This is a genomic window from Streptomyces sp. NPDC053673 (genome assembly GCF_055585225.1).
The window spans coordinates 277,207-333,475 of record NZ_JBVJKN010000005.1 but is presented as its reverse complement, the minus strand read 5'-3'; the positions used below and the strand labels follow the sequence as shown (position 1 = coordinate 333,475).

The following is a 56,269-nucleotide window of genomic DNA, read 5'->3' as shown; positions in this document are numbered from 1 at the left end:
GTTCGCCGCGCCCACAGGGCCTGCGGCGCCGGGCGCGGCGCCCGACAGCGCGGACGGCCGGATCCGACGGCGGCGCGCCGCCGGGGCACCCGTGCCGTACCCGACGAGCACATTGCCGGACGACTCTTCCCCGGCCGCCCCGGCCGCCCCGGACGTCGACGACGTCGTCCCGGAGGGCCCGGGCACCGGCTCCGCCGGACCCACCGCGACGGTGAGCAGGGGAGCCCCGACGGGCAGCTCCGTGCCCTCTTCACCGAAGCGCGCGGTCACCACGCCCGCGTAGGGACAGGGCACCTCCACCATCGCCTTGGCCGTCTCGACCTCGACGACCGGCTGGTCGATCGCGACGACATCGCCCACGGCGACCAGCCACCGCACGATCTCCGCCTCGGTGAGGCCTTCACCGAGGTCCGGCAGCTTGAATTCGAGCACCTGGGCCATCAGCTCTCCGCCTCCCACTGCAGCCGCGCCACGGCGTCCAGTACCCGGTCCACACCCGGCAGATGGTGACGCTCCAACATCGGCGGCGGATACGGGATGTCGAAGCCGGCAACTCTCAGCACCGGCGCCTCCAGGTGGTGGAAGCAGCGCTCGGTGACCCTGGCGGCTATCTCCCCGCCCGGCCCGCCGAACCCGGTCGACTCATGGACGACGACCGCCCGGCCGGTGCGCCGCACCGACGCGCACACCGTCTCGTCGTCGAAGGGCACGAGCGAACGCAGATCGACGACTTCAAGGTCCCAGCCCTCGGCCTGCGCGGCCTCGGCGGCCTCCAGACAGACCGGCACGGACGGCCCGTACGTAATGAGCGTGGCACTGCGCCCCGGGCGCCGCACCACCGCGCGTCCTATCGGCTCCACGGCGGCCGGAGCTTCCGGCGACCAGTCGGCCTTCGACCAGTACAGCCGCTTCGGCTCCAGGAAGATGACGGGGTCGTCGGAGGCGATCGCGGCCCGCAGCAGCCCGTACGCGTCCTCGACCGTGGCCGGCGCCACGACATGGAGCCCCGGAGTCGCGATGTAGTACGCCTCGGAGGAGTCGCTGTGATGCTCGACTCCGCCGATGCCGCCGCCGTACGGCACGCGCACGGTGATCGGCAGCGGCATCGCGCCGCGCGTGCGGTTCCGCATCCGGGCGACATGGCTGATCAGCTGCTCGAAGGCGGGGTAGGCGAAGGCGTCGAACTGCATCTCGACGACGGGGCGCAACCCGTACATCGCCATGCCGATGGCCGTCCCGAGGATCCCCGCCTCGGCCAGCGGTGTGTCCGTACAGCGGTCCTCGCCGAACTCCTTGGCGAGACCGTCCGTGACCCGGAAAACGCCGCCGAGCGTGCCGACGTCCTCGCCCATGACGTGGACGGACGGGTCCTCGGCCATCGCGTCGCGCATCGCGCGCTGCAGGGCCTGCGCCATCGTGGCGGGCTTGGACGGCCTGACGGTTGCCGTGCTCATCGTGCGTCACCCTCCGCGCCGTGGCCGCCGTGGGCACCCTCGGCGTCCAGTTCGGCGCGCAACTGTGCCGCCTGCTCACGCAGTTGGGTGGTCTGCTCGGCGTAGACATGCGCGAACAGGTCCATCGGGTCGAGCACCGGATCCGCGTTCATCCGCTCCCTCAGCTGTGCGGCCATCGTCTCGGCGGCCTCACCGGCCGCCCGTACGGTGTCCTCGTCGAGCAGCCCGCGCCCGGTCAGCTCCTGCTCCAGCAGCCGGATCGGGTCGTGCTCGCGCCAGGCCTCGACCTCGTTGTCGCCCCGGTACCGGGTGGCGTCATCGGCGTTGGTGTGCGCGTCGATGCGGTAGGTGATGGCCTCGACGAGGGTCGGGCCGCCGCCTCGCCGCGCCCGCGCGACCGCCTCGGTGAGCACCTCGTGCACCGCCATCGCGTCGTTCCCGTCCACGAGACGCCCGGGCATTCCGTAGCCGACCGCCTTGTGCGCGAGCGAGGGCGCTGCGGTCTGCTTGGCGAGCGGGACGGAGATCGCGAAGCCGTTGTTCTGTACGAGGAAGACGACCGGGGCCTGCCATACGGCGGCGAAATTGAGCGCCTCGTGGAAGTCGCCCTCGCTGGTGCCACCGTCGCCGACCATGGCGAGCGCGACGACGTCGTCGCCCTTGAGACGCGCGGCGTGCGCCAGGCCCACGGCGTGCGGCAGCTGGGTGGCGAGCGGCGTGCAGAGCGGCGCTATGCGGTGCTCGCGCGGGTCGTAGCCGGTGTGCCAGTCGCCGCGCAGCAGCGTCAGTGCCTGGACGGGGTCGAGGCCGCGGGCCACGGCCGCGAGAGTGTCCCGGTAGCTGGGGAAGAGCCAGTCGCGCTCCTCCAGGGCGAGCGCGGCAGCGACCTCGCACGCCTCCTGGCCGGTGCTCGACGGGTAGACGGCGAGCCTGCCCTGCTTGGTCAGTGCGGTCGCCTGCGCGTTGTACCTGCGGCCGCGGACCAGCTCCGCGTACAGCCGCAGAAGCAGCTCGGGGTCGGCCCCGGCCGCGGCGTCGGTACCGAGGACCCGGTACGGCTCCGGGTCGGGGAGCAGCGGCGCAGGGTCGGTGCGCGGCTTCCAGGCAGGGGGCGGGGTGGGCCTGTAGGCCGCACCCGGCCGCTCCTGGACCGTCATGCTGCTCTTCTTCAACGCGAGCACCTCCTCGTGGGAGCGGGCATAAGGACCCATGAAGGGCGCGGAGTGTGAGGCGCCTCACCTACCGATTGTTCGGTCGTGGGCGCATTTTGGCTACAGGCACCTTCAGCCTGTGGACAAACGGTTCTCCACAGCCTGGGATAGGAACAGGTCGTCCATCTCAGAGAGGCGGGGGGACGTGACAGCTGAACAAATGGCCGATGACGGGGACCGCACCGGGTACGAAGCCGTGCCCGGGGCCGGGCACGGCCCCCCGCCACGGGCACTGGACGCGATCGACCGCGACATCCTCCGCATCCTTCAGACGGACGGTCGCGCCTCGATACGCTCCGTGGCCGAGCGGGTGCATGTCTCGCGCGCCAACGCGTACGCCCGGATCAACCGGCTCATCGACGACGGAGTGATCCGCGGCTTCAGCGCCCGTGTGAATCACGAGCGCGCCGGGCACGGCGCCTCGGCGTACATCACGCTCAAGATCGTGCAGAACTCCTGGCGGACGGTGCGCGAACAGCTTCAGGCGCTGCCTGGGGCCGCCCACATCGCCCTGGTCAGCGGCGATTTCGACGTCCTGCTGCTGGTCCACACGCCGGACAACCGCACACTGCGCGAACTCGTCCTGACCAAGCTCCAGTCGATCCCCGAGGTGCTCTCCACACGCACGCTGCTGGTCTTCGAGGAGACGGACCTGGACCCGGATCCGACCCGCTGAGCGGGTCGGCCGGGTCCGGGTACGGATATGGGCACGAGGTCAGGAGCCGGTGCGACGCCCGACTCAGGGCCGGCGCGGAGCCCGTCTCAGTGGCTGGTTCGCAGCCCGTCTCAGTGGGCGGTGCGGAGCCCGTCGAAGGCGAGCCGTACGACCGCGTCGGCGACCTGGTCCCGGTCGTATCCACTGCCGGCCTGCGGCCGGTACCACTCCACCAGGGAGTTGACCATGCCGAAGAGCAGCCGGGTCGCGAGCCGCATGTCCATGTCGGCGCGAAGATCGCCTTCCGCGGCGGCGGCCTTGAGCAGATCGGCGACGCGGTGGTCGAACTCCCGGCGTCGCTCCATGGCCCAGCGCTCGGTCCGGGTGTTGCCCCGTACCCGCAGCAACAGCGTCACGTAAGGCAGCTCGGCCATCAGCACCTCGACGGTGCGGCGGGTCACGTACTCGACCCGCTCCATGGCCCGCCCACGCACCGCGCCCGGCTCGTCGAGAATCCCGAAGAGCCCGTCGAGCGCCCGGCTGACCGCGCGCCGCAGCAGCTCCTCCTTGCCCGCCACATGGTGGTATATCGACGACTTGGAGATCCCTGCGGCCTTGGAGAGGTGCTCCATGGAGGTGCCGTCGTAGCCGCGGTCATTGAAGACCTGGACGGCGACGGACAGCAGCGTCTCGGGGGTGTACGTGTCGCGCTTGGCGGTCGTCATGGGACCTACTCGCCCTTCATCTCGACGTACGTCTGGCGGTAGAGCCCCAGGGACGGCGCATAGCGGCCGGTGGGCACGCGCGCGTGGAGTTCGTCGAGCAGTTCGTGCGCCCAGGCGCGGCCAAGCCTGCGGCCCCACTCGACCGGGCCGATCGGGTAGTTGACGCCGAGCCGCATCGCCGTGTCGATGTCCTCGGCGGACGCGACACCCCTGGCGACGGCGTCGGCCGCCACGTCCACCAGCATCGCGACCGTACGCGCGACGATCATGCCCGGTACGTCGCCGATGACGCTGACGCTCTTGCCGAGAGCCTGGAACAGGCCGATCGACTGCCGGAGCGTCTCCCACTCGGTGACCTCTGACGCGGACAGCGCGATCCGGGTCGCCGCCCGGTAGTCGAGCGCCAGGTCGAAGTAGACGACATCGCGGAACTCGGCGGACGTCTGACCGTCGGCGAGCACCAGCTGCCCGCCGCTCGGCAGCAGGATGCGGGTCCCCCGGTCTTCCTCCTCCTCACGCACGGTGATGCCGGCCTCGCGGCACATCGCGAGCAGCTCCCCGGCCGGGCCCAGGTCGCCCTCGACGGTGATGTGCGAGGGCGGCTCGGTCGCCGGAGCGGTGTGCGGCTCGGGACGCTCGGCCCCGTCCTCGTACGAGAACCAGCCCCGGCCCGACTTGCGGCCGAGGCGGCCCGACTCCACCAGGCGGCGCTGGGCGAGGGACGGCGTGAACTTCGCGCTCTGGAAGAACGACTCCCACACGGAGCGGGTGACCGCCTCGTTGACGTCCTGGCCGATCAGGTCGGTCAGCTCGAACGCGCCCATCTTGAAGCCGCCGCACTCGCGCAGGACCGCATCGATGGTGGCAGGGTCGGCGCCGCGCTCCTCGTAGACGGCGAAGGCCTCCGCGTAGAAGGGCCTGGCTATGCGGTTGACGATGAATCCCGGGGTGTCGGTGCAGCGCACCGGGGTCTTCCCCCAGGCCTTCGCCGTCGCGTACGTGCGCGTGGCCACGTCCGCGTCGGTGGCGAAGCCACTGACGACCTCGACCAGGGGGAGTAGCGGGGCGGGATTGAAGAAGTGCAGTCCGACGAATCGGCCGGGCCGGCGCAGGGCGCCCGCGATGGCGGTGACGGAGAGCGAGGAGGTGTTGGTGGCGAGGATGCAGTCGTCGGCGACGATGTTCTCCAGTGCGCCGAAGAGCTCCTGCTTGACGGGGAGCTGTTCAACGATCGCCTCGATGACGAGCGCACTGTCGGCGAGCTGCGCGAGGTCGGTCGTCCGCTCCAGCCGGAGCGCCGCCGCGCCGCGCGCGTCCTCGGCCAGCCGCCCCTTTGCAACCAGCCGCTCCAGTCGGGCGAGGATCGCACCGGCGGCGGCTTCCACCTGGTCGGGAACGACGTCGTAGAGGCGCACACGATGGCCGGCGAGCAGCGCGACCTGCGCGATGCCCTGGCCCATGGTCCCGGCGCCGACGACGGCGACGGTACGGCTCGGCGCGATGGCGTTGGTGCCGCTGGTGCCGGTGGTGGCATCGGTGACGGTCATGACTGTGATCCTCCCCTACGACTTGTCCACAGGTTCCGCGGACCCCCCTTGTCCCGACCGATCGTTCGGTTACTCTAACTCTGTCCGCGTTCCCCTGCCCAGCTCATCGAGGAGTTGGTCTTTCATGCAGCTGACCGAGACCCACCGGCCGACGCTCGACCAGGCCCTCGAAGCGATCCGCTCGCGGGCGTACTGGTCTCCGCATCCTGAGCATCCGAAGGCGTACGGCGAGGGGGGCTCCCAGAGCGCCTCCGACGGCCTCGCGGCGTACCAGGCCCTGCTCGGCACCCGTTTCGAGCTCGACCAGCCCGGCACCGACGGCTGGACCGGCGGCGAAGTGTCGCCGTACGGCCCGGCGCTCGGCATCGAGTATCCGCACCCGGACATCGACGTCCTGCTGCCCGCGATGCGCGCGGGCATGGCGGCCTGGCGCGAGGCGGGCCCCGAGACCCGTGCCCTGGTCTGCCTGGAGATCCTGTCGCGGATCAGCGCGCGCACGCACGAGTTCGCGCATGCTGTCATGCACACGAGCGGCCAGGCCTTCATGATGGCGTTCCAGGCGGGCGGCCCGCACGCCCAGGACCGCGGCCTGGAGGCGGTGGCGTACGCCTACGAGGAGCAGACGCGCACCCCGCAGGCGGCCGACTGGTCCAAGCCCCAGGGCAAGCGCGACCCCCTGGAACTGCGGAAGGTCTTCACCGCCGCGCCGCGCGGCATCTCGCTCCTGATCGGCTGCAACACGTTCCCGACGTGGAACGGGTACCCGGGCCTGTTCGCCTCTCTGGCCACCGGCAACCCGGTCCTGGTCAAGCCGCACCCTCGCGCGGTCCTGCCCCTGGCACTGACAGTGCGGGTCGCGCGCGAGGTGCTCGGCGAGGCGGGCTTCGATCCCAACCTGGTGGCACTGGCCGTCGAGCGCCCGGGTGAAGGCATCGCGAAGACCCTCGCCGTCCGTCCCGAGATCAAGATCATCGACTACACGGGCTCCACCGCCTTCGGAGACTGGCTGGAGGCCAACGCCCGCCAGGCGCAGGTCTACACCGAGAAGGCCGGTGTCAACACGGTGGTGGTCGACTCCACCGACAACTACAAGGGGATGCTGGCCAACCTGGCCTTCTCTCTCTCCCTGTACAGCGGCCAGATGTGCACCACCCCGCAGAATCTGCTGATCCCGCGCGACGGCATCGCCACGGACGACGGCCATAAGTCGTACGACGAGGTGGTCGCCGACCTCGCCGCCTCGGTGGGCGGCCTGCTCGGCGACGACGCCAGGGCGAACGCGCTCCTGGGCGCCCTGGTCAACCCCGATGTGAAGGCCCGGCTGGAGGAGGCGGCCGGTCTGGGCGAGGTGGCCCTGCCCTCACGCGAGGTCGTCAACCCGGAGTTCCCGGACGCCGTGGTGCGCACGCCGTTGATCGTGAAGCTGGACGGCGCCAAGCCCGACGACGAGGCGTCGTACATGTCGGAGTGCTTCGGCCCGGTGTCGTTCGCGGTCGCGGTCGACTCGACGGCCGACGCGGTGGAGCTGCTGCGCCGCACGGTGCGCGACAAGGGCGCGATGACCGTCGGCGCCTACACGACCTCGGCGGACACCGAGCGGGCGGTCGAGGAGGTCTGCCTGGAGGAGTCCGCGCAGCTCTCGCTGAACCTGACGGGCGGGGTCTATGTGAACCAGACGGCGGCCTTCTCGGACTTCCACGGTTCCGGCGGCAACCCGGCGGCGAACGCAGCGCTGTGTGACGGCGCCTTCGTCTCGAACCGCTTCCGTGTGGTGGAGGTCCGCCGCCAGGCATGACCCCGCGGGCCGCGCCTGTTCCTCGAAGATCGCCCGGACAGGGCCTAGGCCCCTGCGCCCGCAGGGGACGCCGAAGCGCGGGGTTCCGGGGCGAAGCCCCCGGACATGAGGGCGCTCGGGGCAAGGGAGAGAATCCCAGCCCGGGACGCCGCAGGATGTACCGCAGGAGTTACAGCGTCGGCGGCACGTCCGCGTAACGCTGCACCCACGCGTGCATCGCGATCGCGGCGGCCGCCCCCGCGTTGATCGAGCGGGTCGAGCCGAACTGGGCGATCGAGCACACCATCGAGGCGTGCTCGCGCGCCTCTTCGGTCAGCCCGGGGCCCTCCTGCCCGAAGAGGAGCAGACACCGCCTGGGCAGCACGGTCCGCTCCAGCGGTACGGCGCCCGGCAGATTGTCGATCCCGATGATCGGCAGCTGCTCGGCTTCCGCCCAGGCGGTCAGCGACTCCGTGTCCGGGTGGTGGCGTACATGCTGGTACCGGTCGGTGACCATCGCACCGCGCCGGTTCCAGCGCCGCCGCCCCACGATGTGGATCTCCTTCGCCAGGAAGGCGTTGGCCGTCCGGACGACGGAGCCGATGTTGAAGTCGTGGCCCCAGTTCTCCACGGCCACATGGAAGTCATGCCGCCGGGTGTCCAGATCGGCGACGATCGCCTCCCGCGTCCAGTACCGGTACCGGTCGACGACATTGCGCCGGTCCCCGTCGGCGAGCAGCTCGGGGTCGTAGTGGCCGCCCTCCGGCCAGGGGCGCGGATGGGGGCCGACGCCGATCTCGGGGCTGTAGCCGTCGTCGTACTGAACGGGTTCCTGGGTCACGCTGCTCACCCGACGAGGGTACGGGTGTCCTGGTCCTCGGGCGCGCCGCGCTGCTCGGGGACGTGTACCGGACGTGAGAGCACGCGGTCCCGGCCCTGTGCCACCCAGCCCCCGAGCCGGCGCAGGAAGGAGGTCGGCAGGAAGACCGAGTCGGCGGCGATCATCGCGAGCGAGAAGAACGGCAGACCGAGCAGCAGGGCGATTCCGGCGTGCTCCAGCATCATCGCCACCAGCAGGACGTTCTTGACCTTCCGGTTGAACAGCGTGAACGGGAAGGCGACCTGCACGATGACCGTGCCGTACGTCAGCACCATGACGATCAGGCCGCTGGCACCCAGGATGTCGGAGAGCGCGGGCCATGGCGTGAAGTAGTCGAGCTTGAGCGGGTAGTACAGGGCGCTGCCGTCCTGCCAGCGCGAGCCCTGGATCTTGTACCAGCCGGCCGTGGCGTAGATCAGACAGACCTCGACCATGATCACCACGAGCGCGGCATTGTGGATGAGGTTGGCGAGGACGTCGAGCAGCCTTCGCGGCTCGCTCTGCGGCGTGTGACGAGTGACCGCCCACCAGACACCTTGGAAGACCCACACCCCCCAGAGCAGGAGGGGAATCCAGCGTTCGCTGCCGAGCCGGTCCAGGACCGTCCCCACGACGAGAAGTACGCCGAGGCCCGACCACAGCACCGGCCCCGCCCAGTCCCGTGCCGCACCGCGCGCCGAGCGCCGGGAGTCCAGGGACCACACCTGACCACAGCGGGTGAAGACCAGATAGATCGCCATCAGATGGATCACGTTGTCGCCGCCGTCGCCCATGAAGATGGACCGGTTCTGCAGCGACAGCACACCGACCATGAACAGGACCGACATGGCGCGGGTGCGCCAGCCGAGCATCAGCAGCGCGCTGGAGAGCACGGCGACGGCGTACACGGCCTCGAACCAGACCACGCTGTCGGACCACATCAGCGCGGTGAAGGCGTGGTTGCCGGCGATCAGCTGCTGAGCCATGTCCCAGCCCCACGGGCCCTCGGGTCCGTAGAGCTCCCGTCGGTGGGGGAACTCGCGCAGCAGGAAGAACAGCCAGGTGGCGGAGAAGCCGATGCGTACGACGGCGCTCTGGTACGGGCCGAGGGCTGTCGATGTCACGCGCTGGATGGCACCTGCCAGCCTGCGGTCGAGGGTCTGGGTCACTTGCCCGCCTCCGTACTGCCGGTGCCTGCCGCCGTGCTGTTCCGCGCGCCGAGTGGCAGGTCCGCGGAGGTCACCGTCCACCAGGGGAGCACCCGGTAGAACGGCCGGGTGTCCGTCTTCTCCTCGCTCCACACCGGTGCGTGCACGGAGCGCGTGGCGGAGCGGAGCTGGATGCGCTCGACGCGGCCGCCGAGGCCGTGATTCTCCAGGCGCAGCATCACGATGCGGCGGATGTATCGCTCGGAGAGCTGACCACGCAGGCCGTTGGGCTTGTTGTCGTCGGTGTGCGAGTTGGCGTAGAAGTCCCAGCCGCGGCGCAGCTCGTTCTGGTTGACATGGCTGGGGAGGAGATTGCCGCGGATCGCCTCGCCGTCCTCGGCCGAGAGGTCGATCCATTTGGTGGTCCTGCGGCCGCCGTCATCGCCGGCGACCTCGGCGCGCACCTGCACGGCGATGTTCTGCTGCAGCGGGTTGGGGGCGAAGAGCTTCCAGTTCTGCTCGAACTCGGGGTAGATCCATCCGTCGACGAACTTGCCGTGCTGCTTGGTCACGGTGTTCGAGGGCGCGACGTGCAGAAAGACCATGGCCAGGTGGATGCAGGCGAGGACTCCGACGAGCGCGAGGGCGACCGCGGCCACCACCTGGTAGGGGAGGGAGAGGCTCTCTATTCCGCTGCTGGCACGCGCCTCGTCCGCCCCGGTAGTCCCGCCAGTCCCGCCCGTTTCGCGTATCTCTCCGGACCCGGCAGCCGAAGCCGCCTCGACGCGCTTGGCGCCCTCGTCGTCGTACGAGTCCATCCCGCCCCGATCCCCATTGGTCCACCGCGGTTATCCACAGGGTTGACACCTTACGGGCCGCCGACTCACCATTGAAGTCATTCAACCGAACGATCGGTCGGTAGGGGGCCCGATGACGGCAGTGACTGCAGAGACGACTGCGGCTATGACGCACCAGGCGCGGTTCGATGCCGCCGTGGCCGCCGACGAGCGCATCGAGCCTCGTGACTGGATGCCCGACGACTACCGCGCATCGCTGATCCGCCAGATGGCGCAGCATGCGCATTCCGAGATCATCGGCATGCAGCCCGAGGCGAACTGGATCACGCGCGCGCCTTCCTTGCGCCGTAAGGCCATCCTCATGGCCAAGGTGCAGGACGAGGCGGGCCACGGCCTGTATCTGTACAGCGCCACGGAGACGCTGGGAGCCGGCCGCGACGAGCTGCTGGACAAGCTCCACTCCGGCCGCCAGAAGTACTCGTCGATCTTCAACTACCCGACGCTGACCTGGGCCGACGTCGGCGCCATCGGCTGGCTGGTCGACGGCGCCGCGATCACCAACCAGGTGCCGCTCTGCCGCTGCTCCTACGGTCCGTACGCTCGCGCGATGGTCCGGATCTGCAAGGAGGAGTCCTTCCACCAGCGCCAGGGGTACGAGCTGCTGCTCGCCCTCTCGCAGGGCACCCCCGCGCAGCGCGAGATGGCACAGGACGCGGTGGACCGGTGGTGGTGGCCGTCCCTGATGATGTTCGGCCCACCGGACGACGCATCCGCCCACTCGGCGCAGTCCATGGCATGGAAGATCAAGCGGCATTCGAACGACGAGCTGCGCCAGCGCTTCGTCGACATCTGCGTCCCGCAGGCGGAGGCCCTGGGACTGACCCTGCCGGACCCGGATCTGCGGTGGAACGAGGAGCGCGGTCACTACGACTTCGGCGCGATCGACTGGGACGAGTTCTGGCAGGTCCTGAAGGGCAACGGCCCGTGCAACGAACAGCGGATCACCCAGCGGCGCCGGGCCCACGAGGAAGGCGCCTGGGTGCGTGAAGCGGCCGCGGCCCATGCCGCGAAGACCGTGTCGAACGAGAAGCGCGACGAGGCGCAGGTGGAGGCGAAGGCATGAGCAGCTCGACCGACTGGCCACTGTGGGAGGTGTTTGTGCGCTCCCGCCGCGGACTGTCCCACACCCACGCGGGCAGCCTGCACGCGCCGGACGCCGAGATGGCCCTGCGCAATGCCCGCGACCTCTACACCCGGCGCAATGAAGGCATCTCCATCTGGGTGGTGCCCTCCGCGGCGATCACCGCTTCGTCCCCGGACGAGAAGGACCCGTTCTTCGAGCCGTCCGCCGACAAGCCGTACCGGCACCCGACCTTCTACGACATCCCGGAAGGGGTGAAGCACCTGTGACCGCCGCACTCGCGCTGGGCGACGACGCGCTGGTGCTCTCGCACCGGCTGGGGGAGTGGGCCGGGCACGCCCCGGTCCTGGAGGAAGAGGTCGCCCTGGCCAACATCGCTCTTGACCTGCTGGGACAGGCAAGGACGCTGCTCTCCCTCGTCGGTGACGAGGACGAGCTGGCCTACCTCCGCGAGGAGCGGGCCTTCCGCAACCTCCAGCTGGTCGAGCAGCCGAACGGCGACTTCGCCCACACGATCGTCCGCCAGCTCTACTTCTCCACCTTCCAGCGGCTGCTGTTCGGCTCGCTCGCGACGGGCGACAGCGAATTCGCGGGGCTGGCGGCGAAGGCGGTCAAGGAAGTCGCCTACCACCAGGACCACGCCGAGCAGTGGACCCTGCGGCTGGGCGACGGCACGGCCGAGAGCCATGAGCGGATGCAGCGGGCCTGTGACGCACTGTGGCGGTTCACGGGCGAGATGTTCCAGCCGGTGGAAGGTCTTGAGGTGGACTGGCAGGCGCTGCGGGCAGGCTGGCTGGAGTCGGTCACCGCCGTGCTGGAGCGCGCCACGCTGACCGTGCCGGACACGGCGGACACCGGAGCCTGGTCGGCGGGCGCCGGCCGGCAGGGACTGCACACGGAGCCGTTCGGGCGGATGCTGGCCGAGATGCAGCATCTGCACCGCAGCCACCCGGGGGCGTCATGGTGACCGACACACTGCTGGAAGCCGAGCTGCGCAGGCTGGCCGGGTCCGTGCCCGACCCGGAGCTGCCCGTGCTGACTCTGGAGGAGCTCGGCGTGCTCCGCGGAGTGCAAATACTCGGACCCGGCAGGGTCGAGGTCGAGCTCACCCCTACGTACACCGGCTGCCCCGCCATCGAAGCCATGTCCTCGGACATCGAGCGGGTGCTGCACGACCACGGCATACCGGAGGTGTCGGTGGTCAAAGTGCTCTCCCCCGCCTGGTCGACGGACGACATCAGCGCGGAGGGACGGCGCAAGCTCGCGGAGTTCGGGATAGCCCCGCCCCGCCCGGGCGGCACGGACGGGCCGGTCCCACTCACGCTCACCGTGCGCTGCCCGCACTGCGGCTCCACCGACACGGAGCTGCTGAGCCGGTTCTCCTCCACCGCGTGCAAGGCACTGCGCCGCTGTACGGCCTGCCGCGAACCGTTCGACCACTTCAAGGAGTTGTAGATGTTCCATCCGCTCCGGGTCAGCGAGGTCGAGCGACTGACGGACGATTCGGTGGCCGTCACCCTCGCGGTCCCCGCCGATCTGCGCGACGCCTTCCGCCATACGCCCGGCCAGCACATCGCCATCCGCCGGACGGGGGCGAACGGCGAGGAGATCCGGCGTACGTACTCGATCTGCGCGCCGGCCTCCCTTGCCGGCGAGGATCCGGTGCTGCGCGTGGGTATCCGGCTGGTCGACGGCGGCGAGTTCTCGACGTACGCGCTCAAGGAGCTCTCGGTCGGGGACACGGTCGAGGTCATGCAGCCGATGGGCCGGTTCGTCCTGGAGCCGCGCGTCGGGCACTTCGCGGCGATCGTCGGCGGCAGCGGAATCACGCCGGTGCTGTCGATCGCGGCGACGCTGCTGGCGCGGGAGCCGGAGGCCAGGTTCTGTCTGATCCGCAGCGACCGCACCGCGGCGTCGACGATGTTCCTGGACGATGTGGCCGACCTCAAGGACCGCTACCCGGACCGTTTTCAGCTGATTACGGTGCTCTCCCGGGAAGAGCAGCAGGCGGGTCTGCCGTCGGGCCGGCTCGACCAGGAGCGGCTTACGGACCTGCTGCCGGCGCTGCTTCCGGTACCGGAGGTGGACGGCTGGTTCCTCTGCGGGCCGTTCGGTCTCGTCCAGGGCGCCGAGCGGGCGCTGCGCGGGCTGGGCGTCGACCGGAGCCGTATCCATGAGGAGATCTTCCATGTGGACAGCGCACCGGCTCCGGCCCCCGTCGCCGCGCCCGCGCACAGCACACTGACGGCGACGCTGGACGGCCGCTCGGGCAATTGGCCGGTGCAGGAAGGGGAGTCGTTGCTGGAGACGGTCCTGCGGGCCCGCTCCGACGCGCCGTACGCCTGCAAGGGAGGGGTGTGCGGGACCTGCCGGGCATTCCTGGTCTCGGGAGACGTGCGAATGGACCGCAACTTCGCCCTGGAGCAGGAGGAGACGGAGGCGGGCTATGTGCTGGCCTGCCAGTCGCATCCGGTGACGTCCGAGGTGGAGCTGGACTTCGACCGCTGACGGCACTGTTCCGCTCCGTGCCGTCGGCACCATTCCCTTCCGATAGAACCTGTTCTATCTTGACGACCCGTCAGATGTCGGTGCGTGGGAGGACAGGGTTGTGGACTTCACCTTCACCGAGGAGCAGCAGGCGGCCGTCGAGGCGGCTCAGGCGGTCTTCTCGGGCGTCGCGCCCGACGGAGTGCCGAGCCCCGCGCTCACCCAGGGCGCGGTGGCCGAGGACTTCGACCGGCCGCTGTGGGCCAGGCTCACGGACGCCGACCTGCTGAGCCTGGTGCTCGCACCGGAGCACGGCGGGGCGGACCTGGACCCCATCGCGCTCTGCCTGGTGCTGCGCGAATCGGCGAAGGTGCTGGCCCGAGTGCCGCTCCTGGAGACCAGCGTGGTCGCGATGGCCGTACAGCGCTACGGCAGCGCGGAGCTGAGCGCCGACGTTCTCCCCCGGGTCGGCCGCGGCGAACTGGTGCTGACCGTCGGCGCCAACGGCCGCACCGGCCACGACCCTGCCGAGCGTGCCGTCACCGCCCGCCGCGAGCCCGGCGATGGCACCACCTGGACCCTCGACGGAGTCCAGACCGGGGTGCCCTGGGCACAGAACGCGGACCGCATCGCGGTGCCCGCCCACACCGAGGACGGCCGCGCCGTGCTCGCCCTGGTCCCCCGCGGCCTGGACGGGGTCAGTTTCGCCGAGCAGATCTCCACCAACGGCGAACTGTTCGCGGAAGTCCGGCTCGACGCCGTACGCATCGACGGCACCGCGCTGATCGATGCCGAGGGAGCCTGGGAGTGGCTGCGGGAACTGCTCGCCACCGGCACCTGTGCCCTCGCCCTCGGCCTTGGTGAACGCGTGCTGGCGATGACGAGTGAATACACGGGCAAGCGCGAGCAGTTCGGCTTCCCCGTCGCGACCTTCCAAGCCGTCGCCGTGCAGGCCGCCGACCGCTACATCGATCTGCGCGCCATGGAGGCCACCCTCTGGCAGGCCGCCTGGCGGCTGAGCGTCTCCCAGGAGCAGGGCACGGCGACAGGGAGCGGGCTGCCCGTGTCCGGCGATGTGGCGGTGGCCAAGATCTGGGCGTCCGAAGGCGTACGCCGGGTCGTCCAGACCGCACAGCATCTGCACGGCGGATTCGGCGCGGACACCGACTACCCCCTGCACCGGTACCACGCCTGGGCCAAGCAGCTGGAGCTCTCACTCGGCCCCGCCGCGGCCCACGAGGAGGCCCTGGGCAACCTGCTCGCCGCCCACCCCCTGGGCTGATGGCCCGGGCGCCCCAGAGCCCTCACTCAGGAGGCCGGAGCTACAGGACGAACGCCGGGCTGCCGTCCTCCGTGATCATCGGGCGTCCGGCGGCGTCCCAGGCCTGCATCCCGCCGTCGATGTTCACAGCGTCGATGCCCTGCTGGACCAGATACTGGGTGACCTGGGCGGACCGGCCGCCGACCCGGCACATCACATAGGCGCGCCGCCCTTCGGCCACGGCCTCCGTGACCTCACCGAAGCGGGCGACGAAGTCGCTGATCGGGACGTGCAGCGCACCCTCGACATGACCGGCCGCCCACTCGTCGTCCTCCCGGACGTCGAGCACCAGACCGTCGGCCGGCACGGACGCGACGTCCACCGAGGGCAGTGGGGCGAAATTCATGGGTCTGGCCTTCTCTCGTACCTGTCGTGGCTGTCTCGTGCCCGCCCGCACGCGCGAGGCGCGAGACGAACCTCCCTGGAAACCTACTGCACCAGTCCGGCGAGCTCGGCCTCACGCTCCGCGACCTGCGCCAGCAGCTGCTCGGCGATCTCCTCCAGCAGCCGGTCCGGGTCGTCGGGCGCCATCCGCAGCATCGCGCCGATCGCGCTGTCCTCCAGCTCCCGGGCGACCACGGTCAGCAGCTCCTTGCGCTGCGCCAGCCATTCAAGGCGGGCGTAGAGCTCCTCGCTCTCGCTGAGCCGGGGCGCCTGCGGCACCGGTCCTGCATCCCACTCCTGCGAAAGCTCCCGCAGCAGGGCCTCGTCCCCTCGGCCGTACGCAGCGTTCACCCGGGTGATGAACTCCTCCCGGCGCTGCCGCTCCTTCTCGTCCTGCGCCAGGTCCGGGTGGGCCTTGCGGGCGAGCTCACGGTAGAGCTTGCGCACCTCCTCAGTGGGGCGCACCCGCTTCGGAGGCTGCACGGCCCGGTCGGTCAGCATCGCGGCGGCCTCGGGCGAGAGGCCGTCCGAATCGATCCAGCTGTGGAAGAGCTCCTCGACGCCGGGCATCGGCATCACGATGGCCCGTGCCTCCTGCGCCTTGCGCAGGTCCTCCGGGTCACCGCTCCTTGCCGCGCGAGCCTCCGCGATCAGGGCGTCCAGCTCGTCCAGCCGGGAGTACATCGGGCCGAGCTTCTGGTGGTGCAGGCGGGAGAAGTTCTCCACCTCGACCCGGAAGGTCTCCACCGCGATCTCGAACTCGATCAGCGCCTGCTCCGCCGCGCGCACGGCCTTCTCCAGCCGCGCCTCGGGGCGCTCACCGCCCGCCGACGCATTCCGGTCGCCATGCGAACCCTGCGTGTTCTGCGCGCCCTGCACGTTCTGCACGTTCTGCTCGTCCACGCGGTGGTCGTCCTGCTCGTCGTCGTTCCGGGTCGTCGGGCCCCCGGGAGCGTCCTGGGTCACCTGCCCAGCGTATGGCAGAGGCTCGGCCGCCCCGGCGGGCGGCCGAGCCTCAAGCCCGTCACACCCCGAGCTCGGCGGCTATCCGACCGCTGCGCACGGCCGCCACCAGCTCCGCGTGGTCCGCTTCCGTACGGTCCGCGTACACCACGGCGAAGCCCGCCACGGCCTCGTCCAGCTCTTCGTTCTTCCCGCAGTAGCCGGCGACCAGCCGCGGATCGACACTGTGCGCGTGCGCGCGGGCCAGCAGCGCGCCCGTCATACGTGCGTAGTCGTCCACATGGTCGGCCGCGAGGGCTGCCGGGTCGACGCTGCCCTTGCGGTTCCTGAACTGCCGGACCTGGAAGGGCCGGCCCTCCACCGTCGTCCAGCCCAGCAGGATGTCGCTGACGACCTGCATCCGCTTCTGCCCCAGCACCACGCGGCGCCCCTCGTGCTCCACCTCGGATGCGTCGAAGCCGGCAGCCTTCAGATACGGCAGCAGAGCGGATGCCCGCGCCTCCTTCACCTGGAGCACAAGGGGCTCGCCCCGGTGGTCTATCAGCAGCACCACATAGGACCGGGTCCCCACGCTTCCGGTGCCGACGACCCGGAACGCCACATCGTGGATCGCGTACCGGGCGAGGAGCGGCAGCCGGTCCTCGGAGAGGGTCTCCAGATACGAACCGAGCGACGACGCGACAGCGGCCGCCTCCGCGTCCGGCACCCGGCGCAGCACGGGCGGGGCGTCCACAAACCGGCGGCCCCCGTCCGGACCGGCCTCGGTCGACTTGGCGGCGAACCGCGCGCTCGTGTTGCTGCGGGCCTTCTCAGAGACCCGCTCCAGCGTGCCGAGGAGGTCCCGGGCGTCCGTGTGGGAGACGAGCTCCTCGTCCGCGATCGCGTTCCACGCGTCCAGGACCGGGAGCTTGGCCAGCAGGCGCATGGTCCGCCGGTACGCCCCGGCCACGTCGAACGCGGCCTTGCGGCAGGTCTCCTCGTCGGCGCCCGCCTCGCGCCCCGCCAGCACGATCGAGGTGGCGAGCCGCTTGAGGTCCCACTCCCACGGCCCGGTCACGGTCTCGTCGAAGTCGTTCAGGTCGATCACAAGGCGTCCGCGCGCGTCGCCGTAAAGGCCGAAGTTCGCCGCGTGCGCGTCGCCGCAGATCTGCGCCGGGACGCCGGTGACCGGTGTGCCCACCAGGTCGTGCGCCATCAGCCCGGCAGCGCCGCGCAGAAAGGCGAAGGGGGTCGCGGCCATCCGTCCCACCCGGATCGGCGCGAGTTCGGGCACCCGGCCGCGGCTGGATTCCTCCACGGCCCGCACCGCGTCCGGCCGCCCCGTCGGCATCACCAGCGAATCGTGCGACGAGCGCGGCACCCGGTCCCGCAGCGCCTTGCCGGCCTCCCTCGGCGAGTCCGGCACAGTGCCCGCGATGCGCGGGGCGAAGCCAGGGACCTCCGGAACGCGTATGTCTCCCGAAGCCCTCCGCTGGACCGGCATGACCGCTTCCACCTCACCCATGGCGGGACCGCCTCCCCCGTCGCCGTACAACATCAACTGCCCATGACCGTACCGCCCAGCCCGGCAGCCGTCTCCCCCTGTGGATAACCTCGCGAGCACCCCGCCCCAGCAGGTCGTGAGCCGCATCCGGTCAGGTCAGCACGCTCCGTCGCCGCGCACACCGTCCGGCAGATACGCCTCCGCCCAGCGCCCCAGCTCCTTGAGCGCGGGTTCCAGCGCCGCGCCGGCCTCTGTCAGACGGTAGGCGACGCGCAGGGGAGGCCCCTCGTCGACCTCTCGCACGACAAGCCCGGCAGCGCCGAGCTCGGTCAGCCGGTCGGAGAGCATGCGCTCACTGATACCCGGGATCGCCCGCCGCAGCTCCGCGAAGTACACGGGCCGCTGCATCAGCACGGCCACGATGAGCCCGGTCCAGCGCTTGCCGAACAGCCCGAAGACGCGCGTGATCCCCCCGTCGACCTTCTTGCACGTGTGCTCCCCGTGTTCAGCCATGGATCCAGAGTACTGCCATCCCGTGAGGGGGTGAGAAAAAGTAAGTACCTATGGTATTCGTAGTTACGCACGGAAAAACTAACCCACGGGTGCGCCCTCCGACCGCCGCCCGCCCTCTCATGGAGAAACTCATGGCCACGCTGCTGCACATCGATTCCGCCGTCTTCCCCCAGGGCTCCGCATCGCGCGACGTCACCGCCGCCTTTGTGAAGGCCTGGCAGGAGGAGCACCCGGAGGGCACGGTCGTCTACCGCGATCTGGCCGCGAACCCGCTGCCCCACCTGGACTTCGCCGCGGTCTCCGCAGGCGCGGGCAACGCGCTCCGCGCCGAGCTCGCCGCCGAACTCACCGCTGCCGACGCCGTGCTGATCGGGGCGCCCATGTACAACTTCACGATCCCCTCCACGCTCAAGGCGTGGCTTGACCAGGTGATCATCGTGGGCCACAACGCGGGCCCGGACGGGCCGGTGGCGGGCACCCCGGTCACCGTGGTCGCCAGCCGTGGCGGCTCGTACGCTCCCGGCACTCCGCGTGAGGACTTCGAGTTCGTCCAGAACTACCTGGAGAAGGTCTTCACCGGCATGCTCGGCGCCGAGGTCGACTTCATCGTTCCCGAGCTGACGCTCGCCCCGACCAAGCCGGAGATGGCCCAGCTGATCCCGCTCGCCGAGGCGTCCCGCACCAAGGCGTTCGAAGAGGCCGTACAGAAGGCCAAGGAACTGGCGGCACGACTCGCCGCGTGACGGCTATGGCGGGGGCGGCTCAGCCGTCCCCGCCCCTCCGCCGCCGATGTTCCACGTGAAACATCGCAGCGCAGGGCCAAGAGGCCGCACCCCGGCCCAGCCCGGCCCAGCCCCAAAGCCACAGCCACGCCCGCGCCGCGCCGCGCCCACAGTCAGAGCCAGAACCACAGCCACACCCGCGCCGCGCCGCGCCCACAGTCAGAGCCAGAACCACAGCCAGAACCACAGCCACAGCCAGTGGCCGCCGCAGCCAGGGCCGCGCCGAACCCGGCGCCGCTACAGACCCGCGTCCCGCGCCAGCAACGCCGCCTGCACCCTGTTCTCGCACTCCAGCTTGGCCAGGATCCGGCTCACATAGGTTTTCACCGTGGCCTCGCTCATATGCAGCCGCCGCCCCGCGTCCGCGTTGGACAGCCCCTCACCGAGCAGCGCCAGCACGTCCCGCTCCCGTTCACTCAGCGCCGTCACCCTCGCCCTGGCCTCCTCGCCACGCGCCGCGGCCCGCCCCGAGGCCAGCTGGTCCACCACATGCCGGGTGGCGCCGGGCGACAGATAGGCGTCTCCGGCGGCCGCCGCCCGCACCGCGCGGATCAGCTCCGCGGGCGCGGTGTCCTTGAGCAGGAACCCGGCGCCGCCGTGCTCCAGCGCCCGCAGCACATTCTCCCGCTCGCCGAAGGTCGTCAGGATGATCACCCGTGTCGCCGGCACCGCTCTGCGCAGCTCCGGCAGGGCGGTGAGACCGTCCATGACCGGCATCTGTATGTCGAGCAGCACCACGTCCGCACTGTGCGACCGAGCCAGGTCGACGGCCTCGCGGCCGTTCGCCGCCTCCGCCACCACTTCGATCTCCCGGTCGGAGGTGAGGATCATCCGGATACCGGCCCGGATCAGCGGCTCGTCGTCGGCGATCACGACCCGGATCGGCGAACCGGTCACAGGAACTCCCTCTGCATCCTCAGTACTTGCTCCCACCCGAGGCGACACCGCGCGGCGCCCGGGCCTGGCATTCTGCCGGGCGCACGCCCCGGCCCACTACCCGGGCCGGGGCGTGCTCACTGCCCGGCTCACTGCCCGACCCCTGGCCCCAACGGCCAAGCCCAAGACCGAGCGCCGGCCCGGCATTTCACATCCCCAGCACTTCACATCGCCGGCACTCCAGGTCTCCGGCACTCCACGTCTCCGGCTGCACGTCGCTAACGCTTCACGACGTACGACTTCTTCTCGATCAGCTTGCCGTCCTTGAAGCAGAACCGGAACACCGGCTCCTCCTCCATGCTGTCTCCCGTCTCGGACGACATCAGCACCAGGCACCGCGATCCTTCCGGCTTCTTCGGCCCCTTGTCGTACAGCCCCGCCGTCGCGATCGAGTCGCCGCTCGGCAGCTGGTCGCGTACGGCCTTCTCCGACATGCCGACCTCGACCGCTTCGTACTTGCCGGGATCGATGATCGCGTCGTTCATGGAACCCATCAGGAAGAACACCCCCAAGACGCCCACCACGACCAGCAGCACCAGAGCTGCCACCGCTATGCCGCACCCCAGCGCGATTCCGCCACTCCTGCTCCGGGTCCCGATCCTGCCGCCCATCGCCAACTCCTTCTCCGAAAGGGTCCAGTCCATGACCGGAACACCGTTCCCGAGCGGGACCGCCGCCGACTGCTGCCGGAAGTCGTCCGTCTGATCGACGAAGGGCTCGGCACCCAGGGGGCGCGCGGCCTCCACGACGCCGTAGGGCAGCACGCCCGCCACCCGGAAGCCGCCACCTGAGGCCGACCCCGCGTGCACCATGCCGCCGACCAACCGAGCGCGCTCGTGCAGGCCCGTCAGCCCCTGGCCGCCGCTGACGACCTCACCCACGCCACCGGCGGCCGCAGGCTCGTTGACGATCTCGACGACGAAAGAGTCGGGCTCGTACCGCAGCTCCACGGTGATGGCAGCGCCGGGCGCATGCTTGTACGCGTTGGTGAGCGCCTCCTGGGCGATGCGGTACGCCGCATGGTCGGCTGCCGCCGCGAGCGGCCTGGCCTCTCCCGAACGCCGCAGCTCCACCGTGGTGCCCGCGGCCCGAGCCGCCTCGACAAGCCCGTCGATACCCGCTGTTCCGCGCGCGGCACGCCCCGACTCGTCCACCGGCGCGGACGCCTCCACCCCGTCCCTGAGGATCCCGACGACCTCGCGCAGCTCGTGCATCGCGGTCACCGAGGCCTCACGGAGCACCCCGACCGCCTCCCGCTGGTGGGAGGTCAGCTCACGGTCGACCTCCAGAGCGCCGGTGTGCACGGAGATGAGCGCCAGCTGATGCCCGAGGCTGTCGTGCATGTCCTGGGCGATCCGCTGCCGCTCGCGCAGCCGCGCCTGCCCGGCCACCATGGCGCGTTCACGCAGCAGTTGGGTGTTGCGCTCCTGAAGGGTCTGCAGCAGGGTCCTGCGCTGCGTCCAGTAGCGGCTGGCCAGACCGGGCACGACCGTCGTCGCCAGGAAGGCGAGCGTGGTGAACAGGACGATGATCATGGGGATGTGCGGCGTCCACTCGTCGACGAGCGTGACGACGAGGTGGAGCGCGTACGCGACGCTGAACGCGATCAGTGCCCGGCCCGCGCCCGCGATCCGCCGGCCGGCCGACCAGCCGACGACCAACATCAGTGGCAGCAACCCGTAACACACCGGCGCCAGCCCGGAGGTCACCACCAGCACGCTCGCGGGCAGCCTGCGCCGCAGCAGCGACAGCAGGGCTACAGCGGCGCCCTCGCCGAACGCAGCCGACCCGGTGGCCCCCAGCACATCGGCCAGCCCGGCGCCAATGAGCCCCAGGAGGAGCGCGAGGACGGTCTCGCCCGCGATCCTGCGCCGGGACCACAGCTCCGGCGGGGCAAGCCACCGCAGTCCTGCCCGTACCCGGGCCCATATGTTCGATGACGCGTCCACGCCCGCACCCTAGACAGTGACCGGCGCCGCCCGCGGCCCACTTTCGTAGTGCCCCCGAACAACGAAGGTCGTGGTGCCACGCAACGAAGGTCGTGGCGCCACGCACAAGCGCGCCGAACCGGCGGAGACCGGCCGGCCGCCGTGTGCGGTGCGACCGCTGGTCACCGCCCCCGTCACAGGGCGGATGACCGGCGCGATGGGGTCCTGGCGTGTCAGGCTCCGGCCTCGGTCCGGCGGACCGCAAGAGCGCGCTCCGTTGCCCGTCGGGTCACTCGCCCCTGGCTGCCCGGCGAGGACCGCGGGCGGCGGCCCCGGTACCCGGGCGTCCCTGTGGCACCGGCACGTGGCCGGAGTGAGAACCGCAAGATTTCCGCGGCGGGCCAGAAGGTCCCTTTGCGGCGAGGCGCCGCACGCTCCACGCTGGTGATCGGGAGCGGCTTGACCGTCGGCACCAGCCGCGGGCGTCGTCCATGCACAATCCGCCACCGGAGGATCTTGTGTCCCTGACACCGATCGACGCGGCCTCCGTGACAGCCCTCGTCGAGGACGCCACGGCGGCTCCGTCCATGCACAACGCCCAACCGTGGAGATTCCGCTTCCTGCGGGACAAGGGTTCACTGCAGTTGCACGCCGACCTGGAACGCACGCTGCCGAAGGCCGACCCGGCGCATCGTGCCCTGCACCTCGGGTGCGGCGCCGCCATTCTCAATCTGCGCGTGGCCGTCGCTCACGCAGGCAGGGAGCCCGTCACCACGCTGCTCCCCGATCTCGCCGATCCCTGGCTGTTCGCCGAGGTCCGCCTCGACCTGCCCAAGCGCCCGGACGACGATCTCGCCGACCTCCACCCGGCGATCCGCCGTCGGCACACCAGCCGCTTCCCCTTCACCGACGAGGAGATCCCGGCGGAAGTGCTGGACGGACTGCGCGGCGCGGCGCTCCTCGAAGGCGCCCGGCTGCACGTTCCCGAGGCCTGGCATGTGCGAGAGGTGCTCGACCTGGTTCACGACGCCGAAGCGCGCGAGTCGCTCGACCCCGAGGCCCGGGAGGAGCTGGCCCGGTGGACCGGCACGGGAACCGAAGAGGACGACTCGCGAAATGGGGGCATTCCCGCCTACGCGTTCGGTCCTCGGCAACGGGACGTCACGTCCCCGGTGCGGGACTTCGCCGGCGGGCGACCGGTTCCCGGCCGGGAGGCGGCGACGTTCGAGAAGTGGCCCTGTCTCGCGCTGCTGGGCACCACCGGCGACAAGCCGGTCGACTGGCTGCGGGCCGGCCAGGCGATGGAAAGGGTGCTGCTTCAGGCCACCCAGGACGGCCTGGTCACATCGCTGACCTCCCAGGCACTGGAGTGGCCCGAGCTCCGCTGGGCTGTGCGTGATCCAGGTGCGGCGATGGGCCACGTTCAGATGGTGATCCGCCTCGGGTACGGGCCGGAGGGTCCCGCGACTCCCCGCAGGCCGGTGACCGACGTCCTCGACATCGTGTGACGGCCCGCAGCGCCCAGCGAACGCAGTGAGGCCTTCCCGGGCCGGCTGACTCCCTCGAACCGTCCTCAGACCTACCCAGGCCTCGGGCTCGGGCTCAATCTCGGGCCCAATCTCGGTCTCAATCTCAGTCTGCCGGGACCATGCCGGTGCTCACTGCGATGGCCGTCCGGCGGAGGACCGCGGACCCGCCTGCGGGTTGGTCACCCGGCGGCCGGTGATGCGCGTGGGAGTCACAGTCACCCACATCTCGCGCTGTCCACCGGCCCACGGAAGGCTGCGGGCTGCGGCCTCGAGTCGCCGCACGGCGTCGCCGTCGGTGACGGCGCGCGCCTGCCCGACGACGAGGACACTCCAGCCCTGGCTGAACGCATCGTCGATGTGGTCGACCTCGAAGGCCACTTCGGCTCCCACAGCAGAAGCGGGCACCGTATGCGGAGCCGTACGGAAGGCGATCTCACCCCCGGCGAAAAGGTAGTTGACCGGCACAACGGCCGGACCGTCGGGCATGACGACGGCTACTCTCCCCACGCCGTACGTGGACAGCAGGTCCCGGCATTCCTCGTCGCCGAGTTCGAGCAGTTCCGTGTTGCGCGGGCCGGAAGTCCTGCCCGGCGGCTGATCGGCCGTGGCTCCGGTGAGTTCGGGGACCGTGGTTTCCAGGGCGTCGGCGAGGCGGAGCATGATTCCGATGCCGGGTGTGGATGACCGCTCCTCGACGTAGGTGATGTAGGCGGCCGCGGCGCCGCTGCGCGCGGCCAGCTCCTCACGGGACAGCCCGAGCTCCTCGCGGCGGGCCGCCACGCGGCGTCCGATGTCACCGCGCTGACCGTGCACGGCCCCTGCGCCGGAGCGTCCGGGTGTCGACTGCTGCATCCTGCTCACTTCCCCTCGTCGCGGCCAGGCAGGCGTGGCTGGTCAGGTCGGGTGACAGCGTTGTGCGGGGGGCCGCTTAGCACCACTTTGAGAGCGCCGGTCTCGGCGCCGCGGGAGAACACGTCGTACGCCTCCTCCATCTGCCCCAGCTCGAAGCGGTGGGTGACCAGAGCGAACGTGGGGAGCTTGCCCGCGGCCATCATGCGCAGCAGCAGCGGCGTGGAGTACGTGTCGACGAGACCGGTCGTGATCGTCACATCCTTGATCCACAGGTCTTCGAGGTGCAGGACCGCAGGCTTGCCGTGAACACCGATGTTGGCGACGCGGCCCCCGGGGCGCACCATGCGGGTGCACATCTCGAACGCCTCTGGCACGCCGACCGCTTCGACGACCACATCGGCACCGAGTCCTTCGGTGACGTCCTCAACCAGCTCTTCAACCATCCCTTCGGGGGCTTTGTCCGCGCTGACCGTCGCGTCGGCGCCGAGGGCCCGGGCAGCGGTCAGGCGGGCAACGGCGAGGTCGACGGCGATGATCCGTTCCGGGGTGCAGAGGCGGGCCGTGGCGATCGTGGCGAGCCCGATCGGCCCGGCACCCACCACGACCACGGTGTCGCCGGGCCGGACGTTCCCGTTCAGGACGCCCACCTCGTATGCGGTGGGGAAGATGTCGGCCAGCAGGACCGCGTCATAGCTGTCGACGGCGCTGGGCAGCGGGTGCACGGACAGGTCGGCGAAGGGCACGCGTACGTATTCGGCCTGGGTGCCGTCGATCAGGTGGCCGAGGACCCAGCCGCCACCGCCCCGGCACTGCCCGTACCTGCTCTCCCGGCAGAAACGACAGCGCCCGCACGCAGCTATGCAGGACACCAGTACCCGGTCACCGGGGCGGACAGTACGGACGTCTCCGCCGGTCTCCACGACCTCGCCCACGGCCTCATGCCCGAGAATCCTTCCCGGGGTGACCTCGGGCACATCTCCCTTGATGATGTGCAGATCGGTGCCGCAAATGGTGACCGCATCGACGCGGACAATCGCGTCCGCGGCGTCCTCGATGCCCGTATCCGGGGCATCCTGCCAGGTCGTCTGTCCAGGTCCATGGAAGACGAGTGCCTTCATGGCGTCGTCCCTTCCGCGACCGCACCCGGTCACTGGCCAGCATGTCCCGGCGGGCGCCTCGGGCGCTTGGGCCGAGTGGCCCCGCATGGGCGCCTGTCGGCCCCTGAACAACTCCAGCCGCACCAGCTGAAGATCACTCAAAGATCAGGGGCCAGAATCGTGACATATGACACGGTGTGGGCTCGTTCACGTAGAAACCGACCGAATCCGCCCCCAACTCGGACCGCAGCGCTTCGAACAACGAGAAACGGGCCCTCACCAGGACTTTCGTCTCTGGTGAGAACCCGTCTCATCGGTTTCTCATGGTGCGCGAGGGGGGAGTTGAACCCCCACGCCCTTGCGGGCACTGGAACCTGAATCCAGCGCGTCTGCCTATTCCGCCACCCGCGCATTGGGTGTTGCCGCCGTGTCTCTCACTTGTTCGGTGCGAGCGCCTGGCGACATGCAGAAGATTAGCACGGTGCGGAGGGTGGATTCACATCCCTTTCCTTCCGCCTGGCCTCGGCCGGTTTCGGCCCGGCCCCGGCGGAAGAGAAGACAGGGGGAAGCACCAAAGGCAAGGAACGGAGCGCGGCCGCCGCCACTCCTCCGGGGTGCACCTCCCCCCGCTCCTCCGAGGTGCACCCGGAGTGCGGGACACTGTCAGGAGGCCGCCTCTACGATCCATGTGGAGATCCGTGTGAGAGGTGACACTCATCGACGGGGCAGACAAGGGGAACCAGCCGATTTCCCGACGCGTGGATACGATCAGTAAGCAGTACCAGGACGACATCGACGGAGGAGGTGCCCCATGGGAGTCCTGAAGCGTTTCGAACAGCGGCTCGAAGGCCTGGTCAACGGCACCTTCGCCAAGGTCTTCAAGTCCGAGGTCCAGCCGGTCGAGATCGCGGGCGCCCTCCAGCGCGAGTGCGACAACAACGCGACCATCTGGAACCGCGACCGGACCGTCGTCCCCAACGACTTCATCGTGGAGCTGAGCGCGCCCGACTACGAGCGCCTCAGCCCGTACTCGGGTCAGCTCGGCGACGAGCTCTCCGGCCTGGTCCGGGACTACGCCAAGCAGCAGCGCTACACCTTCATGGGCCCGATCAAGGTCCATCTGGAGAAGGCCGACGACCTCGACACCGGTCTGTACCGGGTACGCAGCCGTACGCTCGCGTCGAGTACGTCACAGGCGCCCGAGCGTGCTCCCGCCGGTCCGCCCGCCCCGCAGGGCGGCGCACGCGGCGGCTACGGCTACCCTCCCGCGAGCGCGCCTCCCATGCCGTCCGCCCCGCCGCCCGGCGTGGGACGTCCCGGCCCGGCAGCGCCCACGGCAGCCCGTCCGGCGGCCCCCGGCCCGATGCCGGGTGCCCAGGTGCGCCGCTGGATCGAGATCAACGGCAACCGCCACCAGATCTCCCGCCCGACGATGGTGCTGGGCCGCAGCACCGACGCCGACGTGCGGATCGACGACCCCGGCGTATCGCGCCGGCACTGTGAGATCCGGACCGGAACGCCCTCGACGATCCAGGATCTCGGGTCTACCAACGGCATCGTGGTAGACGGGCAGCACACCACCCGCGCTACGCTCCGCGACGGCTCGCGGATCGTCGTGGGCAGCACCACCATCGTTTACCGGCAAGCCGAAGGGTGAAGCGGGGGCAATGTCAGAGCTGACCCTTACGGTCATGCGGCTGGGTTTCCTGGCCGTTCTGTGGCTGTTCGTCATCGTGGCCGTCCAGGTCATCCGGAGCGACCTGTTCGGTACGCGCGTCACGCAGCGCGGCTCACGCCGCAACGCCGACGCCCGGCCGCAACAGGCCGCCCGCCAGGCTGCCGCGCCTCCGCAGCAGCGCCAGCAGGCCACCCGGCAGCGCCGGGGGGCACCCACCAAGCTGGTCGTCTCCGAAGGCAGCCTGACCGGCACCACGGTCGCGCTGCAGGGCCAGACGATCACGCTGGGCCGCGCGCACGATTCCACGATCGTGCTGGACGACGACTACGCGTCCAGCAGGCATGCCAGGATCTACCCGGACCGTGACGGCCAGTGGATCGTCGAGGATCTCGGGTCCACCAATGGCACGTATCTCGACCGGACCCGACTCACCACCCCGACACCGATTCCGCTGGGCGCGCCGATCCGCATCGGCAAGACCGTCATCGAGCTGCGGAAGTAGTACGACAATGAGCGAGCGGAGCGAGCGAGCGGCGGCGGTACCCACAGCGGGCCCCGCGGCGGTCCCGGCAGTGGGCCGGGCCAGGCGGCTCCCGACCGGAGGGTGGGCAGTGTGGCTCGAGACCGGCTGTACCCCGATCCGACGGGCGAGGTGCGCATGAGTCTGTCACTGCGCTTCGCCGCCGGATCGCACAAAGGCATGATCCGGGAAGGCAACGAGGACTCCGGCTACGCCGGCCCGCGCCTTCTCGCGATCGCCGACGGCATGGGCGGCCAGGCCGCCGGTGAGGTCGCCTCCTCCGAGGTCATCTCCACGCTTGTCCAGCTCGACGACGACGTCCCGGGCTCGGACATCCTCACCTCGCTCGGTACGGCCGTACAGCGGGCCAACGACCAGCTGCGTGTGATGGTCGAGGAGGACCCCCAGCTCGAAGGCATGGGGACCACCCTCACCGCGCTGCTCTGGACCGGCCAGCGGCTCGGCCTCGTCCACGTCGGGGACTCCCGCGCGTATCTGCTCCGTGACGGCGTGCTGACGCAGATCACCCAGGACCACACCTGGGTGCAGCGGCTCGTCGACGAGGGCCGGATCACGGAGGAAGAGGCCACCACCCATCCGCAGCGCTCCCTGCTGATGCGCGCGCTGGGCAGCGGCGACCACGTCGAGCCCGATCTCTCCATCCGCGAGGTCCGGGCCGGTGACCGTTATCTGATCTGCTCCGACGGACTGTCCGGCGTCGTCTCGCACCAGACGATGGAGGACACCCTCGCCAGCTACCAGGGTCCGCAGGAGACCGTGCAGGAGCTGATCCAGCTCGCGCTGCGCGGCGGCGGCCCCGACAACATCACCTGCATCGTCGCGGACGTCCTCGACACCGACTCCAACGACACCCTGGCCGGGCAGCTGAGCGACACCCCGGTCGTCGTCGGCGCGGTCGCCGAGAACCAGGCCCAGCTGAACGACGGCGGGGCCATGCAGACCCCCGCGGGGCGCGCGGCCGGCCTCGGCCGCCCCACCCCGCCGCCCCCGGGCGGCTTCGGCCCGCCCGGCAGTGGCGACGAGGTGGGCTACGGCGGCATGCCGCCGGAGGGCAGCTTCGGTGCGTACACGGACGAGGACTTCGTCAAGCCGCGCTCCGGCCGGAAGTGGCTGAAGAGATCCTTCTACATCGTGCTCGTGCTCGCTGTGGTCGGCGGCGGTCTGTACGGCGCATACCGCTGGACGCAGACCCAGTACTACATCGGCGCCAACGACAGCCACGTCGCGCTGTACCGGGGCATCAGTCAGGACCTGCCCGGGGTCTCGCTCTCGAAGGTGGAGCAGGACTACCCCGAGATCGAACTCAAGTACCTGGCGCCTTACCAGCAGAAGGACGTCAAGGACACGATCCCCCGAGGCAGCCTCGGCGACGCCCGCAAGAAGATCCAGGAGCTCGCCGATCAGGCTGAGGTCTGCAAGAAGGAGGAGCAGCGCAGCGCCGCCGTGGACCGCGCGCCCAGCGCGCCGCCCGGAGAAGGCCAGGCCGGCGGCACGACCGGCACGAAGCCCTCCACCCAGTCCGCCCAGACCAAGCCGACCGCAGCTACTCCCTCTCCGGGCCCCACCCTCTCGGAGGAGGAAAAGAAGCTGGCCTCGAACTGCGGCCAGCAGTAAGCACCCGTAGGGGGGCCTTTCTCCACCATGAGCGTTGTCACCAACACGACCACCATCGGCGCGATCGAACTGCCGAGCCGCCGCAACACCGAGCTGGCGCTGCTCGTGTTCGCCGTCGTCATTCCGGTGTTCGCGTACGCCAATGTGGGCCTCGCGCTCACCGGCAGCGTGCCCACCGGCATGATCGGATACGGTCTCGGCCTCGGGCTGCTGGCGGGCGTGGCCCATCTCGTGGTGCGCAAGTTCGCCAAGTACGCCGATCCGCTGCTGCTGCCGCTTGCGACCCTGCTCAACGGGCTCGGCCTGGTGCTCATCTGGCGCCTCGACCAGTCGCCGCGGCTGATCGCCCGTGCCCAGCGCGCCTTCGGCGGTTTCAGCCCCGACGCCCCCAAGCAGCTGCTGTATTCGGCGATCGGCATCGCGCTCTTCGTGGCCGTACTGCTGCTGCTCAAGGACCACCGGATCCTGCAGCGCTACACGTACATCTCCATGGCGGCCGCTCTGGTCCTGCTGATCCTGCCGATGTTCTTCCCCGCCCGGAACGGCGCGAAGATCTGGATCAGCCTCGGCCCCCTCAACCTGCAGCCCGGTGAGTTCGCGAAGATCATCATCGCGATCTTCTTCTCGGGCTATCTCATGGTGAAGCGCGACGCCCTGGCCCTGGCCAGCCGCCGTTTCATGGGTCTCTACCTGCCGCGTGGCCGTGACCTCGGACCGATCCTGGTCGTCTGGGCCATGTCGATCCTGATCCTGGTCTTCGAGACCGACCTCGGCACGTCGCTGCTGTTCTTCGGCCTCTTCGTGATCATGCTGTACGTCGCCACCGAGCGGACGAGCTGGATCGTCTTCGGTCTGCTGATGTCCGCGGTCGGCGCGGTCAGCGTCGCGAGCTTCGAGCCGCACGTCCAGCAGCGCGTCCAGTTCTGGCTCGAGCCGTTCGCGGAGGAGACCTGGCGGCAGAGCGAGCAGATCGGCCAGGCCCTGATGTCCTTCGGCGCGGGCGGTGTGCTCGGCACCGGCCTCGGCCAGGGCAACTCCGACCTCATCGGCTTCGCCGCCAACTCCGACTTCATCTTCGCCACGGTCGGCGAGGAGTTCGGTCTGGCCGGAATGATGGCGTTCCTGCTCATCTACGGTCTGATCGTCGAACGCGGCGTACGCACGGCGCTCGCCGCCCGCGACCCGTTCGGGAAGCTCCTCGCGATCGGCCTCTCCGGCGCCTTTGCCATCCAGGTCTTCGTCGTCGCCGGCGGAGTCATGGGCCTCATCCCGCTGACGGGCATGACGATGCCGTTCGTCGCGTACGGCGGTTCCTCCGTGCTCGCCAACTGGGCACTGATCGGGATTCTGATCCGTATCAGCGACACCGCGCGCCGGCCCGCGCCCGCACCTGCCCCGTCCCCCGACGCCGAGATGACCCAGGTGGTCCGACCGTGAACAAGCCCCTGCGCCGGATCGCGATCTTCTGCGGGCTCCTTGTCCTCGCCCTGCTGATCCGCACCAACTGGCTCCAGTACGTCCAGGCCGAGGATCTGAACACCAACGGCAAGAACCGCCGGGTCCAGATCGAGCGGTACGCGGCGGAACGCGGCAACATCATCGTCGACGGCAAGCCCATCACCGGCTCCGTCGCGACGTCCGACACCGACTTCAAGTACAAGCGCACCTACATCGACGGCCCCATGTGGGCACCCGTCACCGGCTACGCCTCGCAGGCCTACGACGCAAACCAGATCGAGAAGCTCGAGGACGGCATACTCACCGGCAACGACGACCGGCTCTTCTTCGACCGCACGATGGCGATGTTCACCGGCGACAAGAAGAAGGGCGGCAACGTCGTCACCACCCTGAACGGCAAGGCCCAGCGGGCCGCGTACAAGGGCCTCGGCGACAAGAAGGGCGCCGTCGCGGCCATCGACCCGCAGACCGGCAGGATCCTCGCACTCGCGTCGACGCCGTCGTACGACCCCTCGACCTTCGCCGGCTACTCGGCCAAGGACGAGAAGGCCTGGCTGGCGCTGGAGAAGGACAAGGACAAGCCGAAGCTGAACCGCGCGCTGCGCGAGACCTACCCGCCCGGTTCCACGTTCAAGGTCGTCACGGCCGCCGCCGCTCTGGAGCACGGCGTGGTCTCGGACATCAACGCCGCGACGGACACCCCCGAGCCGTACAACATCCCGCTGTCCCGCACGCCGATGGTCAACCACGCCTCGGGCTGCGAGAAGGCGAGCCTGAACGAGGCCCTGCGGGTCTCCTGCAACTCCGTCTTCGCGAACCTCGGTGACAAGGTCAGCCGGGACAAGATGGTGGAGACGGCCGAGAAGTTCGGCTTCAACAACCCGGAGATCGACACGCCGGTCCGCGCCTCCGCCTCGGTCTACAACAAGACCATGGACCGGGGCGGCAACGCGCTCTCCTCCATCGGCCAGTTCGACACGGCCGCCACGCCGCTCCAGATGGCCATGGTCACTGCCGCGATCGCCAATGACGGCAAGCTGATGAAGCCGTACATGATCGACCAGCTCGAGGCTCCCGGCTTCGACGTGCTGGAGAAGACCGAGCCCGAGGAGATGAGCCGCCCGCTCTCCGAGAAGAACGCGCAGCTCCTCCAGGAGATGATGGAGAACGTCGTCAAGAACGGCACCGGCGGCAACGCGAAGATCGACGGTGTGACGGTCGGCGGCAAGACCGGTACCGCCCAGCACGGTGTGGGAAACAGCAAGCGCCCGTACGCCTGGTTCATCTCGTACGCCAAGACCGACAGCGGCTCGCCGGTCGCGGTCGCCGTGGTGGTCGAGGACTCCAGCGGCACCGCCCGTGACGACATCAGCGGTGGCGGTCTCGCCGCACCGATCGCCAAGCAGGTGATGGAGGCTGTAATCGGCAAGTGACGAGGGTCACTGTCCTGGCCTCGTCCCGCCTCATAACCGCACAATGCGATACCGGTCGCATATCAGGTCCCGGCCTTGGGCGGATGCGGTGCTGCCTGCCCGGTAGCGTATGCGCGAACAGCACACCGCCGGAGCACACACACGGGTGCGGTCGGGACTGACGGAGAGGGCTGGAACAGTTATGGAAGAGCCGCGTCGCCTCGGCGGCCGGTACGAGCTGGGCTCGGTGCTCGGCCGTGGTGGCATGGCAGAGGTCTACCTCGCCCACGACACCCGGCTCGGCCGCACCGTCGCCGTGAAGACACTGCGGGCCGATCTCGCCCGCGATCCGTCCTTCCAGGCCCGGTTCCGCCGTGAGGCCCAGTCGGCCGCCTCGCTGAATCACCCTGCGATCGTCGCCGTGTACGACACCGGCGAGGACTACGTAGAGGGCGTCTCCATCCCGTACATCGTGATGGAGTACGTCGACGGCTCGACGCTCAGAGAGCTCCTGCACTCCGGGCGCAAGCTGCTGCCCGAGCGCACGCTGGAGATGACCATCGGCATCCTCCAGGCCCTCGAGTACTCGCACCGCAACGGCATCGTCCACCGCGACATCAAGCCGGCGAACGTCATGCTGACGCGTACCGGCCAGGTCAAGGTCATGGACTTCGGCATCGCGCGCGCCATGGGCGACTCGGGCATGACCATGACGCAGACCGCGGCCGTGATCGGCACCGCCCAGTACCTCTCCCCGGAGCAGGCCAAGGGTGAGCAGGTCGATGCCCGCTCCGACCTCTACTCCACCGGCTGTCTGCTGTACGAGCTGCTGACTGTCCGGCCGCCGTTCGTCGGGGACTCCCCGGTCGCGGTCGCCTACCAGCACGTACGGGAGGAACCTCAGCCGCCCAGCAACTTCGACCCCGAGATCACGCCCGAGATGGACGCGATCGTGCTGAAGGCGCTGGTCAAGGACCCCGACTACCGCTACCAGTCCGCCGACGAGATGCGGGCCGACATCGAGGCCTGCCTCGACGGCCAGCCGGTCGCGGCGACGGCGGCCATGGGCGCGGTCGGCTACGGCGGGTACGGGGCCCAGCACGGTGACGACCGGCCGACGACGGCGCTGCGCCCGACCGACCCGGCGGGCCAGACGTCGATGCTGCCGCCCATGAACCCGGACGACGGCGGATACGGCTACGACGACCGCCCGGACCGCCGACGCCAGAAGAAGTCGAACACGTCGACGATCCTGCTGGTGCTCGCGGGCGTCCTCGTTCTGGTCGGCGCGATCCTCATCGGCAAGTCGGTCTTCGGCGGAGGCGGCGGCGGCACCGGCAAGATCGACGTGCCACAGCTCGTCGGAAAGCCGTTCCCCGAAGCCCAGCAGCTGGGGACCAACGTGAACGTCAAGGTCGTCCAGTCCGGGTCCGCCCGCTGCGGCCAGCCGAAGAACAGCGTCTGCAGCCAGACGCCGGCGAGCGGCAAGATGAGCGAGGGCGACACCATCCAGGTCGTCGTCTCGCAGGGCGCGCCGCTGGTCGAGGTGCCGGACGTCACGGAGAAGTCCGAGGAAAACGCCACGAAGCAGCTGAGGAACAAGGGCTTCAAGGTCGAGACCGAATCGGTCGACTCCGACCAGGAGGCGGGCACGGTCGTCTCGCAGGATCCCCCGGGGAACTCCAAGGCGGAGAAGGGGTCGACCGTCACCCTGAAGATCGCCAAGCAGCCCACGAAGCCCGTGCCGGACGTGGTGGGCCAGCAGTTCGACCCCGCCAACCAGCAGCTGACGACGCTCGGATACACGGTCGTGCGGCAGGACGTCGACTCTGATCAGCCGCCCGGCCAGGTCATCGCCCAGGACCCGACAGCGGGATCCAAGGAACCCAAGGGCACCACGGTCACGCTGCAGGTCTCCAAGGGCCCGCAGACGCCGCAGAGCCAGGTGCCTGAGGTACGGGGCAGGACCCTGGGCGAGGCCAAGGCGATGCTGCAGCAGGCCGGCTACTCCAACATCCAGGTGCAGGGCGACTCGAACGACAACGCCAAGGTGATCCAGCAGAACCCGCCTCCGGGCACCCAGGCGGACCCGGCCACCACCCCGATCCAGCTGTTCACCATCAGCGGCGACCAGGGGAACAACGGCGGCGGCTTCTTCGGCGGACGCGACAGTTAGCCACGGACGGCCGGGCACCCTGCCCGGCCCGACGACGGCCCCGTAGGCCCTGGAGGCCCGTAACGGACAGCGAGAGGCCCCGGCACCCTGAGTGGGTGCGGAGCCTCTCGCTGTCCGCTCCCTCCCGTACACGTGCGGCCGGAGCCACTCCTCGGACCGTCCCAGGCCTGTCCTGGGTCCTGTCCTGGGCCTGCCTGGGTCTGTCCCGGGGCGTCCGGACCTAGGCCGTGTCTGACAACTCCCGCCTGGCGCGCGACGCCCGGCACGCCCTCCCCCGTAGCCCTTCGGGCACGGGAGGTGCCCCCACCGCCTTGCGATTGCACGCACCGGACGCCGCGCGCCCCGCCCTGAGGGCGGACGGCGCTATTTGTTCAGACACGACCTAGCGCAGCTCCGCCGGCGGCGTACGGTCCTTGTCGACCTTCTCCGTGCGCTCCAGCTCGCCCCACACGATGTACCGGTAGTCCGAGGTGTAGACGGGTGTGCAGGTCGTCAGGGTGATGTAGCGGCCGGGCTTGGTCGTACCCGACTCCTTCGGGACCGGCTGGAGCACGTCGACGTTGTACTTGGACGTCTCCTTGAGGTCTTTGTAGACCTTGTAGACGTACCAGGTGTCCTTGGTCTCGAAGATGATCGAGTCCCCGGTCTTGACCTTGTGGATGTTGTGGAACTTCGCGCCGTGGCCGTCGCGGTGCGCGGCCAGCGTGAAATTGCCCTGCTTGTCGGACGGGAGGGCCGACTTGATGGGGTCGGTGTAGTAGCCGGCGACACCGCGGTTGAGGGTGTCCGGGTCGGTGCCCTTCTTCACCAGGACCTCGCCGTTGTTCATGGCGGGCACATGGAGGAAGCCGATGCCGTCCTTGGTGTCCAGCGCGCCGGGACCGCCCGCCCAGCGGTCGCGTACGCGGTTGCCGTCCTTGGAGGCCTCGCGGTCGGCGAGGACGTTCGTCCACCACAGCGAGTAGACGACGAACAGGGCCAGCACCAGCCCTGCGGTGATCAGCAGCTCGCCGAAGACACTGATGACGCCGGCGATCCGGCTGCGCGCACGTGCCACTGCACCTGTCCCTGTCCCTGTTTTCCGTTTTTTCCGTCGTCCTGAAGTACGGTCGTCCGTCAGCCGACGAGCGCGTCCGGCTTGCCCTTGCTGCGCGGCCGTTCGTCGACCATCTTGCCCCACACGATCATTCGATACGTACTCGTGAATTCGGGTGTGCAAGTGGTGAGTGTGATGTAGCGGCCCGGCTCGGTGAATCCCGAGCCGGGCGGTACGGGCCCGATCACCCCGACGTTCGACGGCGACGTCTGCGGCAGGATGGTCGCCATCTCGTACGTGTAGTAGGCGTCCTGCGTCTCGACGACGATCGGATCGCCAGGGGTCAGCTGGTTGATGTAGCGGAACGGTTCGCCGTGGGTGTTGCGGTGGCCGGCGACCGCGAAGTTGCCCTGCTTGTCCTCGGGCATCGCGGTCTTGAGCTTGCCCTCGCCGTAGTGACCGACCATGCCCCGGTCCAGCACCGCGTGCTTGTCGATGCCCTCGGCGATCGGGACGACCACGTCCAGCTTGGGGATGTGCATGATGGCGAAGCCCTGGCCCGGCTCGAAGGCACCCGGCGCACGGCCCTTCGCCCAGCCGTCCTGGATCTTGTTCGCCTCGGCATTGGCCTCCTGCCCGGCCCGGATGTTGGTCCACCACAGCTGGTACGTGACGAACAGCAGCATCAGCACGCCGATGCTGATGAAGAGCTCACCGAAGGCCCGGCTGGCGATGACCGCCGGGCTGTCCTTGGCCGCGCGGGCGGCCCGGCGGGCTTCGACCCGGGACAGCGGGGCGCCGCCCCCCGGCGGCTGTGGCGTCGTCGTGGGTGCGGCTCGGCGCCTGCCGCGGGCCTTGGCGGCCCTGCGGCGCTCCGCGCGGCCCCCGGTGGGCTGATCGGACGTCGCGCTCGCGGCACGGTGGGTGTCGGAGGTCCGCAGTGCGACGGTCTCGTCGTCGGGCACGGGGTCCGGTTCGTGGTCCGGTACGGCAAAGGCATCCGGTACGGAATACGCGGGCTCCGGTGCAGGTTCCGGCGCGGGTTCAGGTATGTACGGGGGCTGCGCCTGCTGCCCGTACCAGTCCTGCTGATAGCCCTCGGGGGCGTACCACTCCTGCGGCTCCTGGGGCTGCGCGGGGACATCCCCGGCCCGGAACCACGGCGATCCCCCCTCGCCGCTCACGCCAGAGCCTTGCCCACCACCGGCGCGAGCCCTGCCGAACGGCCCACCGCGCCTGTGTCCCCGCACTGCTCCAGCCAGTTGGCGAGCATCAGATGACCGTGCTCCGTGAGCACCGACTCGGGGTGGAACTGCACACCCTCCACGGCCAGTTCACGGTGGCGCAGCCCCATGATGATGCCGTCCTCCGTACGCGCCGTGACCTCCAGCTCGTCCGGGACCGTCGCCGGCTCGGCGGCCAGCGAGTGATAGCGGGTGGCCGTGAAGGGGGAGGGCAGCCCGGCGAAGACGCCCTTGCCCTCGTGCAGCACGAGGGAGGTCTTGCCGTGGAGCAGCTCCGGCGCGCGGTCGACCACGCCGCCGTACGCCACCGCCATCGACTGCATGCCGAGGCAGACGCCGAAGACGGGCACCCCGGTCGCGGCGCAGTGGCGGACCATCTCGATGCACACCCCTGCCTGTTCCGGCGCGCCGGGGCCGGGCGACAGGAGGACTCCGTCGAAGCCGTCCTGCGCATGCGAGGTGGACACCTCGTCGTTGCGCACGACTTTGCACTCCGCGCCCAGCTGGTACAGGTACTGGACGAGGTTGAAGACGAAGCTGTCGTAGTTGTCGACGACGAGAATGCGCGCGCTCACTGGCCGTCCACCGTCACATCGTTGAACGGAAGCAGCGGCTCCGCCCAGGGGAAGACGTACTGGAACAGCACATAGACGACCGCGAGGATCAGCACGAGCGAGATGAACGCCCGCACCCATGCGTTGCCCGGCAGATGCCGCCAGATCCAGCCGTACATGCTGTGCCTTTCCGTTCGGTACGGGACCAGACTAAAGGGCGCGAGGGGCCCGTGGGTCAGCTGTGGAAAGCTTCCGGCTTGCCTTCCGTCACAGGCCGGGTGGCGTCCAGATGCGCCCAGACGACAAGCCGGTGGCTGCTGCCCCACTCCGGATCACAGGTGGTCAGCGTCAGATAGCGGCCCGCTCCTTCGAAGCCGGACCGGCCGGGGACGGGGTCGATGACGGCGACGTCGCTCGGGACCGTCCGGTACGGCTTGTTCCGGATCCGGTACGTGAACCACGTCGTCCCGTCCGTCAGGATCACCGCGTCACCCGGCCGTAGCTCCGGGAAGTCCTTGAACGGGTCCCCGTACGTACGCCGGTGGCCGGCCACCGAGAAGTTCCCGGTATCGCCCAGTCGGGCAGTGGCGGCGTAGTGCCCGAGTCCCTTCTTCAGGGTCCCGGCCGACGTGCCCTCCAGCACCGGCCAGTCCCAGCTCGCGCCGAAGCGGGGGATGTACATGACGGCGAAGGGCTTTCCGTCCTCGTACGCCTTCGGGGCCGGGGCGGGAACAGGGGCAGGGGATGCCGGAGATTCCGGAGCTGCCGGTGACTCGGCCGGAAGCCGGGTCCACTCCTCCTGGAGCCTGACGATCTCCCCGTCCGTCGCGCCCTCGGCCTTCACGCCGGTCCAGAACAGCACGTACACCACGAACAGCACGATCACGGTGCCGGCGGTGATGCATATCTCGCTGAACGTCCTGACGATCAGTCGCACCGACACCGGCCGGCCTCCCCGGGGGCTACTGCACGGGCTTCGCGTAGTGGAGATCCACTGTGCCGGAGTAGCCGGGGAGAGTCACCGCCTCGTGCTCGTCGACTTTCCAGCCCAGCCCGTACGCCGTCACGTACAGCTGGTAGTTCTGGATCGCCGGGGAGGCGGTCAGCGCGCGCTGGAGCTCGCCGGGGTCGCCGACGGCCGTCACCTTGTAAGGCGGCGAGTAGACGCGGCCCTGGAGGATCAGCGTGTTGCCGACGCAACGCACGGCGCTGGTGGAGATCAGCCGCTGGTCCATGACCTGGATGCCCTGCGCACCGCCCTGCCAGAGGGCGTTGACCACGGCCTGCAGGTCCTGCTGGTGGATGACCAGGTCGTTGGCCTGCGGCTCCGGGTAGCCAGGGGCCGCCTGGGCGTTCGGGGGAGCATCATTGAGGGTGACCGTTACGGCCTGACCGCTGAGCTTCTTGGTCCCCGCGGCCTCCTCCAGCGCCTGGAGCTTCGCGTCCTCGGCCTTGGTGGAGCCGTCGTCGCGGCTGGCGAGGGCGTCGACGTCCTTGCGGACCGTCGCCGTGGACTCGTCGAGTTCGGCGTTCTTGTCGCTGCGCTGCTGGATCAGGTCGGAGAGCTTCAGCAGCGAGTCGTCGGTGCGGAGGTTGGTGCCCTTGGCCGTGATGAAGCTGGTGACGAAGATCAGTCCGGCGAGTGCGAAAACGGCAGCGGTCAACAGCCGGACCGGCCGCCAGGCGATGCGGCGGACCGGCCCACCGGGGGAGTCGGAGGAATTGCTCAACGTACCCTTACCCTTCAGGCGCCGCGGAAGCACTACGCTAACGGACGCCCGGGGGGAGCCCATGGTCCCCCTCGCTCCCGCACCCGGCGCCAGCCACAGTTTCCCTGCGCGGCCATGCAGCGCATCGACAGGAGAGTCCCTCGTGCCGAAGTCACGTATCCGCAAGAAGGCCGACTTCACGCCCCCGGCCACGAAGCAGGCGACCAACATCAAGCTGACCAGTCGCAGCTGGGTCGCTCCCGTGATGCTGGCTCTGTTCCTGATCGGACTGGCCTGGATCGTCGTCTTCTACGTCACCGACGGCCGCCTGCCCATCGAGTCGTTCGGCAACTGGAACATCGTGGTGGGCTTCGGCTTCATCGCCGGCGGCTTCGCCGTGTCCACACAGTGGAAGTAGCACCGGCATAGCGGCTGTCAAGCTCTGCCCCGAGTTATCCACAGCGTCGTCCACAGAGTGAGGAAAAGGTCAGACGATCTGTGGATAACTCAGCGGACGTTGACGCCGGTGTGACTGTTGCGGCCGTTGCAGCAACGGCCGCCGCCCCTGTCCGCCCCTTGTCTCTCCTGGGAAAACCCAGGTCAGGGATGAGGGGCGCGGTCGTTCCACACAGGATGCACAAGATCCGGCACACGCTGTGGACAACTTTGGGGAAAGCTCACGCTCAGGTGAGCGACTGCGTCCTCACGACCACGGTCACGATGATCGCCAGCAGTACGAGTGCACAGGTCCCGTACTGCACCAGAGCGCGTCGCTCGCGCGGCGCGTGCACCATGCCGAAGGTGATGGCGGTACCGGCGATGAGCCCGCCGATGTGGGCCTGCCAGGAGATCCCGCCCCAGGTGAAGGTGAAGAGCACGTTCAGCGCGAGAAGCGCGATCACCGGGCGCATGTCGTAGTTGAGCCGGCGCATCAGCACGGCGGTGGCACCGAGCAGACCCCAGACCGCGCCGGAAGCACCCAGCGTCCCCTGCGTCGGATCCTCGAGGAGGTAGACGAACGCACTGCCCGCCAGGCCGGAGAGCAGATAGAGCGCCAGATAGCGCGCCCGGCCGAGCGCCGCCTCCAGCGGCCCGCCCAGCCACCACAGCCCCAGCATGTTGAAGGCGATGTGCCAGATCTCCTGGTGCAGGAACATCGAGGTGAGGAGCCGGTACCACTGTCCGTCGGCGACGCCGTCGGACACGAGGTACGGCGGCGCGGGCCAGGCCCCGACCAGGACCAGGTCGCCCACCACCCGCTCCCGGTCGACGAGGACCGCCACGAACACCGCGAGATTGAGACCGATCAGGATCTTGGTCACCAGATGCGGGTCACCGGCCGCGATCGAGCCGCCCGCGATCGTACGGGGCCGGTTGGCGGACGGCGCGTGGCCCGTCCCCGACCCCGTGCGGACGCACTCCGGGCACTGGAAGCCCACCGAGGCGTCGACCATGCAGTCCGGGCAGATCGGCCGCTCGCAGCGGGTACATCTGATGCCCGTCTCCCGGCCCGGGTGGCGGTAGCAGCTCGGCAGCCCGTCCGCCGCGCGAGGCTGGTCCGGGCTTCCTGGCGCCTGATCCATGGGGTCCCCTCGTCCGATGCGCGGCGCTTCTGCGTTCGTACACGTTTCGTACGCAGTCCGCCGCCCCGCTCGTCATACGGCCGAGCGGGGCGGAATGGTTCCCGTACGGGTCTCAGGCCTCGCGGGTCTCGACCACGACGGACTCGATCACCACGTCGTTCAGCGGGCGGTCGGTGCGCGGGTTGGTCTGCGCGGTCGCGATGGCGTCCACGACCTTCTTGCTGGCCTCGTCGGCGACCTCACCGAAGATGGTGTGCTTGCGGGTCAGCCAGGCGGTGGGGGCCACGGTGATGAAGAACTGCGAGCCGTTGGTGCCCGGGCCGGCGTTGGCCATGGCCAGCAGGTACGGCTTGTCGAAGGCCAGGTCCGGGTGGAACTCGTCCGCGAACTCGTATCCCGGGCCGCCCGTTCCGTTGCCCAGCGGGTCGCCGCCCTGGATCATGAAGCCGCTGATCACCCGGTGGAAGACCGTGCCGTCGTACAGCTTGTCGGTGGACTTCTTACCGGTCGCCGGGTGCGTCCACTCGCGCTCGCCCTTCGCGAGCTCCACAAAGTTCTTGACCGTCTTCGGCGCGTGGTTCGGCAGGAGCCGGATGTCGATGTCGCCGTGATTGGTCTTCAGGGTGGCGTAAAGCTGCTCGGCCACGATCTGCCTTCCGTAAGTCTTCTCTGACGTCTACCGATCCTCGCACGGAAGAGCCGTCGGCGAAGAAAATGACCCGGATGCCCGTCCCGCATGCCGAGCCCGGGCTCAGCAGGCATGATTTCCGAAAGGGCGGAAAGGCGCACGGTGCCTTACCTGGGTCGACAACCCCCCAGACCCCCGCGAACGCCACCGAGGAGGAGGATCCCGTGACCCGCATGGACAGCGTGCGCGCCGCGACCGGTACGGCGAAGGACAGCGTGCTGCACGCCGCGGAAGTGGTGGCGCCCTACGCCGGCACGGCCAAGGACCAAGCCGCGCTCTACGCACACCAGGCTCGCGTGCGCGTCGCGCCCAAGGTGACGCGGGCCGCGCATCAGGCGCGCCGTCAGGCCCGTACCCAGTACAAGGCCTATGTCGCACCGCATGTGCCGCCGAAGGTGGACGACGCGGCTCACCGGGCCGCCGTCATGACCCGGAACGCCGCACGTCAGGCAGCGGACTACACGACGCCGCGCATCGAGCAGGCGGTGGCGGCCGCTCAGCCCGTGGGGCAGGAGGCCGTGGCCCGATCCGCTGCTGCCCTGGCCGCGCTGCGCGGTCAGGTTTCGGCGAAGGACATCAAGAAGCTTGCGAAGAAGAACGAGCGGCGAGCCAGGTGCGGTCGTGCCGTGAAGGGCGTGGCCGTTCTCGGTGTCGTGGCCGTGGGGCTGTTCGCCGCGTGGAAGTGGTGGGACAAGCAGGCCAACCCGGACTGGCTGGTCGAGCCTCCCGCTCCCACCGAGGTCTCGGACCGCTCACTGTCGTCGGTCGACGGGAGCGACGGGAGTGGTGAGTCGATGCTGGACCCGGAGGTTCAGGCGAAGCAGGCGGAGGCCGGTTCGGACCGCGAGGACCGTCGCTGAGCGTCGCATCGGGCGCCGGGCGGGCCGAGAGCTTCCCGGCGCCTCATGCCGCGACGCGCTCGGCGTCGGTGACGGGCGAGGAGTCCTGAGCGGCCCACGAGGCCGACGATGCCAGCGCTGCCGACAGTCCGGAGTCGTTCTGGGCGGGCATGTGCCGTACCGCCGGTGAGGTGCCGTGCGCTTCCGCGCCGATGCGCTGCTTGATCGTCGGCGGCAGGGACCGGTCACGCGGGCCTTTCGGACGGGACACGCCCTGCCACGGGCCGTACCCCACGTCCGCTGTCTCCCCACGCCCGTGCGCTGTGCGTCTCCGAGCTGAGTGCTCCGGAGCTGTGGGCTCCTGGGCCGAACGCTCCTGAGCGGTGGGCTCCTGCCCGGCAGGTCCCTCCGGCTGCTGAGCCGACGGCTGCTGAGCCGCCTTGGCGGAGGTCGCGAATCCCAGGGAGGCGAGCAGGGTGACGAGCAGGGAGATGAAGGCGGTCCACAACGTGGTGACCTTGACGGCGGCCATGACCCCTCACTTTCGGATTGGGCGTTTTACATACCTTCCTCATGATGTGGACGCATCTTGGGATTCGTGGGATCTACGCCACGGGTCGGCAGTTCTTCGGATGAACACCACCCGTGTGGCGTAGGTGCGCATGCGCGCGGCCCAAAGGCGCTGTAGAGAAGCCCTTGGGAGCCCGGCCGGCCGCACACGTGGTGATGGCACATCCGCCACTGACCGTCGTCAACGCCGCCACCTGCGACGATGCGGGCATACCCGAGGACGCTCAGCGTTGCCGGACACTCCGCTCCCGCGGTGCCGGTGATGACGACGCGGGCGATTCCGCCGGTGAGGTGGTCTCGACGCTCCTCGATTTCCCCGGTCGCGTACGCGTGCGGCGCATCCGCGCGCTCCCACATGCCGTGCGGCACCCACTCCTTGCTGAACCGGCAAAGAACGTTGCCACCTTTCTCGTACCGGTCGCAGGGTGTCGGTATGACTGACATGAACGAGCGAGACATCGCCGATGTGGACGTTGTTGTGGTCGGGGGCGGCGCGGCCGGCCTGTCGGCTGCGCTGACTCTGGCCCGGGCCCGGCGTTCGGTGCTGGTGATCGACTCCGGGGAGCCGCGCAACGCTCCCGCCTCCGGGGTTCACGGATACCTCTCCCGCGACGGCCTCGCGCCGGGCGAGCTGTTGCGGGCCGGCCGGGAGGAGGTCACCGGTTACGGCGGGCAGATCGTGTCGGACCTGGCCACCAGCGCCCGTCGGGCCGGCGAACGCCTGGTCGTGGGCACCGCGGCCGGCCGGAGCTACGGCGCGCGGCGTCTGCTGGTGACCACGGGCCTGGTCGATGAGCTGCCCGACGTTCCCGGCGTGCGTGAGCGGTGGGGCCGTGACGTCCTGCACTGCCCCTACTGCCACGGCTGGGAGGTGCGCGACGCGCCGATCGGCGTACTGGCGACCGGCCCGGGAGCGGTGCACCAGGCGCTGCTGTTCCGCCAGTGGTCGCCGGACGTGACCCTGTTCCGGCACACCGCGGGCGACCTGACCGACGAACAGTGGGAGCAACTGGCCGCCCGCGGTATCGCGGTGGTCGACGGCGAGGTGGTCGGTCTCGACATCGACGAAGACCGGCTGTGCGGTGTACGGCTGGCTGCGGGCACGTGCGTGCCGGTGCGGGCTCTGGCCGTGGCTCCGCGTTTCGAAGCGCGAGGCGAGCTGCTCTCGGGTCTCGGCCTGACGAGCGTCGAACACCCCATGGGCGTGGGCAGTTACGTGGAGTCGGACGCGAGCGGGTTCACCGGTGTCGCAGGGGTGTGGGTGGCGGGCAATGTCACCGATCTCATGGCCGGCGTCGCGGTGGCCGCGGCCTCCGGAGTAACGGCCGCCGCGGCGATCAACGCCGACCTTGTGGCCGCCGATACCGCGGCGGCGGTGGCTCGCCGCGCGTCAGCGCACACCCGAGAGGCATTCAGCCCGGCCGTGGAGGCCGCCAACTGCGAGCGGGTCCTCGGCGAACGCCGCCACGGTATCGAGACCGTGCTCGGCCGCGGGCGCCGCTCGGGCGACTGACCAGCCCCGGGAATCCACGGGGGAGCAAAAAGCCCCCTCCCCCTACGCCGACAAATCGGGCATCTGAAAGTGCCGGCCGGTGCGGAAAACGGAACAAAAGACCCCTCTGACCGCGGTTCCGCAGGTCAGAGGGGTCTGATCTTGTGGAGCCTAGGGGAGTCGAACCCCTGACATCTGCCATGCAAAGACAGCGCTCTACCAACTGAGCTAAGGCCCCGGAACGCAGACCAGAGTACCGGGTCACCCCCCCGATCTCGCAAAAGGATTGGGACTCCCGGTATCCGACCACTCTCCGTAAGATGCTCGTCGGGTTCGCAGCAGCGAAGCCACGCCAGGGGTAGCGATGGGGAGACGCACATGGATGCAGCACAGCAGGACGCCAGCGCAAGAGCCAGAGAGCTCCAGCGCAGCTGGTACGGGGAGCCGCTGGGGGCGCTCTTCCGTCGGCTCATCGACGATCTGGGCCTGAACCAGGCGCGGCTCGCGGCGGTGCTCGGGCTGTCGGCTCCGATGCTCTCCCAGCTGATGAGCGGCCAGCGCGCCAAGATCGGCAACCCGGCCGTCGTCCAGCGCGTCCAGGCCCTCCAGGAGCTGGCCGGGCAGGTCGCCGACGGCAGTGTCAGCGCCGCCGAGGCCACGGACCGCATGGACGAGATCAAGAAGTCGCAGGGCGGCTCGGTGCTCACCGGCACCGGCCAGACCGCGACCAGCTCGGGCGCGCCGACGGTACGCCGGGTGGTCCGCGAGATCCAGTCGCTGCTGCGGTCGGTCGCGGCGGCCGGCGACATCATCGATGCGGCGGACTCCCTCGCCCCGAGCCACCCGGAACTGGCAGAGTTCCTCCGGGTGTACGGCGCCGGACGCACCGCGGAGGCGGTCGCCCACTACGAGTCGCACCAGAGCTGAACGAAGCAGGACGCCGGAACAGGGAACTGGGAGCGGGCGCAGCGCAATGGGTGAGGTCTTCGCTGGTCGGTACGAGCTGATCGACCCGATCGGTCGCGGTGGAGTCGGCGCGGTCTGGCGTGCCTGGGACCACCGGCGGCGGCGCTATGTGGCTGCCAAGGTCCTGCAGCAGAGCGACGCGCACACCTTGCTGCGCTTCGTCCGCGAGCAGGCGCTGCGCATCGACCACCCGCATGTCCTCGCCCCGGCCAGCTGGGCCGCGGACGACGACAAGGTCCTGTTCACCATGGATCTGGTGAGCGGCGGGTCGCTGGCGCACGTCATCGGCGACTACGGCCCGCTGCCGCCACGCTTCGTCTGCACTCTGCTCGACCAGCTGCTGTCCGGTCTGGCAGCGGTGCACGCCGAGGGGGTCGTGCACCGCGACATCAAGCCGGCCAACATCCTGCTGGAGGCCACCGGAACCGGACGGCCGCATCTGCGGCTGTCCGACTTCGGCATCTCCATGCGCAAGGGAGAGCCGCGCCTGACCGAGACCAACTACGTTGTGGGGACGCCCGGTTACTTCGCGCCCGAGCAGATGATGGGCGTGGAACCGGACTTCCCGGCCGACCTCTTCGCCGTCGGGCTGGTGGCGCTCTATCTGATCCAGGGCCAGAAGCCCGATTCCCGGGCCCTGATCGAGTACTTCGCGGCGCACGGCACCCCGGGCGCCCCGCAGGGCGTTCCCGAGCCGCTGTGGCAGGTCCTCGCGGGCCTGCTCCAGCCCGACCCACAGGCCCGGTTCCGCACGGCCACGGGTGCGCGCAAGGCTCTCACCACGGCCGTCGAGATGCTGCCCGAGCCCGGCGTCGACGACGAACCGGTCGAGGTCTTCGACCAGATCGGGCCGCTTCCCGCCGGATTCGGCCCCGAGGGACCCGCGGCACCCGGTCCGGTCACGCCCTCCGCCACCGCCGCGGCCACCACTGCCGGGGAAACCCAGCGCCCCCAGACCTCCGACGCCCCGCCCGTACAGCCGGGGCAGTACACCCAGCACGGACATCAGCACGACCCCCGGCACGGACAGCAGACCGGGCAGCAGGCCGGTCTGCAGACGGGCAGTCAGGCCGGACAGCACACGGGCCCGCAGCCCGGCCACGGTCAGCCGGCATCCATGCCCGCCGTCTCCGAAACCGGCTCCTTCCATCTCGCCCCGCCGCCTCCGCAGACCACACCGCCGCCGCAGCCGGGCCTGCCGTTCGCTCCCCCCGCACAACCCACCGCGCCCGTCCCCACGCATGCGGCCTCCCCCCACCACTCCGCAGCGCAGGACTTCTCCCAGGCCCAGACGTCCGCGGTTCCGTACGAACAAGCTCTCACTCGTCAGTACACCGCTCAGAGCCATCAGGTTCCCGCTCAGGCGCACACGGTGTCCCATGCGCCCGTGTCCGCCCGGCAAAAGCGGCCGGGACCGCCCCCGAAGGTGGCGATCCCGGTGCTGCTCGTGGCGCTGGTCTGTTTCGCGGTCGGCATCTGGGCGTTCACCCAGGCCTGACCGTGCCGCTCACCAGGCGGCGGGCGGTCCGTACTGCTTCTGGGCGTTCCCGGTCGCCGAGGCGTCCGAGGACCCCGCCGCCGGCGTCTGCGCCGCACGGCGCCGCGCCATCAGCGTCCACGCCCCCAGCCCGAGCACCAGCACCGTCCCCGCGCCGACACCGGCCGCGCCGACGAGCTTCATCGTGTCGCTCTTCTCCGCCTTCTCGCCCTCGGAGATGCCGAAGTCGCCGAGCGGCCCGTCGTACGGCGGCGCGGCCTGCGCCTCGCCCTCGATACTGAGCCGCAGCGTCACACCGAACGGCTCCTTGCCGAACCGCTTGTTGAGCTCGGGGTTGAGGCTGACCGCAAGGTAGTACGTGCCCGCGACCCGCATACCGTTGACCTTGTCAGCGCTGTCGTAGCGGTTCTCGTACGCCACCTTGGGCAACGGAGCCAGCGCGGCCTGGTTCTGCGTGCCGTTGAACGACGTCGTACCGTCGGTGACGAAGCCCCGCACCGGGTTGTAGAGCTGCATGGCCAGCGCCTCGACGACGAAGCCTTTGCCCTGCGCGCTGCCGATCCCGGCGGTGGCGAAGACCTGCTGCCCCCACTCGACGGGCACCCGGTAGAAGTACGTGCGGCCCGCCTCCATCCGGCTGGTCCACTCGCCTTCGGAGATCTCGGCGGCGTCGTTGAAGCTCGTACCGCCCTTGGCCTCCTTCGGGCCTCCCGCGGGAAGCCCGGGAGAGGCGGAAGGCCACTCGCTGGGCGCGGCCGTCGGCCCCTGCTCCTTCAGGGCGGGCTCCGTCTCGTGCCGGATCTCCAGCTCCCAGTCCTCAGGGGTGGAGGTCGCCGCGCTGGTCCGCTCGACCAGGACGTTGTACGCCCCGGCCTCCTGACAGGTCGACCTGTCCTTGTCGACGGTGCGGTAGGCATAGGCGGAGAGGGGCCGCGCGAACTTGCCGCTTCCCACCGTGGCGTCGTTGCTGCTGCAGGTGCTGCCCCCGCTGTCCTGCAGGGTCACCTTGATGCCGTCGCTGTAGTCGAACTTCGTCCCCAGCTTGGGGACGGCGACCACCGACACATACGCGTTCTTCTCGGCGTCCAGGTCCACGCGGTAGTTGAGCTTCCCGTCGGGGCCGATGGACGAACGGTAGGTGGTACCGGCTTTCAGCGCCTTGGCGTTCGCCGTGCTCTGCTCGCCCTTGACCGGCTGCGCGTCGGCGTCGAAGACGTACGGATTGGGCTGGTCGGCCGCCCGGGCCGGCTGGCCCGGCAGCGCCGCCACCGCGCACACCGCCGCCACCCCGGCCAGCGTCACCCGGCCCCTGCTGCGCTGACTCATCTACGCGCTTCCCCTTGTCGTCTCCATGGCCGCCCTGCGTCGCGCCCGTACGAGCACGAGCACGACCCCGGCGATCAGTACGGCCGCGCCGCCCGCCGCCGCGGCGGTCGCAGTGCCGGTCCATCCTGCCCCGCCGGTCCCGCCGCTGTCTGCGCGCGTGGCCGAATCACCCTCGTTGTCCGTCTTCTTCGCGAGGACCGGGGCGTCGTGCTGCGGCCCGGCCTTCTCGTCGCCGAGGACCGCCACCCGCAGCACCACACCGATCTGCGGGTTCTCCGCGATCTCGGCGGCCTTCGCGCCGAGCGTCACGGCGATGTAGAAGTGGCCCTTGTCGTGCACCGGAATGACATTGGGATGCGTCTCGTGGCGGTTGGTCCAGGAAACGGGAACGGTGCCCATCCGCACTGCCGCCGGACGGCCGTTGTAGACGGTCTCGGGGCTGAACTCGCCGGTGCCGCCGCCGACCGGTGCCCGCGCGGGCGTGTACACCTCGGTGCCGCCGTACGACCACTGGGAGGGACCGTCCTTCAGCGTCGGCTCGTTGGCGAACTCCACGTCGTACCGCAGCTGCTGTCCCCAGCCGATCGGCACCTTGTACCAGACGGTCTGGGCCGGCAGCACCCGGTCCCGCCACACGCCCTGGCCGAGCTCCTCGGCGTCGTTGAACCCGGTGCCGCCCGTCACGTCCTTCGGGTCGCCCAGCGGCAGGGTCGCCTCCTTGCCGCCCTTGCCGTACTCAGGCTGGGACTCGGCGGGGGTGATTCCTTGCGCGAGCGGCTGCTCGACCCCGTACGTCAGCTCCAGCGGCCAGCGCGCGGCGTCCGAGCCCTGCTTGCTCTCCCGCTCGACGACGAGCCAGTAGCGGCCCGCCGTGTCGCAGCTCTTGAACCCCTTCTCGCTCGGTACACGGGCGACGGCCGAGGTCAGCGGGGTCGCGCCCTCCTTCTGGAGGAAGCGCTCGGTGCTCGTCTCACAGGAGCCGCCGGAATTGTCGGTGCCGTACGCGATCCTGGTGCGCAGTGCGTCGAAGGTGTCGACCGCTGCCCCGGGCTGCGGCACCGCCGTCGCGGAGAAGTTCACAGTGGAGACGGCATCGAGGTCGACGGCGTAGTGCCGTTTCTCCCCCGGTCCGATGCTGTCGAGGTACTGACCCGGTACGAGCGCGGGCGCCGCGCTCCGCTCCGGCGCACCCTCCACGGGCCTGCCCCGGAAGCGGTACCCGTCCGCGGACAGCTGCGCGGAGCGCTGCAGCTGGCGTGCCAGCGCCTCGGCGTCCGGTGCGTCGTAGTAGCGGCCGTTTCCGGCCTTCGCGATGCATTCCAGCTGCTCGCGGGCCTTGCCACGGACCTGGAAGCCGACGGTGTCGATGCGCATTCCGATGCCGTCCTCGGCGAGCTGCTCGGCGACCTCGCAGGGCTGCGGCGTACCGCAGGTGTCCTCCCCGTCGGAGATCAGCAGGATCGTGCGGGTGCCGATCGCACCGTCCGGGGGCTTCGGCAGGTCCTGGGCGGCCTTCTGGAGCGACAGCCCGATGGGAGTGTCGCCCTTGGGCTGTACCGAGGCCACGGCCTGCTTCAGAGCCGCCCGGTCGAGCGGGCGTACGGGCCGTGCAAGCCGGGTGTCGGTGCAGCCCTTGGGGCGGTCCGCGCCGTAGACCCGCAGGCCTGTGGGATGGCCGTCGGGGAGCGCCGCCACGACGGTGCCGATGGCCTCGCGGGCGGCCTCCATGCGGGTGCGTCCGGTACCGTCGTCGTCGGCCATCGAGCCCGAGGAGTCGAGCACCATCACCAGGCTGCTCCCACCCTCCACCCGCGGTGCGGCCGCCGGCCCGCCGGCCGGCTCCGCACCCTCCGCTGCCGGCAGCGGAGCCGCGGCCAGCGCGAGCAACACCCCGCCGACGGTGACAGCCGTCCTCGCACGGCGATGAAGTCGTACGTTCACCGGTTCCCCCTCACCCGAGTCTTCAGCTTTGCCCATGCAAGCTATTCATTTGCTTAAGCGAACTCAAGGGCTTCGGTGTCACGGTCCAGAAACAGCGCCTCGGCGCCGCGACACGGGCCGCGGGCCCAGGACAGCGCAGAGCCCCGGCCGCTCAGCGGCCGGGGCTCTGTCACTCGGACTTTGTCTGCGTCTCACACACCCGAACCTGCGGGCACGGAGTCGGTCGCCTCCGTCCACAGATCCTGCTCGGCGCGATCCGCCTGGATCTGGCGGTACACGAGGAGCCCGCCGATGGCGGCCAGTGCGACCAGGAGAAGCTTCTTCACCGCGCGACCTCGTCTTTCCTTGACGTAGGGGACTTCTGGCGCCCGACTATACACACCGACCGATACCGATCGGTGACCTGCGTCCGGGCCGGCTCCCGCCTCCGGGACGACCCAACTTCGGTACCCGAAACACAGATCGGCCCGGACGGAGAGTCTCCGTCCGGGCCGATCGTCACTGTGGGGCTAACAGGATTTGAACCTGTGGCCTCATCCTTATCAGGGATGCGCTCTAACCAACTGAGCTATAGCCCCTCCGCGCTGCGCGCTGACCCCTGAAGGTTAGCGCACGTGGGGGGCAGTCCCAAAATCGGTTGTCTGCCCCCCGGACCTGCCGACTATTCGTCCTCGGCCAGTGTCAGCTCGACTCCGCCCACGAACCCGGCGGAGAGGTTGTAGATGAAGGCCCCCAGCGTCGCCAGCGCCGTGGCGAGCACCACATCGATGACCGCGATCACCGACGTGAAGATGAGCACGCGCGGCAGCGAGAGGAACGACTGCAGATCGAAGCCATTGCTCTCGTTCGAGCCCGTCGCCTCGCTGATCGTCCCGCCGACCGTGGAGAAGACGCCCATGGCGTCCATGACCATCCACAGCACCGCGGCCGCGACGATCGTGCAGATGCCCAGGGCGATGGAGAGCAGGAAGCTGACCTTCATCACCGACCACGGGTCGGCCTTGGCCACCCGCAGCCGCGCCTTGCGCGTCCGAGGCTGTGTGCTCGCCCCGGTGCGCGGCCGGCGGACGGCAGTGGTCGCCCCCGCAGGCACCCCGGCGGGCGCCTGCTGTCCGGGCTGTCCCGGCTGCTGCTGGCCGCCCTGCGTCCCACCCTGGGGCGTGGGGTACGCCTGGGGCGGGTGGTACGGCTGCGTTCCCTGCTGCACCTGCTGCTCCCCGCCATAGGTTTCGAAGGGGGGCTGCGGCCCCCGGGTGTCGGTCACCGTAACCCCCTGGGAGTCCGTGGCGGAACCACGGGCACCGTTCGCTCCGGCAGCAGATTCAGCAGCGGCCGATCCGGCGCCCGTGGCTCCACTCACGCTTTACTCCTTGTGCTCCCCAGCCGAGGGCTCCGTGCCCTCGACAACCTCAGCCGTTTCGGAGGTCCCCGCCACGACACCATCCTCGGCGCCCTCGGTTCCGTCGACCTCCTCGGCCTCGCGACCGGCCTCGGCGTTACGCGCGATACCGACCACGGCATCACGCTTGCCCAGGTTGATCAGTTGGACGCCCATGGTGTCACGGCCGGTCTCCCTGACTTCGTTGACTCGCGTACGAATCACGCCGCCGGACAGCGTGATGGCGAGGATCTCATCGGTCTCCTCGACCACCAGCGCGCCGACGAGCGAACCACGGTCCTCCACGATCTTGGCGGCCTTGATACCGAGGCCGCCACGGCCCTGGACGCGGTACTCGTCGACAGCGGTCCGCTTCGCGTACCCGCCGTCCGTGGCAGTGAACACGAAAGTACCGGGCCGCACCACATTCATCGAGAGCAGCTCGTCGCCCTCGCGGAAGCTCATTCCCTTGACGCCCGAGGTCGCACGACCCATCGGGCGGAGGGCTTCGTCCGTGGCGGTGAACCGGATCGACTGCGCCTTCTTGCTGATGAGCAGCAGATCGTCCTCGGCCGACACCAGCTCCGCGCCGATCAGCTCGTCGTCGCTGCCGTCGTCCGTCTCCCGGAGGTTGATCGCGATGACGCCGCCGGAGCGGGGCGAGTCGTAGTCCTTCAGCGGGGTCTTCTTCACCAGGCCGGCCTTGGTCGCGAGGACCAGGTACGGCACCGCTTCGTAGTCGCGGATCGCGAGGATCTCGGCGATCTGCTCGTCCGGCTGGAAGGCCAGCAGGTTGGCGACGTGCTGGCCGCGGGCGTCCCGGCCGGCGTCCGGCAGCTCGTACGCCTTCGCCCGGTAGACCCGACCCTTGTTCGTGAAGAACAGCAGCCAGTTGTGCGTGGTCGAGACGAAGAAGTGGTCGACGATGTCGTCCTGCTTCAGCTTCGTGCCGCGCACGCCCTTGCCGCCGCGCTTCTGCGAGCGGTAGTCCTCGGTCTTGGTGCGCTTGATGTAGCCGCCACGCGTGATGGTGACGACGATGTCCTCCTCGGCGATCAGGTCCTCGATGGACATGTCACCGTCGAAGGGGATCAGCTTGGAGCGCCGGTCGTCGCCGAACTTCTCGACGAGGACGGCCAGCTCCTCGCTGACGATCGCGCGCTGCTTCTCGGGCGAGGCGAGGATCTGGTTGTACTCGTTGATCTTCGCCTGCAGCTCGTCGTGCTCCTGCACGATCTTCTGCCGCTCCAGGGCGGCCAGCCGGCGCAGCTGCATCTCCAGGATCGCGTTCGCCTGGATCTCGTCGATCTGCAGCAGGCCCATCAGGCCCTCGCGCGCGACCTCGACCGTGTCACTGCGCCGGATCAGCGCGATGACCTCGTCGATCGCATCGAGCGCCTTGAGCAGACCGCGCAGGATGTGGGCGCGCTCCTCGGCCTTGCGCAGCCGGAACTTCGTCCGCCGGACGATGACCTCGATCTGGTGCGTCACCCAGTGGCGGATGAACGCGTCGAGGGACAGCGTGCGCGGCACACCGTCGACGAGCGCCAGCATGTTGGCGCCGAAGTTCGTCTGCAGGTCAGTGTGCTTGTAGAGGTTGTTGAGGACGACCTTGGCGACGGCGTCGCGCTTGAGCACGATGACCAGGCGCTGACCGGTACGGGACGAGGTCTCGTCGCGGACGTCGGCGATGCCGCCGATCTTGCCGTCCTTCACCAGGTCGGCGATCTTCTGCGCGAGGTTGTCCGGGTTGGTCTGGTACGGAAGCTCCGTGACCACCAGGCACTGGCGGTTCTGGATCTCCTCGACCTCGACGACCGCGCGCATCGTGATGGAGCCGCGGCCGGTGCGGTACGCCTCCTCGATGCCCTTGCGGCCCACGACCAGCGCGCCGGTCGGGAAGTCCGGGCCCTTGATCCGCTCGATCAGCGCGTCGAGGAGCTCCTCGTGGGTGGCCTCCGGGTGCTCCAGCGCCCACTGGGCACCGGCCGCGACCTCGCGCAGGTTGTGCGGCGGGATGTTGGTGGCCATACCGACCGCGATGCCCGCCGAGCCGTTGACCAGCAGGTTCGGGAAGCGGGCCGGCAGGACCGTCGGCTCCTGGTTGCGGCCGTCGTAGTTGTCCTGGAAGTCGACGGTCTCCTCGTCGATGTCCCGGAGCATCTCCATGGACAGCGGCATCATCTTGCACTCGGTGTACCGCATGGCGGCGGCCGGGTCGTTGCCCGGGGAACCGAAGTTGCCGTTGGAGTCGACGAGCGGCATCCGCATCGACCACGGCTGGGCGAGACGGACGAGCGCGTCGTAGATGGAGGAGTCGCCGTGCGGGTGGTACGTACCCATGACGTCGCCGACGACACGGGCGCACTTGTAGAAGCCCTTCTCGGGCCGGTAGCCGCCGTCGTACATCGCGTACAGCACACGGCGGTGGACGGGCTTGAGGCCGTCCCTCACGTCGGGCAGCGCGCGGGACACGATGACGGACATCGCGTAGTCGAGGTACGAGCGCTGCATCTCGGTCTCGAGCCCGACGGGCTCGATCCGCAGCTGCTGCTCCTCCTCTTCGGTTTCCGTGGCGGCGGGAGTCGCGGGAGTGTTCTCGTCGGCCATTGCTGGTCTTCAGTCCTTTCGTGCGGTCAGCTGAGACCGACTCAGATGTCGAGGAAGCGGACGTCCTTGGCGTTGCGCTGGATGAACGAGCGCCGCGCCTCGACGTCCTCGCCCATCAGCACCGAGAACAGGTCGTCGGCCTGCGCGGCGTCGTCCAGGGTGACCTGGCCGAGGACGCGGTGCTCGACGTCCATCGTGGTGACCCGCAGCTCCTCGGCGTTCATCTCGCCGAGGCCCTTGAAGCGCTGGATCGAGTCTTCCTTGATCCGCTTGCCGTTCTGCTTGCCCAGCTCGACCAGTGCGTCGCGCTCACGGTCCGAGTACGCGTACTCGAAGTCGTCCCGGCCCCACTTGATCTTGTACAGCGGCGGGCGGGACAGGAACACGTGCCCGGCCTCGACCAGGGGCCGCATGAAGCGGAAGAGGAACGTCAGCAGCAGCGTGTTGATGTGCTGGCCGTCGACGTCGGCGTCCGCCATGAGAATGATCTTGTGGTAGCGGAGCTTCTCGATGTCGAAGTCCTCGTGGACTCCGGTACCGAAGGCCGAGATCAGCGCCTGGACCTCGGTGTTCTGCAGGATCTTGTCGATCCGGGCCTTCTCGACGTTCAGGATCTTGCCTCGGATCGGCAGGATGGCCTGGTACATCGGGTTGCGGCCGGACTTGGCCGAGCCGCCGGCGGAGTCACCCTCGACGATGAAGATCTCGCACTTGGTGGGGTCGTTCGACTGGCAGTCGGACAGCTTGCCGGGCAGCGAGGCGCTCTCCAGCAGGCCCTTGCGACGGGTCAGATCGCGGGCCTTGCGGGCGGCGACGCGCGCCGTGGCGGCCTGGATGGCCTTGCGGATGATGTCCGAGGCCTCGTTGGGGTTGCGGTCGAACCAGTCGGTGAGGTGCTCGTTGACGACCTTCTGGACGAAGGTCTTCGCCTCCGTGTTGCCCAGCTTGGTCTTCGTCTGGCCCTCGAACTGCGGCTCGCCCAGCTTGACCGAGATGATCGCGGTCAGACCCTCGCGGATGTCCTCACCCGTGAGGTTGTCGTCCTTCTCGCGCAGCAGCTTCTTGTCGCGCGCGTACCGGTTGACGAGACCCGTCAGCGCGGCGCGGAAGCCCTCCTCGTGGGTACCGCCCTCGTGCGTGTGGATCGTGTTCGCGAACGAGTACACGCCCTCGCTGTACTGCGAGTTCCACTGCATCGCGACCTCGAGCGAGAGCAGCCTCTCCTTGTCCTCGGCATTGATGTCGATGACCGTGGGGTGGATCAGCTCGCCCTTGCGGGAGTTCAGGTACTTCACGAAGTCGACGATGCCGCCCTCGTAGTGGTACTTGACCGTACGGGCCTGCGGCTCCTCCGCCGCCTCGGCGTCGGGGTCGTCGGCGCCGACCGTCGCCTTCGCGGACTCGCGCTCGTCGGTCAGCGTCAGCGTCAGGCCCTTGTTGAGGAAGGCCATCTCCTGGAAGCGGCGCGAGAGCGTCTCGAAGGAGTACTCGGTGGTCTCGAAGACGTCCGGGTCGGCCCAGAAGGTGACCGTCGTGCCGGAGTCCCCGACGGACTCGTGCTTGGCCAGCGGCGCGGTGGGCACGCCCAGCTTGTAGTCCTGCGTCCAGCGGAAGCCGTCACGCTTGATGTCGACGGAGACCTTGCTCGACAGCGCGTTCACGACGGATACGCCGACGCCGTGCAGACCGCCGGAGACGGCGTAGCCGCCGCCGCCGAACTTGCCGCCGGCGTGCAGCACGGTGAGGACGACCTCGACGGCCGGCTTCTTCTCCACCGGGTGGATGTCCACGGGGATGCCTCGGCCGTTGTCGACCACGCGTACGCCGCCGTCGGCGAGGATCGTGACGTCGATCGTGTCCGCATGACCGGCCAGGGCCTCGTCGACCGAGTTGTCGACGACCTCGTAGACGAGGTGGTGGAGTCCACGCTCACCGGTCGAGCCGATGTACATGCCAGGCCGCTTGCGGACCGCGTCCAAACCCTCGAGGACGGTGATCGCGCTGGCGTCGTACGACGAGGTGGCCTCGCCGGTCCCGTCGGCAGCAGTGGAAGGAATGTTCTCGTTGGGGTTGCCGGAATCGGCCACGAAGCGCCCTTTCTGGCACAGCACAAGCCGTTCTCCGGGCAAACGGAAGCGGCTGCGTCGTTCGGCATTAATCGACGTCCCGCGCATCGAGCGGGATTGTCCACCAGTCTACCGGTACCGCCGACACGAATGGGGGTTTGCCGGTACCTGAGTCCGCATGTGCCGCCCTGAACGGGCGCCGACCGACTCCCCATATCCGGGAAGGGGCTCCAAGAGGCTCACACGGGCGTTGAGCGCTTCGGCCTGTCAACCTCCGGCTACGGTGAGGGACGCCTCATGAGTC

52 protein-coding genes and 3 tRNA genes (1 of these 55 cut by a window edge) are annotated in these 56,269 nt (G+C 69.6%); 21 read left to right on the top strand and 34 right to left on the bottom strand.

The window, feature by feature from the left end:
- The 3 genes in view from ACZ6ZQ_RS10965 to pdhA are tightly spaced (each overlapping or abutting the next) and all read right to left on the bottom strand, a layout consistent with a single transcriptional unit that may run on beyond the window.
- Positions 1-441: the beginning of a dihydrolipoamide acetyltransferase family protein gene (locus ACZ6ZQ_RS10965; RefSeq protein ID WP_469768207.1), read on the bottom strand. The gene continues 1,098 nt to the left of window position 1, outside the view; the window shows 441 of its 1,539 coding nt (coding positions 1-441); the start codon lies at positions 439-441; the stop codon falls past the left edge of the window.
- Positions 441-1,454, bottom strand: a complete 1,014-nt coding sequence (locus tag ACZ6ZQ_RS10960; protein WP_469768206.1) for an alpha-ketoacid dehydrogenase subunit beta — start codon at positions 1,452-1,454, stop codon at positions 441-443. Before ACZ6ZQ_RS10960 ends, ACZ6ZQ_RS10965 begins: the two co-directional genes overlap by 1 nt.
- Entirely contained in the window at positions 1,451-2,611 is a 1,161-nt protein-coding gene (pdhA, locus tag ACZ6ZQ_RS10955; RefSeq protein ID WP_469768277.1) for a pyruvate dehydrogenase (acetyl-transferring) E1 component subunit alpha, read from the bottom strand. Before pdhA ends, ACZ6ZQ_RS10960 begins: the two co-directional genes overlap by 4 nt.
- A gap of 214 nt (positions 2,612-2,825) precedes the next feature.
- Here pdhA and ACZ6ZQ_RS10950 point away from each other — a divergent pair, with 214 nt between their 5' ends.
- Positions 2,826-3,341: an Lrp/AsnC family transcriptional regulator gene (locus tag ACZ6ZQ_RS10950; RefSeq protein ID WP_469768276.1), complete on the top strand. Its 516-nt coding sequence runs from the start codon at positions 2,826-2,828 to the stop codon at positions 3,339-3,341.
- A gap of 110 nt (positions 3,342-3,451) precedes the next feature.
- Here the strand turns inward: ACZ6ZQ_RS10950 and ACZ6ZQ_RS10945 are convergent, their stop codons facing one another.
- Complete coding sequence (locus ACZ6ZQ_RS10945) at positions 3,452-4,045, bottom strand: TetR/AcrR family transcriptional regulator (protein WP_469768205.1); 594 nt, start codon at positions 4,043-4,045, stop codon at positions 3,452-3,454.
- Positions 4,046-4,050: 5 nt separating this feature from the next.
- Entirely contained in the window at positions 4,051-5,592 is a 1,542-nt protein-coding gene (locus ACZ6ZQ_RS10940; protein WP_469768204.1) for a 3-hydroxyacyl-CoA dehydrogenase, read from the bottom strand.
- Between the two features lie 124 nt (positions 5,593-5,716).
- Between ACZ6ZQ_RS10940 and paaN the strand changes: the two genes are divergently transcribed.
- A complete protein-coding gene (paaN, locus tag ACZ6ZQ_RS10935; protein WP_469768203.1) occupies positions 5,717-7,387 on the top strand; it encodes a phenylacetic acid degradation protein PaaN in 1,671 nt (556 codons plus the stop codon).
- A gap of 169 nt (positions 7,388-7,556) precedes the next feature.
- Here the strand turns inward: paaN and ACZ6ZQ_RS10930 are convergent, their stop codons facing one another.
- From ACZ6ZQ_RS10930 to ACZ6ZQ_RS10920, 3 genes are read right to left on the bottom strand one after another with little or no spacing between them, the layout of a single operon-like run.
- Positions 7,557-8,216 (bottom strand): TrmH family RNA methyltransferase, encoded by a 660-nt coding sequence (locus tag ACZ6ZQ_RS10930; RefSeq protein ID WP_469768202.1) that lies wholly within the window; start codon positions 8,214-8,216, stop codon positions 7,557-7,559.
- Positions 8,213-9,394, bottom strand: a complete 1,182-nt coding sequence (locus ACZ6ZQ_RS10925; protein WP_469768201.1) for an HTTM domain-containing protein — start codon at positions 9,392-9,394, stop codon at positions 8,213-8,215. Before ACZ6ZQ_RS10925 ends, ACZ6ZQ_RS10930 begins: the two co-directional genes overlap by 4 nt.
- Positions 9,391-10,191, bottom strand: a complete 801-nt coding sequence (locus ACZ6ZQ_RS10920; protein ID WP_469768200.1) for a DUF5819 family protein — start codon at positions 10,189-10,191, stop codon at positions 9,391-9,393. Before ACZ6ZQ_RS10920 ends, ACZ6ZQ_RS10925 begins: the two co-directional genes overlap by 4 nt.
- Positions 10,192-10,303: 112 nt before the next feature.
- Here ACZ6ZQ_RS10920 and paaA point away from each other — a divergent pair, with 112 nt between their 5' ends.
- The 6 genes from paaA to ACZ6ZQ_RS10890 all read left to right on the top strand — a co-directional run bounded on the left by paaA (position 10,304) and on the right by ACZ6ZQ_RS10890 (position 15,080).
- Complete coding sequence (gene paaA / locus ACZ6ZQ_RS10915; protein WP_469768199.1) at positions 10,304-11,293, top strand: 1,2-phenylacetyl-CoA epoxidase subunit PaaA; 990 nt, start codon at positions 10,304-10,306, stop codon at positions 11,291-11,293.
- Positions 11,290-11,580 carry a 1,2-phenylacetyl-CoA epoxidase subunit PaaB gene (gene paaB, locus ACZ6ZQ_RS10910; RefSeq protein ID WP_453658568.1) on the top strand — a complete coding sequence of 97 codons (291 nt, stop codon included), beginning with the start codon at positions 11,290-11,292 and terminating at the stop codon, positions 11,578-11,580. The genes paaA and paaB overlap by 4 nt, the downstream gene beginning before the upstream one ends.
- The gene (gene paaC, locus ACZ6ZQ_RS10905) at positions 11,577-12,278 is read left to right on the top strand and encodes a 1,2-phenylacetyl-CoA epoxidase subunit PaaC (RefSeq protein ID WP_469768198.1); all 702 of its coding nucleotides are present in this window, start codon (positions 11,577-11,579) and stop codon (positions 12,276-12,278) included. Before paaB ends, paaC begins: the two co-directional genes overlap by 4 nt.
- Positions 12,272-12,766 (top strand): 1,2-phenylacetyl-CoA epoxidase subunit PaaD, encoded by a 495-nt coding sequence (gene paaD, locus ACZ6ZQ_RS10900; protein ID WP_469768197.1) that lies wholly within the window; start codon positions 12,272-12,274, stop codon positions 12,764-12,766. The genes paaC and paaD overlap by 7 nt, the downstream gene beginning before the upstream one ends.
- Entirely contained in the window at positions 12,767-13,819 is a 1,053-nt protein-coding gene (locus ACZ6ZQ_RS10895; RefSeq protein WP_469768196.1) for a 2Fe-2S iron-sulfur cluster-binding protein, read from the top strand.
- Positions 13,820-13,919: 100 nt separating this feature from the next.
- Entirely contained in the window at positions 13,920-15,080 is a 1,161-nt protein-coding gene (locus tag ACZ6ZQ_RS10890; protein WP_469768195.1) for an acyl-CoA dehydrogenase family protein, read from the top strand.
- Positions 15,081-15,120: 40 nt separating this feature from the next.
- Here the strand turns inward: ACZ6ZQ_RS10890 and ACZ6ZQ_RS10885 are convergent, their stop codons facing one another.
- The 4 genes from ACZ6ZQ_RS10885 to ACZ6ZQ_RS10870 form a co-directional block, all read right to left on the bottom strand.
- Complete coding sequence (locus ACZ6ZQ_RS10885; RefSeq protein WP_469768194.1) at positions 15,121-15,465, bottom strand: rhodanese-like domain-containing protein; 345 nt, start codon at positions 15,463-15,465, stop codon at positions 15,121-15,123.
- Between the two features lie 83 nt (positions 15,466-15,548).
- Positions 15,549-16,469, bottom strand: coding sequence for a J domain-containing protein (locus ACZ6ZQ_RS10880; RefSeq protein WP_469768193.1), 921 nt, complete (start codon positions 16,467-16,469; stop codon positions 15,549-15,551).
- A 58-nt stretch (positions 16,470-16,527) separates the two neighbouring features.
- Positions 16,528-17,970, bottom strand: coding sequence for a DUF2252 domain-containing protein (locus ACZ6ZQ_RS10875; protein ID WP_469768192.1), 1,443 nt, complete (start codon positions 17,968-17,970; stop codon positions 16,528-16,530).
- A 135-nt stretch (positions 17,971-18,105) separates the two neighbouring features.
- On the bottom strand, positions 18,106-18,462 hold the full coding sequence (locus ACZ6ZQ_RS10870; protein WP_469768191.1) for a winged helix-turn-helix transcriptional regulator: 357 nt from the start codon (positions 18,460-18,462) through the stop codon (positions 18,106-18,108).
- 131 nt (positions 18,463-18,593) lie between these two features.
- Between ACZ6ZQ_RS10870 and ACZ6ZQ_RS10865 the strand changes: the two genes are divergently transcribed.
- Positions 18,594-19,205 (top strand): FMN-dependent NADH-azoreductase, encoded by a 612-nt coding sequence (locus ACZ6ZQ_RS10865; protein WP_469768190.1) that lies wholly within the window; start codon positions 18,594-18,596, stop codon positions 19,203-19,205.
- A gap of 276 nt (positions 19,206-19,481) precedes the next feature.
- Here ACZ6ZQ_RS10865 and ACZ6ZQ_RS10860 read toward each other — a convergent pair whose 3' ends face one another.
- Both ACZ6ZQ_RS10860 and ACZ6ZQ_RS10855 read right to left on the bottom strand, forming a co-directional pair.
- The gene (locus ACZ6ZQ_RS10860; protein ID WP_453658578.1) at positions 19,482-20,141 is read right to left on the bottom strand and encodes a response regulator transcription factor; all 660 of its coding nucleotides are present in this window, start codon (positions 20,139-20,141) and stop codon (positions 19,482-19,484) included.
- A 257-nt stretch (positions 20,142-20,398) separates the two neighbouring features.
- Positions 20,399-22,129 (bottom strand): sensor histidine kinase, encoded by a 1,731-nt coding sequence (locus ACZ6ZQ_RS10855; protein WP_469768189.1) that lies wholly within the window; start codon positions 22,127-22,129, stop codon positions 20,399-20,401.
- A 497-nt stretch (positions 22,130-22,626) separates the two neighbouring features.
- Between ACZ6ZQ_RS10855 and ACZ6ZQ_RS10850 the strand changes: the two genes are divergently transcribed.
- On the top strand, positions 22,627-23,616 hold the full coding sequence (locus ACZ6ZQ_RS10850; RefSeq protein WP_469768188.1) for an Acg family FMN-binding oxidoreductase: 990 nt from the start codon (positions 22,627-22,629) through the stop codon (positions 23,614-23,616).
- Between the two features lie 150 nt (positions 23,617-23,766).
- On the opposite strand, the gene ACZ6ZQ_RS10845 is transcribed toward ACZ6ZQ_RS10850, so the two are convergent.
- From ACZ6ZQ_RS10845 to ACZ6ZQ_RS10835, 3 genes are all read right to left on the bottom strand, one after another.
- Positions 23,767-24,489 (bottom strand): helix-turn-helix domain-containing protein, encoded by a 723-nt coding sequence (locus ACZ6ZQ_RS10845; RefSeq protein WP_469768187.1) that lies wholly within the window; start codon positions 24,487-24,489, stop codon positions 23,767-23,769.
- A gap of 5 nt (positions 24,490-24,494) precedes the next feature.
- Entirely contained in the window at positions 24,495-25,607 is a 1,113-nt protein-coding gene (locus tag ACZ6ZQ_RS10840) for a zinc-dependent alcohol dehydrogenase family protein (RefSeq protein WP_469768186.1), read from the bottom strand.
- A 303-nt stretch (positions 25,608-25,910) separates the two neighbouring features.
- Positions 25,911-25,997 (bottom strand) — tRNA-Leu (locus tag ACZ6ZQ_RS10835).
- A gap of 400 nt (positions 25,998-26,397) precedes the next feature.
- On the opposite strand from ACZ6ZQ_RS10835, the gene ACZ6ZQ_RS10830 reads away from it, so the two are divergent.
- The 6 genes from ACZ6ZQ_RS10830 to pknB all read left to right on the top strand — a co-directional run bounded on the left by ACZ6ZQ_RS10830 (position 26,398) and on the right by pknB (position 34,465).
- Positions 26,398-27,243 (top strand): FhaA domain-containing protein, encoded by an 846-nt coding sequence (locus tag ACZ6ZQ_RS10830; RefSeq protein WP_469768185.1) that lies wholly within the window; start codon positions 26,398-26,400, stop codon positions 27,241-27,243.
- Positions 27,244-27,253: 10 nt separating this feature from the next.
- Positions 27,254-27,766, top strand: coding sequence for an FHA domain-containing protein FhaB/FipA (locus ACZ6ZQ_RS10825; RefSeq protein WP_266380397.1), 513 nt, complete (start codon positions 27,254-27,256; stop codon positions 27,764-27,766).
- 156 nt (positions 27,767-27,922) lie between these two features.
- On the top strand, positions 27,923-29,419 hold the full coding sequence (locus tag ACZ6ZQ_RS10820) for a Stp1/IreP family PP2C-type Ser/Thr phosphatase (protein WP_469768184.1): 1,497 nt from the start codon (positions 27,923-27,925) through the stop codon (positions 29,417-29,419).
- A 27-nt stretch (positions 29,420-29,446) separates the two neighbouring features.
- Positions 29,447-30,856 carry an FtsW/RodA/SpoVE family cell cycle protein gene (locus tag ACZ6ZQ_RS10815; RefSeq protein ID WP_469768183.1) on the top strand — a complete coding sequence of 470 codons (1,410 nt, stop codon included), beginning with the start codon at positions 29,447-29,449 and terminating at the stop codon, positions 30,854-30,856.
- On the top strand, positions 30,853-32,310 hold the full coding sequence (locus ACZ6ZQ_RS10810) for a peptidoglycan D,D-transpeptidase FtsI family protein (protein ID WP_469768182.1): 1,458 nt from the start codon (positions 30,853-30,855) through the stop codon (positions 32,308-32,310). The genes ACZ6ZQ_RS10815 and ACZ6ZQ_RS10810 overlap by 4 nt, the downstream gene beginning before the upstream one ends.
- 181 nt (positions 32,311-32,491) lie before the next feature.
- Positions 32,492-34,465: a Stk1 family PASTA domain-containing Ser/Thr kinase gene (gene pknB, locus ACZ6ZQ_RS10805; protein WP_469768181.1), complete on the top strand. Its 1,974-nt coding sequence runs from the start codon at positions 32,492-32,494 to the stop codon at positions 34,463-34,465.
- Positions 34,466-34,847: 382 nt separating this feature from the next.
- Here pknB and ACZ6ZQ_RS10800 read toward each other — a convergent pair whose 3' ends face one another.
- From ACZ6ZQ_RS10800 to ACZ6ZQ_RS10775, 6 genes are read right to left on the bottom strand one after another with little or no spacing between them, the layout of a single operon-like run.
- A complete protein-coding gene (locus ACZ6ZQ_RS10800; RefSeq protein ID WP_469768180.1) occupies positions 34,848-35,522 on the bottom strand; it encodes a class E sortase in 675 nt (224 codons plus the stop codon).
- Positions 35,523-35,581: 59 nt separating this feature from the next.
- Positions 35,582-36,685: a class E sortase gene (locus tag ACZ6ZQ_RS10795; protein ID WP_469768179.1), complete on the bottom strand. Its 1,104-nt coding sequence runs from the start codon at positions 36,683-36,685 to the stop codon at positions 35,582-35,584.
- Positions 36,682-37,320 carry an aminodeoxychorismate/anthranilate synthase component II gene (locus ACZ6ZQ_RS10790; RefSeq protein WP_469768178.1) on the bottom strand — a complete coding sequence of 213 codons (639 nt, stop codon included), beginning with the start codon at positions 37,318-37,320 and terminating at the stop codon, positions 36,682-36,684. Before ACZ6ZQ_RS10790 ends, ACZ6ZQ_RS10795 begins: the two co-directional genes overlap by 4 nt.
- Entirely contained in the window at positions 37,317-37,478 is a 162-nt protein-coding gene (locus tag ACZ6ZQ_RS10785) for a hypothetical protein (RefSeq protein WP_469768177.1), read from the bottom strand. Before ACZ6ZQ_RS10785 ends, ACZ6ZQ_RS10790 begins: the two co-directional genes overlap by 4 nt.
- Before the next feature lie 56 nt (positions 37,479-37,534).
- A complete protein-coding gene (locus ACZ6ZQ_RS10780; protein WP_469768176.1) occupies positions 37,535-38,242 on the bottom strand; it encodes a class E sortase in 708 nt (235 codons plus the stop codon).
- 19 nt (positions 38,243-38,261) lie between these two features.
- The gene (locus ACZ6ZQ_RS10775) at positions 38,262-39,029 is read right to left on the bottom strand and encodes a DUF881 domain-containing protein (protein ID WP_469768175.1); all 768 of its coding nucleotides are present in this window, start codon (positions 39,027-39,029) and stop codon (positions 38,262-38,264) included.
- 142 nt (positions 39,030-39,171) lie between these two features.
- Here ACZ6ZQ_RS10775 and crgA point away from each other — a divergent pair, with 142 nt between their 5' ends.
- Positions 39,172-39,426, top strand: coding sequence for a cell division protein CrgA (gene crgA, locus ACZ6ZQ_RS10770; RefSeq protein ID WP_453667912.1), 255 nt, complete (start codon positions 39,172-39,174; stop codon positions 39,424-39,426).
- A gap of 265 nt (positions 39,427-39,691) precedes the next feature.
- Here crgA and ACZ6ZQ_RS10765 read toward each other — a convergent pair whose 3' ends face one another.
- Positions 39,692-40,591: a rhomboid family intramembrane serine protease gene (locus ACZ6ZQ_RS10765; protein WP_469768174.1), complete on the bottom strand. Its 900-nt coding sequence runs from the start codon at positions 40,589-40,591 to the stop codon at positions 39,692-39,694.
- 112 nt (positions 40,592-40,703) lie between these two features.
- Complete coding sequence (locus tag ACZ6ZQ_RS10760) at positions 40,704-41,237, bottom strand: peptidylprolyl isomerase (RefSeq protein ID WP_453667550.1); 534 nt, start codon at positions 41,235-41,237, stop codon at positions 40,704-40,706.
- Between the two features lie 206 nt (positions 41,238-41,443).
- Here ACZ6ZQ_RS10760 and ACZ6ZQ_RS10755 point away from each other — a divergent pair, with 206 nt between their 5' ends.
- The gene (locus tag ACZ6ZQ_RS10755) at positions 41,444-42,139 is read left to right on the top strand and encodes a DUF5324 family protein (protein WP_469768173.1); all 696 of its coding nucleotides are present in this window, start codon (positions 41,444-41,446) and stop codon (positions 42,137-42,139) included.
- A gap of 43 nt (positions 42,140-42,182) precedes the next feature.
- Here the strand turns inward: ACZ6ZQ_RS10755 and ACZ6ZQ_RS10750 are convergent, their stop codons facing one another.
- Entirely contained in the window at positions 42,183-42,650 is a 468-nt protein-coding gene (locus ACZ6ZQ_RS10750) for a DUF6344 domain-containing protein (protein ID WP_469768172.1), read from the bottom strand.
- Positions 42,651-43,130: 480 nt separating this feature from the next.
- On the opposite strand from ACZ6ZQ_RS10750, the gene ACZ6ZQ_RS10745 reads away from it, so the two are divergent.
- Positions 43,131-44,201: an NAD(P)/FAD-dependent oxidoreductase gene (locus tag ACZ6ZQ_RS10745; protein ID WP_469768275.1), complete on the top strand. Its 1,071-nt coding sequence runs from the start codon at positions 43,131-43,133 to the stop codon at positions 44,199-44,201.
- Positions 44,202-44,345: 144 nt separating this feature from the next.
- Here the strand turns inward: ACZ6ZQ_RS10745 and ACZ6ZQ_RS10740 are convergent.
- Positions 44,346-44,418, bottom strand: a tRNA-Ala gene (locus ACZ6ZQ_RS10740).
- Positions 44,419-44,558: 140 nt separating this feature from the next.
- On the opposite strand from ACZ6ZQ_RS10740, the gene ACZ6ZQ_RS10735 reads away from it, so the two are divergent.
- Together ACZ6ZQ_RS10735 and ACZ6ZQ_RS10730 are read left to right on the top strand one after the other, a co-directional pair.
- Positions 44,559-45,107, top strand: a complete 549-nt coding sequence (locus tag ACZ6ZQ_RS10735) for a helix-turn-helix domain-containing protein (protein ID WP_469768171.1) — start codon at positions 44,559-44,561, stop codon at positions 45,105-45,107.
- A 46-nt stretch (positions 45,108-45,153) separates the two neighbouring features.
- Positions 45,154-46,644 (top strand): serine/threonine-protein kinase, encoded by a 1,491-nt coding sequence (locus ACZ6ZQ_RS10730; protein WP_469768170.1) that lies wholly within the window; start codon positions 45,154-45,156, stop codon positions 46,642-46,644.
- A gap of 9 nt (positions 46,645-46,653) precedes the next feature.
- Here ACZ6ZQ_RS10730 and ACZ6ZQ_RS10725 read toward each other — a convergent pair whose 3' ends face one another.
- The 7 genes from ACZ6ZQ_RS10725 to gyrB all read right to left on the bottom strand — a co-directional run bounded on the left by ACZ6ZQ_RS10725 (position 46,654) and on the right by gyrB (position 56,010).
- A complete protein-coding gene (locus ACZ6ZQ_RS10725; RefSeq protein ID WP_469768169.1) occupies positions 46,654-47,970 on the bottom strand; it encodes a hypothetical protein in 1,317 nt (438 codons plus the stop codon).
- Positions 47,971-49,911, bottom strand: a complete 1,941-nt coding sequence (locus ACZ6ZQ_RS10720; protein ID WP_469768168.1) for a vWA domain-containing protein — start codon at positions 49,909-49,911, stop codon at positions 47,971-47,973.
- A 191-nt stretch (positions 49,912-50,102) separates the two neighbouring features.
- Positions 50,103-50,237: a DLW-39 family protein gene (locus ACZ6ZQ_RS10715; protein WP_003958712.1), complete on the bottom strand. Its 135-nt coding sequence runs from the start codon at positions 50,235-50,237 to the stop codon at positions 50,103-50,105.
- Between the two features lie 178 nt (positions 50,238-50,415).
- Positions 50,416-50,489, bottom strand: a tRNA-Ile gene (locus tag ACZ6ZQ_RS10710).
- Between the two features lie 83 nt (positions 50,490-50,572).
- Positions 50,573-51,175: a DUF3566 domain-containing protein gene (locus tag ACZ6ZQ_RS10705; RefSeq protein ID WP_453659773.1), complete on the bottom strand. Its 603-nt coding sequence runs from the start codon at positions 51,173-51,175 to the stop codon at positions 50,573-50,575.
- 99 nt (positions 51,176-51,274) lie between these two features.
- Positions 51,275-53,899, bottom strand: a complete 2,625-nt coding sequence (gyrA, locus tag ACZ6ZQ_RS10700; RefSeq protein WP_469768167.1) for a DNA gyrase subunit A — start codon at positions 53,897-53,899, stop codon at positions 51,275-51,277.
- A 41-nt stretch (positions 53,900-53,940) separates the two neighbouring features.
- A complete protein-coding gene (gene gyrB, locus ACZ6ZQ_RS10695) occupies positions 53,941-56,010 on the bottom strand; it encodes a DNA topoisomerase (ATP-hydrolyzing) subunit B (protein ID WP_469768166.1) in 2,070 nt (689 codons plus the stop codon).
- Positions 56,011-56,269 lie beyond the last annotated feature (259 nt).

Bases quoted from the DNA above. Each gene is read 5' to 3' on its own strand.
- ACZ6ZQ_RS10960 (WP_469768206.1), bottom strand. From the start codon at position 1,454: ATGAGCACGGCAACCGTCAGGCCGTCCAAGCCCGCCACGATGGCGCAG.
- pdhA (WP_469768277.1), bottom strand. From the start codon at position 2,611: ATGACGGTCCAGGAGCGGCCGGGTGCGGCCTACAGGCCCACCCCGCCC.
- ACZ6ZQ_RS10950 (WP_469768276.1), top strand. From the start codon at position 2,826: ATGGCCGATGACGGGGACCGCACCGGGTACGAAGCCGTGCCCGGGGCC.
- ACZ6ZQ_RS10945 (WP_469768205.1), bottom strand. From the start codon at position 4,045: ATGACGACCGCCAAGCGCGACACGTACACCCCCGAGACGCTGCTGTCC.
- ACZ6ZQ_RS10940 (WP_469768204.1), bottom strand. From the start codon at position 5,592: ATGACCGTCACCGATGCCACCACCGGCACCAGCGGCACCAACGCCATC.
- paaN (WP_469768203.1), top strand. From the start codon at position 5,717: ATGCAGCTGACCGAGACCCACCGGCCGACGCTCGACCAGGCCCTCGAA.
- ACZ6ZQ_RS10920 (WP_469768200.1), bottom strand. From the start codon at position 10,191: ATGGACTCGTACGACGACGAGGGCGCCAAGCGCGTCGAGGCGGCTTCG.
- paaA (WP_469768199.1), top strand. From the start codon at position 10,304: ATGACGGCAGTGACTGCAGAGACGACTGCGGCTATGACGCACCAGGCG.
- paaB (WP_453658568.1), top strand. From the start codon at position 11,290: ATGAGCAGCTCGACCGACTGGCCACTGTGGGAGGTGTTTGTGCGCTCC.
- paaD (WP_469768197.1), top strand. From the start codon at position 12,272: ATGGTGACCGACACACTGCTGGAAGCCGAGCTGCGCAGGCTGGCCGGG.
- ACZ6ZQ_RS10895 (WP_469768196.1), top strand. From the start codon at position 12,767: ATGTTCCATCCGCTCCGGGTCAGCGAGGTCGAGCGACTGACGGACGAT.
- ACZ6ZQ_RS10885 (WP_469768194.1), bottom strand. From the start codon at position 15,465: ATGAATTTCGCCCCACTGCCCTCGGTGGACGTCGCGTCCGTGCCGGCC.
- ACZ6ZQ_RS10875 (WP_469768192.1), bottom strand. From the start codon at position 17,970: ATGGGTGAGGTGGAAGCGGTCATGCCGGTCCAGCGGAGGGCTTCGGGA.
- ACZ6ZQ_RS10870 (WP_469768191.1), bottom strand. From the start codon at position 18,462: ATGGCTGAACACGGGGAGCACACGTGCAAGAAGGTCGACGGGGGGATC.
- ACZ6ZQ_RS10865 (WP_469768190.1), top strand. From the start codon at position 18,594: ATGGCCACGCTGCTGCACATCGATTCCGCCGTCTTCCCCCAGGGCTCC.
- ACZ6ZQ_RS10845 (WP_469768187.1), bottom strand. From the start codon at position 24,489: ATGCAGCAGTCGACACCCGGACGCTCCGGCGCAGGGGCCGTGCACGGT.
- ACZ6ZQ_RS10840 (WP_469768186.1), bottom strand. From the start codon at position 25,607: ATGAAGGCACTCGTCTTCCATGGACCTGGACAGACGACCTGGCAGGAT.
- ACZ6ZQ_RS10830 (WP_469768185.1), top strand. From the start codon at position 26,398: ATGGGAGTCCTGAAGCGTTTCGAACAGCGGCTCGAAGGCCTGGTCAAC.
- ACZ6ZQ_RS10825 (WP_266380397.1), top strand. From the start codon at position 27,254: ATGTCAGAGCTGACCCTTACGGTCATGCGGCTGGGTTTCCTGGCCGTT.
- ACZ6ZQ_RS10820 (WP_469768184.1), top strand. From the start codon at position 27,923: ATGAGTCTGTCACTGCGCTTCGCCGCCGGATCGCACAAAGGCATGATC.
- ACZ6ZQ_RS10815 (WP_469768183.1), top strand. From the start codon at position 29,447: ATGAGCGTTGTCACCAACACGACCACCATCGGCGCGATCGAACTGCCG.
- pknB (WP_469768181.1), top strand. From the start codon at position 32,492: ATGGAAGAGCCGCGTCGCCTCGGCGGCCGGTACGAGCTGGGCTCGGTG.
- ACZ6ZQ_RS10785 (WP_469768177.1), bottom strand. From the start codon at position 37,478: ATGTACGGCTGGATCTGGCGGCATCTGCCGGGCAACGCATGGGTGCGG.
- ACZ6ZQ_RS10765 (WP_469768174.1), bottom strand. From the start codon at position 40,591: ATGGATCAGGCGCCAGGAAGCCCGGACCAGCCTCGCGCGGCGGACGGG.
- ACZ6ZQ_RS10750 (WP_469768172.1), bottom strand. From the start codon at position 42,650: ATGGCCGCCGTCAAGGTCACCACGTTGTGGACCGCCTTCATCTCCCTG.
- ACZ6ZQ_RS10745 (WP_469768275.1), top strand. From the start codon at position 43,131: ATGAACGAGCGAGACATCGCCGATGTGGACGTTGTTGTGGTCGGGGGC.
- ACZ6ZQ_RS10735 (WP_469768171.1), top strand. From the start codon at position 44,559: ATGGATGCAGCACAGCAGGACGCCAGCGCAAGAGCCAGAGAGCTCCAG.
- ACZ6ZQ_RS10730 (WP_469768170.1), top strand. From the start codon at position 45,154: ATGGGTGAGGTCTTCGCTGGTCGGTACGAGCTGATCGACCCGATCGGT.
- ACZ6ZQ_RS10725 (WP_469768169.1), bottom strand. From the start codon at position 47,970: ATGAGTCAGCGCAGCAGGGGCCGGGTGACGCTGGCCGGGGTGGCGGCG.
- gyrA (WP_469768167.1), bottom strand. From the start codon at position 53,899: ATGGCCGACGAGAACACTCCCGCGACTCCCGCCGCCACGGAAACCGAA.